The 55,545-nt window shown below is 71.0% G+C and carries 51 protein-coding genes and 1 pseudogene (2 of these 52 running past the window's edge); 29 read left to right on the top strand and 23 right to left on the bottom strand.

Going from position 1 to position 55,545, the window contains the following annotated elements; translation table 11 throughout:
- On the bottom strand, positions 1–634 hold the 5' portion of the coding sequence (locus tag OIC96_RS34415; protein WP_330304111.1) for a sialidase family protein. The gene continues 440 nt to the left of window position 1, outside the view; only the first 634 of its 1,074 coding nucleotides appear in the window; it begins with the start codon at positions 632–634; the stop codon falls past the left edge of the window.
- Positions 635–783: 149 nt separating this feature from the next.
- Here OIC96_RS34415 and OIC96_RS34410 point away from each other — a divergent pair, with 149 nt between their 5' ends.
- Together OIC96_RS34410 and OIC96_RS34405 are read left to right on the top strand one after the other, a co-directional pair.
- Positions 784–1,413 carry a hypothetical protein gene (locus OIC96_RS34410; RefSeq protein WP_330304112.1) on the top strand — a complete coding sequence of 210 codons (630 nt, stop codon included), beginning with the start codon at positions 784–786 and terminating at the stop codon, positions 1,411–1,413.
- 91 nt (positions 1,414–1,504) lie between these two features.
- Positions 1,505–2,794, top strand: a complete 1,290-nt coding sequence (locus OIC96_RS34405; RefSeq protein WP_330304113.1) for an MFS transporter — start codon at positions 1,505–1,507, stop codon at positions 2,792–2,794.
- A gap of 121 nt (positions 2,795–2,915) precedes the next feature.
- Here OIC96_RS34405 and OIC96_RS34400 read toward each other — a convergent pair whose 3' ends face one another.
- The gene (locus tag OIC96_RS34400; protein WP_330304114.1) at positions 2,916–3,146 is read right to left on the bottom strand and encodes a hypothetical protein; all 231 of its coding nucleotides are present in this window, start codon (positions 3,144–3,146) and stop codon (positions 2,916–2,918) included.
- A 58-nt stretch (positions 3,147–3,204) separates the two neighbouring features.
- On the opposite strand from OIC96_RS34400, the gene map reads away from it, so the two are divergent.
- The gene (gene map / locus OIC96_RS34395; RefSeq protein ID WP_330304115.1) at positions 3,205–4,062 is read left to right on the top strand and encodes a type I methionyl aminopeptidase; all 858 of its coding nucleotides are present in this window, start codon (positions 3,205–3,207) and stop codon (positions 4,060–4,062) included.
- Between the two features lie 180 nt (positions 4,063–4,242).
- Positions 4,243–4,911, top strand: coding sequence for a biliverdin-producing heme oxygenase (locus OIC96_RS34390; RefSeq protein WP_330304116.1), 669 nt, complete (start codon positions 4,243–4,245; stop codon positions 4,909–4,911).
- A gap of 251 nt (positions 4,912–5,162) precedes the next feature.
- Here the strand turns inward: OIC96_RS34390 and OIC96_RS34385 are convergent, their stop codons facing one another.
- Together OIC96_RS34385 and OIC96_RS34380 are read right to left on the bottom strand one after the other, a co-directional pair.
- The gene (locus OIC96_RS34385; RefSeq protein ID WP_330304117.1) at positions 5,163–5,846 is read right to left on the bottom strand and encodes a PhzF family phenazine biosynthesis protein; all 684 of its coding nucleotides are present in this window, start codon (positions 5,844–5,846) and stop codon (positions 5,163–5,165) included.
- Entirely contained in the window at positions 5,839–6,723 is an 885-nt protein-coding gene (locus tag OIC96_RS34380; RefSeq protein WP_330304118.1) for a hypothetical protein, read from the bottom strand. Before OIC96_RS34380 ends, OIC96_RS34385 begins: the two co-directional genes overlap by 8 nt.
- An 84-nt stretch (positions 6,724–6,807) precedes the next feature.
- On the opposite strand from OIC96_RS34380, the pseudogene OIC96_RS34375 reads away from it, so the two are divergent.
- The 5 genes and pseudogenes from OIC96_RS34375 to OIC96_RS34355 form a co-directional block, all read left to right on the top strand.
- Positions 6,808–7,413 (top strand): annotated as a pseudogene (locus OIC96_RS34375) (ATP-binding cassette domain-containing protein); the annotation flags it as partial.
- A gap of 180 nt (positions 7,414–7,593) precedes the next feature.
- Positions 7,594–8,730, top strand: coding sequence for an iron uptake system protein EfeO (efeO, locus tag OIC96_RS34370; protein ID WP_330304119.1), 1,137 nt, complete (start codon positions 7,594–7,596; stop codon positions 8,728–8,730).
- Positions 8,731–8,740: 10 nt separating this feature from the next.
- Positions 8,741–10,057 carry an iron uptake transporter deferrochelatase/peroxidase subunit gene (efeB, locus tag OIC96_RS34365; RefSeq protein ID WP_330304120.1) on the top strand — a complete coding sequence of 439 codons (1,317 nt, stop codon included), beginning with the start codon at positions 8,741–8,743 and terminating at the stop codon, positions 10,055–10,057.
- 3 nt (positions 10,058–10,060) lie between these two features.
- Positions 10,061–10,936 carry an iron uptake transporter permease EfeU gene (efeU, locus tag OIC96_RS34360; protein ID WP_330304121.1) on the top strand — a complete coding sequence of 292 codons (876 nt, stop codon included), beginning with the start codon at positions 10,061–10,063 and terminating at the stop codon, positions 10,934–10,936.
- A complete protein-coding gene (locus OIC96_RS34355; protein ID WP_330304122.1) occupies positions 10,893–11,906 on the top strand; it encodes a hypothetical protein in 1,014 nt (337 codons plus the stop codon). Before efeU ends, OIC96_RS34355 begins: the two co-directional genes overlap by 44 nt.
- A 69-nt stretch (positions 11,907–11,975) precedes the next feature.
- On the opposite strand, the gene OIC96_RS34350 is transcribed toward OIC96_RS34355, so the two are convergent.
- Positions 11,976–12,704: a bifunctional DNA primase/polymerase gene (locus tag OIC96_RS34350; protein WP_330304123.1), complete on the bottom strand. Its 729-nt coding sequence runs from the start codon at positions 12,702–12,704 to the stop codon at positions 11,976–11,978.
- Between the two features lie 173 nt (positions 12,705–12,877).
- Between OIC96_RS34350 and OIC96_RS34345 the strand changes: the two genes are divergently transcribed.
- Positions 12,878–13,753 carry a glycerophosphodiester phosphodiesterase gene (locus OIC96_RS34345; protein WP_330462148.1) on the top strand — a complete coding sequence of 292 codons (876 nt, stop codon included), beginning with the start codon at positions 12,878–12,880 and terminating at the stop codon, positions 13,751–13,753.
- On the opposite strand, the gene OIC96_RS34340 is transcribed toward OIC96_RS34345, so the two are convergent.
- The 4 genes from OIC96_RS34340 to OIC96_RS34325 all read right to left on the bottom strand — a co-directional run bounded on the left by OIC96_RS34340 (position 13,740) and on the right by OIC96_RS34325 (position 18,154).
- Positions 13,740–14,360: a TetR/AcrR family transcriptional regulator gene (locus tag OIC96_RS34340; protein ID WP_330304125.1), complete on the bottom strand. Its 621-nt coding sequence runs from the start codon at positions 14,358–14,360 to the stop codon at positions 13,740–13,742. The two genes, OIC96_RS34345 and OIC96_RS34340, sit on opposite strands and share 14 nt — an antisense overlap.
- A gap of 53 nt (positions 14,361–14,413) precedes the next feature.
- Entirely contained in the window at positions 14,414–15,406 is a 993-nt protein-coding gene (locus OIC96_RS34335) for a small ribosomal subunit Rsm22 family protein (RefSeq protein WP_330304126.1), read from the bottom strand.
- Between the two features lie 259 nt (positions 15,407–15,665).
- A complete protein-coding gene (locus OIC96_RS34330; RefSeq protein ID WP_406501509.1) occupies positions 15,666–16,847 on the bottom strand; it encodes a serine hydrolase domain-containing protein in 1,182 nt (393 codons plus the stop codon).
- On the bottom strand, positions 16,793–18,154 hold the full coding sequence (locus OIC96_RS34325; protein ID WP_330304127.1) for a multidrug effflux MFS transporter: 1,362 nt from the start codon (positions 18,152–18,154) through the stop codon (positions 16,793–16,795). The genes OIC96_RS34330 and OIC96_RS34325 overlap by 55 nt, the downstream gene beginning before the upstream one ends.
- Positions 18,155–18,239: 85 nt before the next feature.
- On the opposite strand from OIC96_RS34325, the gene OIC96_RS34320 reads away from it, so the two are divergent.
- The gene (locus OIC96_RS34320; protein WP_330304128.1) at positions 18,240–19,247 is read left to right on the top strand and encodes a Gfo/Idh/MocA family protein; all 1,008 of its coding nucleotides are present in this window, start codon (positions 18,240–18,242) and stop codon (positions 19,245–19,247) included.
- 78 nt (positions 19,248–19,325) lie between these two features.
- A complete protein-coding gene (locus tag OIC96_RS34315; protein WP_330304129.1) occupies positions 19,326–20,093 on the top strand; it encodes an SDR family oxidoreductase in 768 nt (255 codons plus the stop codon).
- 274 nt (positions 20,094–20,367) lie between these two features.
- On the opposite strand, the gene OIC96_RS34310 is transcribed toward OIC96_RS34315, so the two are convergent.
- On the bottom strand, positions 20,368–21,579 hold the full coding sequence (locus OIC96_RS34310; RefSeq protein ID WP_330304130.1) for a D-alanyl-D-alanine carboxypeptidase family protein: 1,212 nt from the start codon (positions 21,577–21,579) through the stop codon (positions 20,368–20,370).
- A 387-nt stretch (positions 21,580–21,966) separates the two neighbouring features.
- Here OIC96_RS34310 and OIC96_RS34305 point away from each other — a divergent pair, with 387 nt between their 5' ends.
- The gene (locus OIC96_RS34305) at positions 21,967–23,442 is read left to right on the top strand and encodes an ABC transporter permease (protein ID WP_330304131.1); all 1,476 of its coding nucleotides are present in this window, start codon (positions 21,967–21,969) and stop codon (positions 23,440–23,442) included.
- Positions 23,443–23,531: 89 nt separating this feature from the next.
- The gene (locus OIC96_RS34300) at positions 23,532–24,299 is read left to right on the top strand and encodes an ABC transporter ATP-binding protein (RefSeq protein WP_330304132.1); all 768 of its coding nucleotides are present in this window, start codon (positions 23,532–23,534) and stop codon (positions 24,297–24,299) included.
- Positions 24,300–24,348: 49 nt separating this feature from the next.
- On the opposite strand, the gene OIC96_RS34295 is transcribed toward OIC96_RS34300, so the two are convergent.
- Positions 24,349–25,356, bottom strand: a complete 1,008-nt coding sequence (locus OIC96_RS34295) for an aldo/keto reductase (RefSeq protein ID WP_330304133.1) — start codon at positions 25,354–25,356, stop codon at positions 24,349–24,351.
- Positions 25,357–25,443: 87 nt separating this feature from the next.
- Complete coding sequence (locus tag OIC96_RS34290) at positions 25,444–25,770, bottom strand: nuclear transport factor 2 family protein (protein ID WP_330304134.1); 327 nt, start codon at positions 25,768–25,770, stop codon at positions 25,444–25,446.
- Between the two features lie 133 nt (positions 25,771–25,903).
- Here OIC96_RS34290 and OIC96_RS34285 point away from each other — a divergent pair, with 133 nt between their 5' ends.
- From OIC96_RS34285 to OIC96_RS34260, 6 genes are all read left to right on the top strand, one after another.
- On the top strand, positions 25,904–26,458 hold the full coding sequence (locus OIC96_RS34285) for a DoxX family protein (RefSeq protein WP_330304135.1): 555 nt from the start codon (positions 25,904–25,906) through the stop codon (positions 26,456–26,458).
- 45 nt (positions 26,459–26,503) lie between these two features.
- Positions 26,504–26,845, top strand: a complete 342-nt coding sequence (locus OIC96_RS34280) for a MazG-like family protein (protein WP_330304136.1) — start codon at positions 26,504–26,506, stop codon at positions 26,843–26,845.
- A gap of 194 nt (positions 26,846–27,039) precedes the next feature.
- Positions 27,040–28,362: a hypothetical protein gene (locus OIC96_RS34275; protein WP_330304137.1), complete on the top strand. Its 1,323-nt coding sequence runs from the start codon at positions 27,040–27,042 to the stop codon at positions 28,360–28,362.
- 201 nt (positions 28,363–28,563) lie between these two features.
- On the top strand, positions 28,564–30,402 hold the full coding sequence (asnB, locus tag OIC96_RS34270; protein ID WP_330304138.1) for an asparagine synthase (glutamine-hydrolyzing): 1,839 nt from the start codon (positions 28,564–28,566) through the stop codon (positions 30,400–30,402).
- Positions 30,402–31,934, top strand: coding sequence for an AMP-binding protein (locus tag OIC96_RS34265; protein WP_330304139.1), 1,533 nt, complete (start codon positions 30,402–30,404; stop codon positions 31,932–31,934). Before asnB ends, OIC96_RS34265 begins: the two co-directional genes overlap by 1 nt.
- Positions 31,927–34,107: a condensation domain-containing protein gene (locus OIC96_RS34260; RefSeq protein ID WP_330304140.1), complete on the top strand. Its 2,181-nt coding sequence runs from the start codon at positions 31,927–31,929 to the stop codon at positions 34,105–34,107. The genes OIC96_RS34265 and OIC96_RS34260 overlap by 8 nt, the downstream gene beginning before the upstream one ends.
- 73 nt (positions 34,108–34,180) lie before the next feature.
- Here the strand turns inward: OIC96_RS34260 and OIC96_RS34255 are convergent, their stop codons facing one another.
- The 11 genes from OIC96_RS34255 to OIC96_RS34205 all read right to left on the bottom strand — a co-directional run bounded on the left by OIC96_RS34255 (position 34,181) and on the right by OIC96_RS34205 (position 46,950).
- Positions 34,181–35,107, bottom strand: a complete 927-nt coding sequence (locus OIC96_RS34255) for a diiron oxygenase (protein ID WP_330304141.1) — start codon at positions 35,105–35,107, stop codon at positions 34,181–34,183.
- Complete coding sequence (locus OIC96_RS34250; RefSeq protein ID WP_330304142.1) at positions 35,104–37,956, bottom strand: condensation domain-containing protein; 2,853 nt, start codon at positions 37,954–37,956, stop codon at positions 35,104–35,106. Before OIC96_RS34250 ends, OIC96_RS34255 begins: the two co-directional genes overlap by 4 nt.
- Before the next feature lie 104 nt (positions 37,957–38,060).
- Entirely contained in the window at positions 38,061–39,332 is a 1,272-nt protein-coding gene (locus OIC96_RS34245) for an MFS transporter (protein WP_330304143.1), read from the bottom strand.
- Positions 39,316–39,564 carry an acyl carrier protein gene (locus OIC96_RS34240; RefSeq protein ID WP_330304144.1) on the bottom strand — a complete coding sequence of 83 codons (249 nt, stop codon included), beginning with the start codon at positions 39,562–39,564 and terminating at the stop codon, positions 39,316–39,318. Before OIC96_RS34240 ends, OIC96_RS34245 begins: the two co-directional genes overlap by 17 nt.
- Complete coding sequence (locus OIC96_RS34235; RefSeq protein WP_330304145.1) at positions 39,557–41,146, bottom strand: amino acid adenylation domain-containing protein; 1,590 nt, start codon at positions 41,144–41,146, stop codon at positions 39,557–39,559. The genes OIC96_RS34240 and OIC96_RS34235 overlap by 8 nt, the downstream gene beginning before the upstream one ends.
- On the bottom strand, positions 41,143–42,531 hold the full coding sequence (gene ccrA / locus OIC96_RS34230; RefSeq protein ID WP_330304146.1) for a crotonyl-CoA carboxylase/reductase: 1,389 nt from the start codon (positions 42,529–42,531) through the stop codon (positions 41,143–41,145). Before ccrA ends, OIC96_RS34235 begins: the two co-directional genes overlap by 4 nt.
- Positions 42,532–42,765: 234 nt before the next feature.
- Positions 42,766–44,229 (bottom strand): methylmalonyl-CoA mutase family protein, encoded by a 1,464-nt coding sequence (locus OIC96_RS34225; protein ID WP_330304147.1) that lies wholly within the window; start codon positions 44,227–44,229, stop codon positions 42,766–42,768.
- A gap of 5 nt (positions 44,230–44,234) precedes the next feature.
- On the bottom strand, positions 44,235–44,552 hold the full coding sequence (locus OIC96_RS34220) for a phosphopantetheine-binding protein (protein WP_330304148.1): 318 nt from the start codon (positions 44,550–44,552) through the stop codon (positions 44,235–44,237).
- A 160-nt stretch (positions 44,553–44,712) separates the two neighbouring features.
- A complete protein-coding gene (locus tag OIC96_RS34215) occupies positions 44,713–45,498 on the bottom strand; it encodes a helix-turn-helix transcriptional regulator (protein WP_330304149.1) in 786 nt (261 codons plus the stop codon).
- Positions 45,499–45,782: 284 nt separating this feature from the next.
- On the bottom strand, positions 45,783–46,229 hold the full coding sequence (locus OIC96_RS34210) for a DUF4279 domain-containing protein (protein WP_330304150.1): 447 nt from the start codon (positions 46,227–46,229) through the stop codon (positions 45,783–45,785).
- Between the two features lie 106 nt (positions 46,230–46,335).
- Entirely contained in the window at positions 46,336–46,950 is a 615-nt protein-coding gene (locus tag OIC96_RS34205; RefSeq protein ID WP_330304151.1) for a PadR family transcriptional regulator, read from the bottom strand.
- 98 nt (positions 46,951–47,048) lie between these two features.
- On the opposite strand from OIC96_RS34205, the gene OIC96_RS34200 reads away from it, so the two are divergent.
- From OIC96_RS34200 to OIC96_RS34160, 9 genes are all read left to right on the top strand, one after another.
- Positions 47,049–47,510: a hypothetical protein gene (locus tag OIC96_RS34200; RefSeq protein WP_330304152.1), complete on the top strand. Its 462-nt coding sequence runs from the start codon at positions 47,049–47,051 to the stop codon at positions 47,508–47,510.
- Positions 47,507–48,715 (top strand): FAD-dependent oxidoreductase, encoded by a 1,209-nt coding sequence (locus OIC96_RS34195; RefSeq protein WP_330304153.1) that lies wholly within the window; start codon positions 47,507–47,509, stop codon positions 48,713–48,715. Before OIC96_RS34200 ends, OIC96_RS34195 begins: the two co-directional genes overlap by 4 nt.
- Before the next feature lie 610 nt (positions 48,716–49,325).
- Positions 49,326–50,378, top strand: coding sequence for a lytic transglycosylase domain-containing protein (locus OIC96_RS34190; protein WP_330304154.1), 1,053 nt, complete (start codon positions 49,326–49,328; stop codon positions 50,376–50,378).
- Positions 50,379–50,432: 54 nt separating this feature from the next.
- Positions 50,433–51,485, top strand: a complete 1,053-nt coding sequence (locus tag OIC96_RS34185; RefSeq protein ID WP_330304155.1) for an RNA polymerase sigma factor — start codon at positions 50,433–50,435, stop codon at positions 51,483–51,485.
- 198 nt (positions 51,486–51,683) lie between these two features.
- The gene (locus OIC96_RS34180) at positions 51,684–52,628 is read left to right on the top strand and encodes an ABC transporter ATP-binding protein (protein ID WP_330310068.1); all 945 of its coding nucleotides are present in this window, start codon (positions 51,684–51,686) and stop codon (positions 52,626–52,628) included.
- Positions 52,625–53,395 carry an MlaE family ABC transporter permease gene (locus OIC96_RS34175; protein WP_168490876.1) on the top strand — a complete coding sequence of 257 codons (771 nt, stop codon included), beginning with the start codon at positions 52,625–52,627 and terminating at the stop codon, positions 53,393–53,395. The genes OIC96_RS34180 and OIC96_RS34175 overlap by 4 nt, the downstream gene beginning before the upstream one ends.
- A gap of 3 nt (positions 53,396–53,398) precedes the next feature.
- Positions 53,399–54,202: an MlaE family ABC transporter permease gene (locus OIC96_RS34170; protein WP_330304156.1), complete on the top strand. Its 804-nt coding sequence runs from the start codon at positions 53,399–53,401 to the stop codon at positions 54,200–54,202.
- Between the two features lie 5 nt (positions 54,203–54,207).
- The gene (locus tag OIC96_RS34165) at positions 54,208–55,443 is read left to right on the top strand and encodes an MCE family protein (protein WP_330304157.1); all 1,236 of its coding nucleotides are present in this window, start codon (positions 54,208–54,210) and stop codon (positions 55,441–55,443) included.
- A protein-coding gene (locus OIC96_RS34160) for an MlaD family protein (RefSeq protein ID WP_330304158.1) crosses the window boundary here: on the top strand, positions 55,440–55,545 show its beginning. It continues 1,004 nt past the right edge of the window; the window shows 106 of its 1,110 coding nt (coding positions 1–106); its start codon is at positions 55,440–55,442; its stop codon lies beyond the right edge, outside the window. The genes OIC96_RS34165 and OIC96_RS34160 overlap by 4 nt, the downstream gene beginning before the upstream one ends.

Genomic DNA, 55,545 nt, shown 5'->3' with positions numbered 1-55,545 from the left:
TGTAGCCGTTGGTGTTCTCGTCGAGGTAGCCGAGGTACCAGGTCTCGCCGCGGTCGTCGCTGAGCAGGCAGTGGCCGCTGTTGTACTTCGGCTCGGTGCCGTTGTCCGTCCCGGTGGGCGGGAGGGTGTGGTTGCCGGGGACGACGACCCGGCCGGAGGTCAGCTGGACGGCGTGCCCGGGCGTGGTGGCGTACCACCGCCAACTCGCCTTCTTCACCTGCGCGGTGATCTCCTTCGGGCTCGACCAGGTGAGCCCGTCGTCGTCGCTGTGCTGCACCCAGACGCGGCGCCCGTCGGCCGCCTTCACCTTGCCGCGCAGCAGGGCGTCCTCGCTCGCGCCGGCCGCGGCACGCACGTGTACGAGGAGGACGCGTCCGGTGTCGAGGACAACGGGTGCCGGGTTGCCCGCGAGGTTGTCGCCGTTCTTGGCGACGGCCTGGAGCGGGCCCCAGGTGAGGCCGCCGTCCGACGACCGCTTCAGCACGATGTCGATGTTGCCGTGGTCCTGCGCGGAGCCGACCCTGCCCTCGCAGAACGCGAGGAGCGTGCCGGTCTGCGTGACGACGACGGCGGGGATCCGGAAGCTGGCGTAGCCTTCGCGGCCGGCGCGGAAGGGGGTGCTCGCTTCTGCCATGGGGGCTCCTGGTGGTTGCTTCCGATGGATTCCTGTGGATTCCGATGGATGGGGCGCGTGTGACCGGTGATCGGTTCCTCTGCCCAGCTTGGACGAATTCGTGGTGAACTCCGGGTCACGAGTGGCCGGTTGCGGCAGGATGCGTTCGTATGGATGCCGTACGGGTGGCGTTGCTGCGCGAAGTGCTCGCCGGGACCGAGTGGTTGGGGGCCACGCGGCGGTTCGCCGGGGTGCTGCGCGGGTCCGTGGTGTCGTACGGCGGCGGGTTGCTGCTGGTCGGCACGGAGGAGTACGAGCCGTGGCATCTCGCGGCGCATCTGGTGGACGAGGCGGCGTGGTCGGGGACGCCGGAGCTGTCGCCGACGTTGGTGCGGCACGGGGCGCGGGCGTCTGATCCGGCCCACTTGGCGGTGGGGCTCGGACGTATCGAGGCGGCCCGGCGTGGCGAAACGTTGCTTGTGGTGTCGCCCGGCTCGGCCGGGGCGGGGCTGCTGGAGCGGGTGCACGACGCCCGGCGGGCCGGGGCGACGGTGCTCGCGGTGTCCGCGTCGTCCACGTCGTCCGCGTCGTCCGCGGGGGGCGGTGAGCTGCCGGCGCTGGCCCATGAGTCGCTCGTCCTGCCGGCCGGTGCTGAGCTGGACCTCGATACCGTGCAGCATCTGGTGAGTGCGGCGGCCGGTGAGAACGCGGTGCCGCATCCGCGGGGGAAGCGGCGTCTACGGGACCGGCTGTCACGGCTGGCTGATCAGCTGACGGCTCCGCCGTCGGCGCGGTGGTAGGGCGCGGCGGATTCTTCCCAGCCACCTGCCTGCGGCGCACCCTCGAAAAGCAGTTGCCCTCGCCCACGGCTCGCCCTGACCATGGCCGGTCATGAGCTCCTCCTCCCGGCTCCGTTCGCTGCTGCCCGATCTGGCCCCCTGGCGGGCCTCCGCCGACTTTCGGCGGCTGTGGGTGGCCGGGCTGATCACCAACTTCGGGAGTTTTCTGACGTTCGTGGCGCTGCCGGTGCAGATGAAGGTGCTGACGGGGTCGGCGGTGGCGGTGGGAGCCATCGGGGCCGTGGAATTGGTGCCGCTGGTGGTGTTCGGGTTGTACGGCGGGGCGCTCGCCGACGCCCTGGACAAGCGGAAGCTGATCGTCTACACGGAGGCCGGGCAGGGGGTGCTGTGCGCGGGACTGCTCGTCAACGCGCTGCTGCCGCACCCGGCGGTGTGGCCGTTGTACGCGGTCGCCGGGCTGTCCGCCGCGCTCGGCGCGATCCAGCGGCCGGCGCTGGACTCGCTCACCCCGCGGATCGTGGCGCACGAGCACCTGCCGGCCGCCGCCTCGCTCAACTCGCTGCGCTGGACGGTGGGCGGCGTCGCGGGCCCGGCGCTCGCGGGCGTTGTCGTGGCGTACGCCGGGCTCGGCTGCGCGTACGCCGTGGACCTGGCGACCTTCGTCGTGTCGGTGGCGCTGGGCCTGGGCATCGCCGCGTCGCCCGCCGCACACGAGGCCGCGAAGCCGTCGCTGCGGTCCATCGCGCAGGGCGCGCGGTACGCGTGGAGCCGCAAGGAGCTCCTCGGTACGTACGTGATCGACCTCGCGGCGATGTTCTTCGCGATGCCGCTCGCGCTGCTGCCGTTCCTCGCGGACGAGCTCGACGCGGAGTGGTCGCTGGGGCTGATGTACGCGTCGGTCCCGGCCGGGGCGCTGCTCGTGAGCCTCACCAGCGGGTGGACCTCGCGCATCCACCGGCATGGGCGGATGGTCGCCCTGGCCGCGGCGTGCTGGGGGCTCGCGATGGCGGCCGCGGGGGCTGTGCACAGCGTGTGGCTGGTGTTGCTGTTTCTCACCCTCGGCGGCTGCTGCGACATGGTGAGCGGGATCTTCCGGGGCGCCATCTGGGACCAGACGATCCCGGACGAGCTGCGGGGGCGGCTCGCCGGGATCGAGTTGCTGTCCTACTCCGTGGGGCCCACGCTCGGGCAGGCCCGTGCCGGAGGGATGGCGGCGTGGACCAGTGTGCGGACGTCGATCTGGTCAGGGGGGTTGATCTGCGTGGGTGCGGTGGGGGTCCTGGCCGCGTTTCTCCCGAAGCTGATGGCGTATGACGTGCGGACGAACGAGCATGCGGTGCGGATGCGCTCCGCGCGGGTGACGCGGGAGACGGTCACGTGACGGGCCGGTGGGGGCACGCCCGACCTGCTTTCCAGCCGCACCGCCCGTGACGGTCGCCTGACAGGCACAGGTCTCCCGTGGGGGCCGGGCGCCGTCGGCGGCCGCCGGGCAGTGGGGCCGTTCAGTCGTCGTCCGCGTCCGGCGACGGCGCGTCATGCCACTTCGGGTCCGTCTCCCACTCGAGGTTCCGCTCCTGCGCGGTCTGCATCGCGCGTGTCGCCTCCTCGCGGGAGGCGTACGGGCCGAAGCGGTCCTTGCCCGGGCACTCGGGGCCTTCCTCGACCTTCTTGTGCTCCAGGCAGTAGTACCACTCGCCCGGCTTGCCGACGGTCCGCTTCTTGAAGAGGGCCATGAACGGCTCCTTTCGCCAGGGACATGGTCCCCCATGCCCGCTGGTTAGACTCGCTGGCATGTCTGGCCAGTCGCTGCTCGTACCAGGGGAGCTCTCTCCCACCCGTCCCGTCCCGGGAAACATCCGGCGTCCCGAGTACGTGGGCAAGCCCGCCCCCACGCCGTACACCGGAGCGGAGGTGCAGACGCCCGAGACGATCGAGGCGATGCGGATCGCCGGGCGGATCGCCGCGCAGGCGATGGCCGAGGCGGCGAAGCTCATCGCGCCGGGTGTGACGACGGACGAGCTGGACCGGGTGGCGCACGACTACATGTGCGACCACGGCGCCTACCCCTCGACCCTCGGCTACCGCGGTTTCCCCAAGTCGCTGTGCACCTCCGTCAACGAGGTCATCTGCCACGGCATCCCGGACTCCACTGTCCTGCGGGACGGCGACATCATCAACCTCGACGTGACGGCGTACATCGGCGGTGTGCACGGCGACAACAACGCCACGTACCTGGTCGGGGACGCCGACGACGAGTCGAGGCTGCTGGTGGAGCGGACCCGGGAGTCCCTCAACCGTGCCATCAAGGCCGTCAAGCCGGGCCGCCAGATCAACATCATCGGGCGCGTCATCGAGTCGTACGCGAAGCGGTTCGGGTACGGGGTGGTGCGCGACTTCACCGGTCACGGGATCAACTCCTCCTTCCACTCCGGGCTGATCGTTCCCCACTACGACAGCCCGCACGCGACGACCGCCATCCAGCCCGGGATGACCTTCACGATCGAGCCGATGCTCACGCTCGGTACGCACGAGTACGACATGTGGGACGACGGGTGGACCGTCGTGACGAAGGACCGGAAGCGGACGGCTCAGTTCGAGCACACGCTGGTCGTCACCGACAGTGGCGCGGAGATCCTGACCCTGCCGTAACCCCGCTTCAGACTGTCCCCGAGCCCGCCCTGTCCACAGGGCGGGCTTTCTCATGTGAGCTTGATCGGGAATCGGGGTACCGTTTTACCGACAGGACGTCGGGAAGTCATTGACTTAGGTAAGCCTAACCATAGAAGGTGGGCTGGATCTCGTCCCCTCCTCTTCGGCTCCGGAGGCCTCATGAACGCGACGGACACGTCGAGCGCCACCTTCTCGACGCTCATTCGCACCGCGTCGCACGAGCAGCACGTGGAGGCGGAGACGTCGACGTTCATGAGCGACCTGCTCGGCGGCCGGCTCGGCGTCGAGGCGTACGCGCGGTACACCGAGCAACTGTGGTTCGTGTACGAGGCGTTGGAGGCGGACGTCGAGCGTCTGGCGGCCGATCCAGTGGCCGGGCCCTTCATACAGCCCGAGTTGCTGCGCCGCACCGCCCTTGAGCGCGACCTGGCCCATCTCCGGGGCCCCGACTGGCGCGCGACGCTCACCGCGCTGCCCGCGACCCGGGCGTACGCCGACCGCGTGGCCGAGTGCGCCCGCGAGTGGCCCGGCGGTTATGTCGCCCACCACTACACCCGCTACCTCGGCGACCTCTCCGGCGGCCAGATCATCCGCGGCAAGGCGGAGCAGACCTGGGGCTTCCCCCGCAAGGGCGACGGCGTCCGCTTCTACGTCTTCGAGGGCATCACCAACCCCGCGGCGTTCAAGCGGGGTTACCGCGAACTGCTGGACGGGGTCCTCGCCGACGACCTGGAGAAGCAGCGCATCATCACCGAGTGCAAGCGCGCGTTCGCCCTCAACACGGCGGTCTTCGTGGCCCTGGGGGAAGAGTTCCCCTTGACCGCGTAGGCCTGCCGGCTCGGGGCAGTCGGGGGTTTGTACGTCGGCTGCGGGTGGGTGTGGGCTGGTCCAAAAGATTGCGCAGTTCCCCGCGCCCCTTAAGGGGCGGGGGATCGGGGCGAAGCCCCGCCGAAGGGGCGCGGGGAACTGCGCGAGCAACCCCCACCGGCCCGCAGCCGACGAACCACCCACGGGGTCTGGGGCGGAGCCCCAGGAACGGGATGGGACGGGTAGGGGCGGCGGGGGCGAAAAAGGCACCCTCAGCGCTCCAGGTGTACCCGGCCCCCCACCTCGACCCAACCCCCCGGCTGCGGCGCGGTAAGGATCTGCGACCCCATCCCCTGCACAATGTTCAGCGCCCGCCCCAGCTGATGCGTAAGAAGCAGCGCCGCCGCCCCCGTAGCCTCGTCCTCATCGATCCCGTCGCCCCGCCCGGGAAACGCCCGAGCCCGCACCCGCCCCGCGGCCTCGTCCTCCCAGGCCCAGGCATAAATCCTCCCCCAGACTCCGTCCGGGGGGACCCCCATCTCGCTGCGCTCGCCAGGCTCGGGAACAGCCAGCGCATCGACCTCGGCACCGGACCCGTACCGCCGCAACGTACACGCCGGCGCCCACTCCGCCCGCGCCTCGATCCAGCTGAACTCCCCGTCCAGCCGCACCCCCACCACCCCGGCAGGCGTGACCAGTTCGGGTACGTCGAGCAGCCACCCCACCCCGACACACGGATGCCCGGCGAACGGCAACCGCAGCGTGGGCGTGTAGATGTCGATGACCCCACGCTCGGGGTCGTCGACGAACACGGTCTCGCTGAACCCGAGTTTCGCGGCGAACATCTGCCGTTCCTCGCGCTCGGGCATCACGGAGCCCTCCCGCACGACACCGAGCTCATTGCCATACCCGCCGCCGGGTCCACAGAAGACCCGCAGCACGTCGTAGTCAGTCACTCCGGCATTCAAACATCACCCGCGCCGCGAGGTCGTCCCAAGCCGCGGGACCGCCGGGCAGCGGCCAGGAGCGGGTGAGACCGTGCTCGTACGGCAGCGAGGACACGACGTCGCCGTACGCGCGTTCCATGGTGGCCCGCTCGCGCTCCACGCCGGGTCCCGAGCGAGCGCGCAGCCGCTCCATCCGCTGCTCGTGCCCCGCGGTCACCTCGTCCGCCGTGCGCCGCCAGACATCCTCGTCCGGCGCACGGGCCAACACCACGCACACGGGGTCCCGGCCCTCCGCCAACGCCGCCACGGCCCGGTCGTGGCCGTCCAGGATCAGCCAGCCGTCGAGGGATGAGACCCACCACAGGAGTACGGGAGCCGGCGTGCCGTCGCGCGCGTGCTTGCGGTACGCCTTCACGCGGGGCGCGTCGGGCGGTGAGAGCTCGCGCAGCGGGACGACGCCCTGCCAGCCGCCCGCGCACCAGTCGAGGTAGCAGGCGGGCCAGTCGCGCGGGAAGTCGCCGGACCAGACGTACGGCGGGAACGTCCGCGCCTCGCTCAGCAGCCAGCGCCCGTCGTGCAGCGGGCCGTCCGCCGACTCCTCCAGCCAACCGGCATACCGGTGCGCCCAGTTGCCCGCGGACCGCGTCAGGGCCGAGCGGATGGGCGGCAGCGGGGAGCGGTAGCCGTCGAGGCGGTGCACGAAGAGGCCCTCGTAGGAGAGGTTGCCCTCGGGTCCGCGGTCGATCCGGCCGAGAAGCAGCGGGTGCCCGCCCTGGCGGAGCAGCAGCCGGCCCCCGTCCGCCGACTCGAACCGCAACGGCGGCGGACCGGGGCGACCGGTCACCCCCAGCACGAGGCCGCCCGCCCCCAACAGTTCCCTCTTCATGGAGAAGAGTGTCGGGGACGGGCGACCTCGGGCCCACTCGATTACTGGGTGAGCCCGACTGCTACGACCGGGTGGGCCCGACCGCTACGCGCCCCCGGGCGCCCCGTGGCGGACTGGACGGCGCCCGAACTCGCCCCGCGCCGGGCCGTGCTGCCCCAGTCCGCGACCCTCTCCTTTCCGTTCACGGTCGAGGAGGTCGTACGGATGGGCCGCGCGCCCTGGGCGGGCACAGGCCGGGAGGACGACGACGCGGCCGTCGCGCAGGCCATGGCGGCCACGGAGGTCACCGGGTTCGCGGCCCGCCCCTTCTCCGCGCTCAGCGGTGGGGAGCGGGCCCGGGTCGCGCTCGCCCGGGTGCTCGCCCAGCGCGCCCCGCTGCTGCTGCTCGACGAACCGACCGCCGCACTCGACCTCAGACACCAGGAGTTGGTGCTGCCTGTGTGCCGGGAAAGGGCGCGCGCCGGGGACGCGGTGGTCGTCGTGCTGCACGATCTGGGGCTCGCGAGCGCGTACGCGCGCCGGGTGGCGATTCTGTGCGCCGGTCGTGTCGCGGCCGACCGTTCGCCGGGCGACGTGTTCACCGGCGACTTGCTGAGCGATGTCTATCGGCAGCCTGTGGAGGTGTTCCCGCACCCCAGGACCGGTGCCGCCCTGATCACTCCGAGACGGGGACTCTTGACTCGCGCTTGACCAGTTCATGGGGTGCGTTTTGAGCCGCCGTGATCAAGCCGTTCCTATGCGACGACTGTGAGAGCTGAATCACCGGACCGGTGGGTATCAGTGAGGCAAGCCTCAGATAAGTTAGGCCAGCCTCACCATCCCCGCACGGCCCCACCGTGCGGATTGTCCGATTCTTCTCTTGGAGCCTGAATGCGAGCCGTCCGACTCTCAGTTGTCACCGCTGCCGCCACCGCGGCCGCTCTGACCGCCGTCACGGGCTGCACCGAGAAGAGCGACGCCAAGAACGGCGACGCGATCAAGGTGACCGCCGCCGACTCCAAGTGCACGACCTCGTCGAAGTCGGTCCCGGCAGGCCAGGTCACGCTGCAGATCGAGAACAAGGGCTCGAAGGCCACCGAGGTCGAGATCCTCTTCCCGGACGACCGGATCGTCTCCGAGAAGGAGAACATCGGCCCGGGCACCAAGTACACACTGACCGCCGAGGTGAAGGCCGGTTCGTACGAGATCGCCTGCCGCCCCGGCATGAAGGGCCTCGGCGTCCGCCAGAAGCTCACGGTCACCGGCGGCAAGGTCGCCAAGCGCGACCCGCGCCTCGACAAGGCCGTCGCCGCCTACCGCGAGTACGCGCAGGAGCAGGCCGACGCCACGCTGCCCAAGGCCGAGGCGTTCGCCAAGGCCGTCAAGGCCGGCGACATCGAGGCCGCGAAGAAGGAGTTCGCGGACTCGCGCCTGGGCTGGGAGCGCACCGAGCCCGTCGCGGAGTCCTTCGGTGACATCGACCCGAAGGTCGACGTCCGCGCGGACGGCCTGGAGGACGGCCAGAAGTGGACGGGCTGGCACCGCCTGGAGAAGTCCCTCTGGGAGGACAAGAAGATCGGCGCCGAGGAGAAGACCCTCGCCGACAAGCTGGTTTCCGACCTGACCGACTGGCAGAAGCGCGTCGGCAAGGCCGTGATCACCCCGACCTCCATGGCCAACGGCGCCAAGGAACTCCTCGACGAGGTCGCCACCGGCAAGGTCACCGGCGAGGAGGACCGCTACTCGCACACCGACCTGAGCGACTTCAAGGGCAACGTCGAGGGCGCGCAGAAGGCGTACGAGCTGCTGAAGCCGGTCGCCAAGGAGAACGACGCCGCGCTGACGACCGAGCTGGACAAGCAGTTCACGGCGCTGAACACGCTGCTGGACAAGTACCGCACAGACAAGAGCTCGTACGACTTCACGTCGTACGACAAGGTCGGCAAGGCCGACCGCAAGGAGCTCTCGGACGCGGTCAACGCGCTCGCCGAGCCCCTGTCCAAGCTCGCCGCCGCCGTCGTGAAGTAGGAGCCGCACCATGACGGACAACACGGACACCACGAGCACCACGAGCACCACGAGCACCACGGAAGCCTCGGGAGCCGCGGAGGCCGCCACCGGCGCCTCTCCCTCCCGGCGTTCGCTGATCGGCTGGGGCGGTGCCGGGCTCGCGCTCGGTGCCGCCGCGGCCGGCGGCGCGGTGGCGATGGCCCGTACCGGCAACGACGTGGACCCGACCGCCGCCGAAGCCGGCGCCGCGGTCGCCTTCCACGGCGCGAACCAGGCGGGCATCGCGACCCCGGTGCAGGACCGGCTGCACTTCGCCGCGTTCGACGTGAAGACGGACGACCGCGCCGAGTTCGTAGAGATGCTGAAGGAGTGGACGGCCGCCGCGCGCCGGATGACCGGCGGGCACACCGTCGGCGAGGGCGCGTACGGCGGTCTCGCTGAGGCGGCGCCGGACGACACCGGCGAGGCGCTGGGCCTCAAGCCCTCGCGGCTGACGCTGACGATCGGCTTCGGACCCTCCCTGTTCGAGAAGTTCGGGCTGAAGGACCAGCGGCCCGAGGCTCTGGTCGATCTGCCGAAGTTCCCGGGCGACGCCCTGGAGAAGGCGCGCAGCAACGGCGATCTGTGCATCCAGGCGTGCGCGGACGACCCGCAGGTCGCGGTGCACGCGATCCGCAACCTCGCCCGGATCGGCTTCGGCAAGGTCGCCATCCGCTGGTCGCAGCTGGGCTTCGGCAAGACCTCGTCGACGACACCGGACGCGCAGACCCCGCGCAACCTGATGGGCTTCAAGGACGGCACCCGCAACATCGCGGGCACCGAGACGGACCGCCTGAAGAAGTTCGTGTGGGTGGGCGAGAAGGACGGTCCCGACTGGATGACCGGCGGCTCGTATCTCGTCGCCCGCCGCATCCGGATGCACATCGAGACGTGGGACCGGACCTCCCTCCAGGAGCAGGAGGACATCTTCGGCCGCGACAAGGGCGAGGGTGCCCCGGTCGGCAAGGCCAAGGAGCACGACAAGCCGTTCCTGAAGGCGATGAAGCCCGACGCGCACGTGCGGCTCGCGCACCCCGACTCCAACGACGGCATCACGATCCTGCGCCGCGGCTACTCCTTCACGGACGGCACCGACGGCCTGGGCCGCCTTGAGGCGGGCCTGTTCTTCCTCGCCTACCAGCGTGACGTCCGCAAGGGCTTCATCCCGGTGCAGCGCAGCCTGTCGCGCACCGACGCGCTCAACGAGTACATCCAGCACGTGAGTTCGGCGGTCTTCGCCGTCCCGCCCGGCGTCCGCGACAAGGACGACTGGTGGGGCCGCGCGCTGTTCTCCAAGGAGGCGTAGCCCGTGTTCGGCAACTATCTGATCGGTCTGCGCGAGGGGCTGGAAGCCAGCCTCGTCGTCTGCATCCTCATCGCCTATCTGGTGAAGACGGACCGCAAGGACGCCCTGAAGCCGATCTGGATCGGCATCGCCGTAGCGATCACCGTGGCCCTCGGCTTCGGCTGCGCGCTGGAGTTCGGCTCCCAGGAGATGACGTTCAAGGCGCAGGAGGCGCTCGGCGGTTCGCTGTCGATCGTCGCCGTGGGCCTGGTGACGTGGATGGTCTTCTGGATGCGGCGCACCGCGCGGCATCTGAAGTCCGAGCTGCACGGCAAGCTGGACGCGGCCCTGGCGATGGGCACGGGCGCGCTGGTCGCGACCGCCTTCCTGGCGGTCGGCCGCGAGGGCCTGGAGACCGCGCTGTTCGTGTGGGCGTCGGTGCACGCGGCGAGCGACGGCACACCCCGCCCGCTGATCGGGGTCGCCCTCGGCCTCGCCACCGCGGTCTTCCTCGGCTGGCTCTTCTACCGCGGCGCGCTGAAGATCAACCTGGCCAAGTTCTTCACCTGGACCGGCGGCATGCTGGTCGTCGTCGCCGCGGGTGTGCTCGCGTACGGCGTGCACGACCTCCAGGAGGCCGACTTCATCCCCGGCCTGACGAACCTGGCCTTCGACATCAGCAACACCATCGATCCGACGAGCTGGTACGGCACCCTCCTGAAGGGCGTCTTCAACTTCCAGCCCGACCCGACCGTCCTCCAGGTCACGGTGTGGGCGCTGTACCTGGTCCCGACACTCGCGATCTTCCTCGCTCCGGTAGGGTTCGCCTCCGGGAAGGGGAAGGTGAAGGCACCTGATGAGCACGGATCGCGCGGGTCACAGCCCACGAAGGCTTCGTAGTCTCAACCAATTCGCCCTGGCAACGGGGGCGGTGACCGTTCTGTCGTTGACGGCGAGCGGCTGCGTGGTGGTGCACGGCGAGCGGGAGATCGTGCCGGCGGCGACACGGGCGGAAGCCGCCCGCGCGCTCAAGGACTTCACCACCGCGTACAACAAGGCGGACAAGGAGTACGACCGTTCGCTGGACGCGGACCGGGTCACCGGGCCGCTCGCCGACATCGACGGCGCCAAGCTGAAGGCCGGGCACAAGAACAACCCGGGCGGCAATCCGGCGCCTTCGGCGCTGACGTTCAGCGACGCGAAGTTCGTGATACCCGAGAAGGCAGCCTGGCCGCGCTGGTTCGTCGCCGACACGGCCGCCAACAAGGGTGTGCCGGGCAGCCGTTGGCTGCTCGTCTTCACCCGCGGCAACGCGAACGACGTATGGCAGGTCTCGTATCTGACCGTCCTCGCCGCCGCCGACGTACCGAAGTTCAAGACGGACGAGAACGGCTATGCCCAGCCGGTCACCGCCGACGACGCGGCCCTGGCGATCGAGCCGGAGAAGCTGAGCCAGTCGTACGCGACGTATCTGAAGGCCGGCGGTGACACCTTCGCCGCGGGCACGCACACCTCGCAGTGGCGGGCCCAGCGCAAGAAGTTCGCCAGCAAGCCGGGTCTCGCCCGGCAGTACATCGACGAGCCGCTGGCCTCGGGCGACTACGCCCCGGTGGGGCTGCGCACCGCGGACGGCGGAGCGCTGGTGTTCTTCACCACGCACCGCTACGAGAAGCAGACCGCCGCGGCGGGCACCGAGATCCCCGCGCCCACCGCGGACGTGCAGGCCCTGACGACCGGCGAGATCAAGCAGTCCCTCACCCTGGAGTTCGTCTCCAACCAGGCGGCCCTGGACCCGGCGAAGAGCTCGGGGAGCGAGGGAGTGTCGATCCTGGGGCGGATCGAGGGGCTGACGGGAGCGAAGGGCGAATAGCGGCAGGAGCCTGCCGCACCTGACTGCGCCCTGTCTTCGGGGTTCAGCCTCGGGGCTCAGCCTCGGGGTTCAGCCTCGGTGCGGCCAGGCAGCCAGCTGGTCCGACTCGTTCTCGCCCGCGTAACGGGCGCACGCGTCGGTGAGGATCTCCAGCAGGGTGAGCGGGTCCGGCAGGGCGTACTCCGGCCCCCGCACCCACTCGACCGTCAGATCACCCGGCAGCCGCGCCGGCGGAACAAGCACATACGACCCGCGGCAGTGCCATCGCAGCCCCGGATGCTCGTCCATCGTCTCGGGATGGCAGTCCAGTTCGCAGGGCCACCACTCGTCCTCGTCCTCGGGCGTACCCCGCGTGGCCGTGAAGAAGAGCATCCGGTCACCGCCCGACTCCGCGACGGGCCCCACCTCGATACCGGAAGCCAGCAGCCGCTCCAGCGCCTCGCGCCCGGCGTCGAGCGGCACGTCGAGGACGTCGTGCGTCATGCCGGTCGCGGTGATGAAGTTGGCCTTCGGCTGGTGCCGGGCCCAGCGCTCGATCTGCGCGCGGTCGGTGGTGGACTGCGTCTGCCAGGCGAAGGAGACGGGGTGGCGCGCGGGGGTGGGACAGCCGACGCGGTCACAGGAACACCGGTAGCCGGAGGGGTACGCGGCCTGCGCGAGCGGCAGCCCCGCGGCGGCAGCGGCGAGCAGCAGGGTCTCACGCCCGCCGTCATCCGCGGTCTCCTTGGGGCGGCGTCCCCGCAGCCACTGGGAGATCCTGCCCTGCGTGCCGGAGCGGCGGCCGAACTCTGCGCTCATCTATCCCCTCGCCTCGCCTCGCCGTTGTGCCCACGTCCTGCCCTATGGTCCCACCATCCTGCGCCCCGGGTGGCCAGAGCCCACATCCGGGGTAGGTGGGGCGATGCCTCACCCAGACCCGGATCGAGTGTCATTACCAGCTTTCATGCGATTTGTCCGCCTACCGTGTCGCCATGGTCACCAGGACTGCACTCATTGGTCTCGCCGGCCTCGCCTCGCTGGCCCTGGCGGGACCCGGCTCCATCCCGGCCCCGCTGGAGTGGGGTGCGGGACCGCTGACGGTGGACGCCCTCCCCCGCGTCGTCCATGTCGCCCACCGCGGCGGCGCCCGGGAAGTCCCGGAGAACAGCATGTCGGGGCTGATGGCGGCGTACGAGCGCGGTACGGCTCAGGTGCTCGACCTCGACACCCGCATGCTGCGCGACGGGACCTTGGTGGTCATGCACGACGCGACGCTGAACCGCACGACCTACGCGGGCGGCGCGGTGCGGGATCTGGATCTCCGGGAGTGGCAGGGGGTGCGGCTGCACCCCAGGGATTCACTCCCCGGCAGCTGGCGCGCGGAACGCCCACCGACCGTCGCCGAGGTGCTGGACCGCTTCGGCGGGCGGATCGTGCTGACGCTGGAGGCCAAGGACCCCGGCAGCCTGGACACGCTCGCCGCGATGCTCCGCGCCCGTGGACTGACCCGGTCGGTGTTCCTGAACTCCAACGACCCTGAGGTGGCCCGGCGCGTCCACCGCCTGGGCCTGGTCAGCCAGTTGTGGCGCTCGGCGGCCCAGCTGCGCACCGACCGCCCCGAGCGCTGGGCGTCGTTCGTCGACCTCCTCGACGTCGACCACAAGGCACGTGACACCGATCTCGTACGGGCGGTGAGATCCGGGATCCCGCGGGTGTGGGCGCACACCGTGGTCACTCCGGCCCAGCGCGACCGGGTGCTCGCGCTGGGCTGCGACGGCGTCATCACGGACGCGCCGGGCAGGTTGTGGAAGGCGTCGACGAGGAGGGCCTCTCAGCAGACCCCCGTCGGGCCTCTCAGCGGGGGGTGAGGCCGTAGAGGGCGTACTCGACGAGGGTCTCGGTGTATTCGTACGAGATCGGGCCCGTGCGCTGGAGCCAGCGCTGGGCGAGCGGGGAGACGAACAGCTCCAGGGCGATGCGGGGGTCGATGTCCTGGCGTACGGCGCCCTTGTCCTGCGCCGAGCGCAGCCGCCGTACATACAGCTGGAGTTGGGGTTCCAGGAGCTTGGTCACGAACTCGGCGCCGAGCCGTTCGTCGACCACGCCCTCGGCGGCCAGGGCTCGCGCGGGGGCGTCGAATTTGGGCTCCAGCAGCTCGTCCACGGTGGCGCGCAGGACCAGTTTGAGGTCGGCGGCCAGATCTCCCGTGTCCGGGATCTCGTACGACTCCTGCCCCGCCGCCCGCGCGGCCTGCTCACCCAGGTCCATGAAGGCGTCGAGCAGCACGTCCGCCTTCGACGACCACCAGCGGTAGATCGTCTGCTTGCCGACTCCGGCGCGGGCCGCGATGCCCTCGATCGTGGTCCTGGGGTAGCCGACCTCGCCGACGAGTTCGAGGGCGGCGGCATGGATCGCCCGACGCGACTTCTCGCTGCGGCGGGTGGAATCGGGGCTGGTCTTGGGCTTCTGGGCCATGACCCGAACCTACCAGGGCAACGATACGGAGCGTCTCGTCCTCTCCGCCCGCACTAGTCCTCCGCGGCCGGCGGCCAGGCGTCGCCCCACTCCGCGTCACGGGCCGCCCTGTACAGCGGTCCGTGACGCTTCGTCACCGTCTCCCGGCGCAGGGCCTCGTCCGGCTCGCACAGGTCGAGGAGCACCTGGCCCTTGCGGATCTGCGGCTTGCGTACGACGCGGGAGGGGGCCGGGGTGGGCGGGAAGCGGGTGGCGGCGACGTAGCTGAACTTCTCGTCCTCGTACGGCAGGGAGCCGCCCTTGACCTGGCGGTGCAGCGAGGAACGGGCGACCCGGGCGGAGAAGTGGCACCAGTCCTCGCCGGGGACGATGGGGCAGGCCGCGCTGTGCGGGCAGGGCGCGGCGACATGGAACCCGGCGCGGATCAGGCGGTCGCGGGCCTCGATGACGCGGGCGTAGCCGTCGGGGGTGCCCGGCTCGATGATCACGACGGCCTGGGCGGAGGCCGCGGCGGCGTCCACCACGGAGCCGCGGTCGGCCTCGGTCAGCTCACCGAGGACGTACGACACGGTGACGAGATCAGTGCTCTCGATGGTGAGCGCTGATCCGATACGAGAGCGGTGCCACTCGGCGCCCTTCAGCTCGGGGTTCGCCGCGGCGATCTCCCGGCCCAGCGCGAGCGCGGGCTCGGCCCAGTCCAGCACCGTCACCGGGCGGGCGCCCTCCCACGTCGCGTTCACCGCCCAGGTGGCCGCGCCCGTGCCGCCGCCGACGTCCACGTGGCTCCCTGGCGTCCACTCCGGGACCGCGTCCGCGAACGCGTCCAGCGCCGCGCGAACCGCCTCGAACGTCGCGGGCATCCGGTAGGCCGCGTACGCCACCACGTCCGAGCGGTCGCGGAGGATCGGGGTGTGGGTCGGGGTGGTGCCCCGGTAGTTGGCGATCAGCCGGTCGACCGCCTGCGTGGCCGCCTTTGGGGGGAGGCCGTCGAGGAGGCCCGCGAGGGCGGTGCGCAGGGTGTCGGCGGGGGGTACGGGGGCGTTCACCCGGCGATTCTACGGTCGCCGGGACCCCCGGGTTCCAAACGGTTTCGCCCCCGCCGCCCCTACCCGTCCCATCCCTGGGGGCTGCGCCCCCAGACCCCCGCTAAAAGATTGCGCAGTTCCCCGCGCCCCTTTTAGGGGCGCGGGGAACTGCGCGACCAGCCCCCACCCACCCGCAGCCGACACACAACCGAACGGGGTCTGGGGCGGAGCCCCAGAAGGATGGGACGGGTAGGGGCGGCGGGGGCGAAGAAACGCGGGGTCAGGCGCCCCGTACCGCGCGAGCCAGTCGCGTCGCCGCAGACGCGCGCGGCTTGTTGTCAGCAGTGCGGCGTCTGGGGTGGACGGTGTTGGCGAGCAGCACCAGAAACGTGTCCGTCGCCGGGTCCAGCACCAGCGACGTACCCGTGAAGCCCGTATGGCCGGCCGCACCGCGCCCCGCGAGCGCCCCCATGAACCAGGGCTGGTCGAGGGCGAAGCCGAGGCCGGGTGGGGTGAGGAGGAGTTCGACGAAGTCGGGGCCGAGGATGCGGGCGGGGCCGTAGGAGCCGCCGGCCAGGAGGGTGCGGCAGAAGACCGCCAGGTCGCGGGCGGTGGAGAAGAGGCCCGCGTGGCCCGCCACTCCGCCGAGCGCCCACGCGTTCTCGTCGTGGACCACGCCCCGCAGCATCCCGCGGTCCACCTTGGCCCACGGCCGCCGCTGATCCTCGGTGGCCGCCGCGCCCGGGCAGGGCCCGAACCCGGTGGCCGTCATGCCGAGCGGCCGGGTGATGCCGTCCCGGACGAGGACGTCGAGCGCGCGCCCGGTGACGCGCTCCAGCACGTACTGGAGGAGGAGCGGGTTGAGGTCGGAGTACATGTACTCGCCCGGTTCGGACGTCGGGGGCTCGGCCCGGAGCATCATGAGCCGCGCCGCGTCGTCCGGGCAGTCGTACAGCGGGAGTTCGGGGCGCAGCCCGGAGGTGTGGGTGAGCAGCTGTCGTACGGTGATGTCGTACGCGGCGGCCGCGCGGAACTCCGGAAGATACGCGCCGACCCGCGCGTCGATGCCCAGCGTGCCGCGCTCCAGCTGCTGCACCGCGGTGACCGCCGTGAACAGCTTGGTGAGGGAGGCCAGGTCGCAGGGCGTGTGGACGGTCATGGGAACCCGTGCCCCCGGCGGGAGTTCGACGCCCTTGTCCGCCGCCTCGTCGTAGGACGCGTACCGCACCGCCCACCCCGCCGCCTCCTCGACGGCGATCACCGGGCCGCGCCCCGCGACCAGCACCACGCCCGCCGCCCAGGGGTTCGCCCCGCGCGTGAGGGCGCGTACCTCTCGTACGAGCTGACGCAGTTCTCCGGGGTCGAGCCCGGCCCGTTCGGGTGTGTCGACGCGCAGTCTCGGTGCGCTCAGCTGTCCGCCGCCTTTCCGTCCGGTGTGCGTCGCGTCTGCCAGGGACGGCACAGTCCCACGAAGCAGGCGATGGCCACCAGTACTGCGGCCAGTTGGACGACGGCCATCGGGACGGCGGTGTGCTCCCCGGCGATGCCGACGAGGGGCGAGGCGATCGCGCCGATGAGGAAGGAGGAGGTGCCCAGCAGCGCGGAGGCGGAGCCGGCGGCGTGCCGCACGCGCATGAGGGCGAGCGCCTGTGTGTTGGGCAGGGCGATGCCCATCGCGGACATCAGCACGAACAGCGCGGCGGCCACCGGGACCAGGCCGGTCTCGCCGAAGACGCCGGAGGACATCAGCAGCAGCGCGGTCGCGGCGACGGCGATGGCCGCGAGACCGGTGGCGAGGACCTTGTCGAGGCTGACCCGGCCGACCAGGATCTTGCCGTTGATCTGGCCGACGATCACCAGGCCGACGGAGTTGAGGCCGAAGAGCAGGCTGAACGTCTGGGGCGAGGCTCCGTAGATCTCCTGCACCACGAACGGGGACGCCGAGATGTACGCGAACAGCGCGGCGAACGCGAAGCCGCCCGCGAGCATGTACCCGGCGAAGACCCGGTCGGCGAGCAGTCCGCGCATCGCGCGCAGCGCCTCGCCGACGCCGCCGCTGTGCCGTTCGCCGGGCGCGAGGGTCTCGGGGAGCCGGAACCAGACGACGGCCGTCAGCGCGATGCCGACCGCCGTGAGGACCACGAACACGCCCCGCCAGTCGGTGAAGCGCAGGATCTGCCCGCCGATGAGCGGCGCGACGATCGGGGCGACGCCGGAGATCAGCATGAGGGTGGAGAAGAAGCGGGCCATCGCCATGCCGTCGTACAGATCGCGGACGACGGCCCGGGCGATCACGATCCCGGCCGCGCCCGCGAGGCCCTGCGCGAGCCGGAAGGCGACGAGGAGTTCGACGTCGGGTGCGAGGGCGCAGAGCACGGTGGCGACGACGTAGATGGCGAGGCCGGCGAGCAGCGGGCGCTTGCGGCCCCACTTGTCGCTCATCGGTCCGACCACGAGCTGTCCGAGCGCCATCCCCGCGAGGCAGGCGGTGAGCGTGAGCTGCACGGTCGCGGCCGGGGCGTGCAGCGACCTCGTGACCTCCGGCAGCGACGGGAGGTACATGTCCATCGCCAGCGGGGGCGTGGCGGTGAGCCCGCCGAGGATCAGGGTGACGAGGAGTCCGGTGCGGCGGAGGGCGCCGGCGTCGGGGGTCCCGGCGGGGGCTGCCTCGGCCGGGGCGGGCGGCGGCGCCGGGTCGGCGACCAGCGACGTGGCGTCGGCGGCCGCCGTGTTCGGTATGTGTCCTTCCGGGCCGTCCTGGTCCCGCATGTGCCCCTCCCTCTCCGAGTGATCCGCCACCTATGCTCTCAGTTCGAACGGAGTGTTCGGGGTCACAGAGCAAGGGCGGGCGACGATGGCGGGCGAACGCGAACGCGTGCGGTGGGGCATTCTGGCGACCGGCGGGATCGCCGCGGCGTTCACGGCGGATCTGGTGGACATGCCGGACGCGGAGGTCGTGGCCGTCGCCTCGCGCACGGACGCCTCGGCGAAGGCGTTCGCGGAGCGGTTCGGGATACCGAGGGCGTACGGGGACTGGGCGTCGCTGGCCGAGGACGCGGACGTCGACGTCGTGTACGTCGCCACTCCGCACTCGGCGCACCGGGTGGCGGCCGGGATGTGTCTGGAGGCCGGGCGCCATGTGCTGTGCGAGAAGGCGTTCACGCTGAACACAGCGGAGGCCGAGGAGCTGGTCGCGCTCGCGAGGCGGCACGACCGGTTTCTGATGGAGGCCATGTGGATGTACTGCAATCCGCTGGTCCGGCGGCTGAAGGCGCTCGTCGACGACGGTGTGATCGGTGAAGTGCGGACGGTGCAGGCCGACTTCGGGATCTCCGGGCCGTTTCCGCCCTCGCACCGGTTGCGCGACCCCGCGCAGGGCGGCGGCGCGCTGCTCGATCTCGGCGTCTATCCGGTGTCGTTCGCGCAGCTGCTGCTCGGGGAGCCCTCGGACATCGCCGCGAGAGCGGTGCTCTCCGACGAGGGCGTCGATCTCCAGACGGGAGCACTGCTCTCCTGGGAGAGCGGTGCTCTCGCTTCGGTGCACTGCTCTATCAACGGCGGCACCCCCGTCGCCGCATCCGTCACCGGCTCCCAGGGCCGTATCGACCTCCCCGACGGCTTCTTCTTCCCGGACCGCCTGGTGCTGCACCGTGACGGCCGCGACCCCGAGGAGTTCACGGCCGACCCGGCGGACGGCCCGCGCACCAGCCTCAAGCACGAGGCCGCCGAGGTGATGCGTGCCCTGCGCGCCGGCGAGACCGAGTCCCCGCTCGTCCCCCTCGACGGCAGCCTCGCCGTGATGCGGACGCTCGACGCGATACGGGATCGCATCGGCGTCCGCTACCCCGGCGAGACCGGCTGACGCCATCCGGGACGCCGGCCGCACCCTGCCGGACGTGGTGCTCATGGACGTACGCATGCCCGTCTACGCTGCGGCCCCATGAACGCCACGCATCCCAAGCAGACGAAGATCGCGGTCGTGACCGGAGCGGGCTCCGGCATCGGCCGTGCCGTAGCCGCCGAACTGCTGCGCACCGGCTGGTCGGTGGCGCTGGCCGGACGCAGGACCGAGACGCTGGAGGAGACCGCGGCTCTGGTGCCCGAGGGGCCCTCGCTCGCCGTACGCACCGACGTCTCGCGGCCGGACGACGTGGCCGCCCTGTTCGCGGCCGTACACGATCACTTCGGACGGCTCGACCTGCTCTTCAACAACGCCGGTACGTTCGGCCCGGGCGGCGTCCCGCTCGAAGAGCTGCCGTACGAGGCGTGGCGGCACGTCGTGGACACCAACCTCAACGGCGCGTTCCTGTGCGCGCAGGCGGCGTACCGGCAGATGAAGGAGCAGGAGCCGCAGGGCGGCCGGATCATCAACAACGGCTCGATCTCGGCGCACACCCCGCGCCCGCAGTCGATCGCGTACACCGCCACGAAGCACGCGCTGACCGGGCTGACCAAGTCGCTGTCCCTGGACGGGCGCCCGTACCGGATCGCCTGCGGTCAGATCGACATCGGGAACGCGGCCACCGACATGACGGAGCGCATGCGAACCGGAACCCTCCAGGCGAACGGCGAACTGGCGATCGAGCCGGTGATGGATGTGGCCGATGTGGCGCGCACGGTCCGGCACATGGCGGAGCTGCCCCTGGAGGCGAACGTGCAGTTCGCGACGGTGCTGGCGACGACGATGCCGTACGTGGGACGCGGCTGAGGCGGACGTGCCCACGTCGTCAACGGCTGGTCAACGGCTCGTCAACAACTCAACCTGCACAAACGGAAGCTGAACCTCCGGACCATATAGGCCGGTAGTGGGCTTATGCTCAACATCTCCTCCATCAGAGCTTCACACTTGGAGCACCAGACTTCGGTACGGCCACTGGTCCACACCGAGGGGGGAGGTGGCAGCCGTTCCGCGGCCCGGGTGGGGGTGGACCTCGCGTGGGACCGCGGGGTGTGCACCGGACCGTGGAGCGGCTGCCCCGCAATCAGCGCCGGTGGCGGCCGTCCGTCACGTCGTCCGCCACGTGGTCCGCGGAGTCCTCCACCGCGCTGTCCGCCGAGCCCCCGGCCGCCTTGCGCCGGCGGTTGCGCAGCGCCCATACCCCGCCCGCGAGCAGCAGAGCGGCTCCCGCGGCCCCGCCGGCCGGCCCCCACGAAGAACCGTCCGACGCGGCAGCCGCGGCCGGAGCGCCCGCGGCCGCCTTCGCCGCCTTGTGCGTGGGTGTCGCGCTCGCGCCGCCCTCGCTGAGCGGATCGACCAGCGTGCCGACCGGCTGGGCCTTGGCCGCGTTCTTGAAACCCCAGTCGAGCAGCTGGGCCGTCTCCTCGTAGACGCCGCTGCCGCCGCTCTTCGGGTGCATCACCGTGACCAGGAGGGTCCGCCCGTCGCGGGTCGCGGCGCCGGTGAAGGTGTTGCCGGCGTTGCTGGTGTAACCGTTCTTCACGCCGATCAGACCGTCGTACGTCTCCACGCCCCACGCGCCCGTGAGCAGCCGGTCGGTGTTCTGGATCTGGAAGGTCTTCTTGCCGCCGGCCGGGAAGTCGGCGGTCTTCGTCGAGCAGTAGCCGCGGAAGTCGGCGTCGGCGAGGCCGTGCCGGGCGAAGAGCGTCAGGTCGTACGCGGACGACAGCTGCCCCTTGTGGTCGAAGCCGTCGGGGCTGACCACATGGGTGTCCAGGGCCTGCAGATCCTGGGCCTTGGCCTGCATCTGCGCGACGGTCTCGGCGACGCCGCCGTTCATATGGCTGAGCACATGCACCGCGTCGTTGCCGGAGCGCAGGAAGACGCCCTGCCACAGCTGCTCGACGGTGTACGTGATGCCGGGCTTGACGCCGACGAGACTGGAGCCCGCGGGTATCCCGGCGAGGTCGGCGTCGGTCACCTTGTGCTTCTCGGTCCGCTCGAACTTCTTCAGCACGGTGTCCGCGAACAGCATCTTCAGGGTGGACGCGGGCGCCAGGCGCTTGTGCGCGTTGAACGAGGCGAGCACCTCGCCGCTCTCGTGGTCCGCGACCAGCCAGGCGCGGGCGGTGAGCCTCTTGGGCAGCCCCGCGGCTCCGCGTACCTGGACGCCGGTGCGGCCGAGCCGTTCACCGCCGATCGTGGTGGCGGCGTACGAGGGGGAGGCGGCGGCCAGCGGGACGGCCGCGGCGAGGCCGAGAGCGGCACGACGGGAGAGCCGAGAAGAATCACGCATCCCGGGACCGTACAAAGCGCGTCCGCGAGGCGGTACAGCGGGGTGATAAAGGAAAGGAACACCGCGTCCAAAGACACGGTAAAGCGGCACGGCGTGAAGGCGCGCGCAAGGGCGTGCAAGAGGCGCGGGCCCGCCCCCTACGACCGTCCACCGTCCCACCGGGAGATGCGTACCGGGCGGGCCCGCTGTTCTTCACCGAGGAGTCACTCAACAGGCGTTTCCTGGCAGTACGCCCTAGAGACCTTAGGAATCAGCTGTCTTACGGAATATTGATTTCGGTCGCCACTTTCTCAGCCCTCACACATCTCTTACTCAGCCCGACTCAAAGGTTCCTCCATAGCTTGTGGCCGCGCCCACAGCGGGCGCCAAGAACCTTTGAGGAACGGGATGTTTGGCATCTATCTCAAGCGTGAGCTGAGCCGGCGCAAGAAGGCGGCGCTGGTGATCGCCATGGGTCTGGCGCTCGGTATCGCGCTGGTCATCACCGTCAACTCGGTGTCGGCCGGCATGCAGCAGGCTCAGGACAAGGTCCTGAAGTCGCTGTACGGGCTCGGCACCGACATGACGGTCACGAAGGCCCAGACGGCACCCACGAGCAGCTCCTCCGGCCGGCCGAAGTTCAACTTCGACGCCAAGTCGAACGACAGCAGCGACACCCAGAGCTCGGACCGCGTGATGACCCAGGGCGGTCAGTCCCTGAAGTCCTCGCTCGTCACCAAGGTCGCCGCGCAGAAGGGCGTGGCGAGCGCGGTGGGCGCGCTGAGCCTGAACGTCACCAAGGTCGACGGCTCCTTCACCCAGGGCAAGGCGAAGTCCACCACGGGTTCCTCCAGCTCGCAGCAGGGCGGCCCCGGCGGCCAGAGCAGCGGCAGCACGGGTGCCCCGCAGGTGCAGGGCGGCGGCGCCTCCTTCGACGTGAACTCGTACTCCGTCGCGGGCGTCGACGTCACCAACCAGGACCTCGGCCCGCTGGCCACCTCGAAGATCTCCACGGGCAAGACCTTCACGGCGTCGCAGACCAACGCGAAGGTCGCGGTGCTCAGCAAGTCGTACGCCAAGGAGAACAAGAAAACGGTCGGCAAGACCATCAAGATCTCCGGCACCAAGTACACGATCATCGGTATCGCCACGCCCGACAGCAGCGAGTCGACCACCGATGTCTACCTGCCGCTGAAGCAGGCGCAGTCGCTGGGTGACTCGAAGAACAAGGTCACCACGATCTACGTCAAGGCGACCGACTCGAAGCAGATCGCCACGGTCAAGAAGACGATCCAGGCGAACATCTCGGGTACCACGGTCACCACCTCGGCCGACCTCGCGGACACCGTCTCCGGCTCGCTGTCGACCGCCTCGAACCTGGCGACCAGCGTCGGCAAGTGGCTGTCCATCGCGGTTCTCATCGCCGCGTTCCTGGTGGCGGCGCTGCTCACCTCCTCCGCCGTCTCCCGTCGCGTCCGTGAGTTCGGCACGCTGAAGGCGCTCGGCTGGCCGTCCCGCAAGGTCACCCGCCAGGTCGTCGGCGAGTCCATGGTGAACGGTCTGCTCGGCGGCGCGCTCGGCATCGCCCTCGGCCTCGGCGCCGCGTACACGGTGACGGCGATCAGCCCGAAGCTGACGGCGGAGCTCGGTTCCACCAGCACCGGCGGTGGCGGCATGGGCGGCCCCGGTGGCGGCGGTCCCGGCCAGCAGGCGGCTTCGGCGGCCAAGAACACCATCGACATCGCGCTCTCCGCGCCGGTCTCGCTGACCACCATCGCGCTCGCCGCGAGCCTGGCCATCGCGGGCGGTCTGATCGCCGGTGCGATGGGCGGCTGGCGCGCCTCGCGGATGCGTCCCGCGGACGCGCTGCGCAGCGTCTCTTAATCCCCTTCGAGCACCACCCCTGAGCTGGGGCGCCGCGTCCACTCCCCCCGGGCCGCGGCGCCCCACCCCCTGCATCTTCGGAGACCTTCATGTACAAGCTCACCGGCGTCACCAAGCGCTACACACGGGGCAAGGAGACGGTCGAGGCGCTGCGCGGCATCGACCTCGCCATCGAGGACGGCGACCAGCTCGTCATCCAGGGCCCCACCGGCGGCGGCAAGTCGACGCTGCTCCAGATGATCGGCGGCCTGGACCGCCCGACCTCCGGCAGCGTCGAGCTGGACGGCGTGGACCTCGCCTCCATCAGCGAGGCCAAGCTGACCCGGCTGCGCGCCGAGAAGATCGGCATCATCTTCCAGTCGTTCAACCTCATCCCGACGCTGACCGCCCAGGAGAACGTCGAGACGGCCCTCGTGCCGCTCGGTGTGAAGCCCAAGGAGCGGCGCGAGCGGGCCGCCGAGGCCCTGACCTCGGTCGGTCTCGGCGACCGCCTGGGCCATGCGCCGTCGGAGCTGTCCGGCGGCCAGCAGCAGCGTGTCGCCATCGCGCGCGCCCTGGTCAAGAAGCCGAAGGTGCTGCTCGCGGACGAGCCGACCGGAAACCTCGACGAGGGCACCCGCGACGACATCATGGGTCTGCTCGAAGGGCTGTGGCACGAGTACGGGCTGACCTTCATCATGGTCACCCACGACTCGTCCATCGCCCGTCGCGCGCCGCGCCTCGCGACCATCAAGGCGGGGCAGATCACGCTGAAGGAACAGGGCGGCGCGCGCCGCGCGGCACCTCAGCAGTTCGCCCAGCAGCCCGAACAGCAGCAGCTCGCGCAGCAGCAGACGTACGGCGGTCAGGGCTACTGACCACCCGGCGGCCGTACGACGGCTGCTGCCCGTGCGGTCCAGGGGCCGCTCAGCGTCCGAGAACGTGGTCGACTTCGGTCAACTGCGCGGCGGTGAGCGGCCCTTCGGCGATCGCGCCCGCGTTCTCCTCGGCCTGGGCGACCGAGCGGAACCCCGGGATGGGGACGGTGCGCGGGCTGCGCGCCCACAGCCAGGCGAGAGCGCCCTGCGCGAGCGTACGGCCGCCGCTGGTGAGGATCTCCTTGAGGGCGTCGACCCTGGCCAGCCAGTCCGGGTCGGCGGTTCCGTCGGCCGTGAAACCGGGCAGCCACTCCGGCGGCTTCCTGCGGATGTCACCGGCGTCGAGAGCCCGCCCCGCCGTGTGCTTCCCGGTCAGCAACCCCATCGCGAGCGGACTGCGGTTGATGCTCGCGAGGTTCAACTCCTCGCAGACGGCCAGGAGTTCGGGCGCGTCCTGAAGGATGTTGAGACGATGCTGCACGGCCGCACAGTGCGCGCCCTCGGCGAAGACGGCCGCGCGCTCGGGGTCGTCGGTGCTCCACGCGTACGCGCGGATGAACCCCTCCCGTACGAACTCCTCGCAGATGTCGCGCAGTTGGGCGGCACGCTCCGGGTCGGCGTCGGAGAGGTGCAGCTGGTACAGGTCGACGTAGTCGGTGTCCAGGCGCCGCAGTGAAGCGGTCAGCGCGCGGCGGGCGTACGCCGGGGAGTCGTCGCTGCCGGTGAGCAGCCGGCGCTCCTCGTCGATCACGTTGCCCCACTTGGTGGCGAGGACCACATCGGCCCGTCGCTTGCCGAGGGCGCGCGCGAGGACGCGCTCGCTGTGCCCCGTGCCGTACGCGTCCGCCGTGTCGAAGAACGTCACGCCGAGATCGAGGGCGCGCCGGATCGCCCGTACGGACTCCTCGTCGTCGACCTTGCCCCAGCCCAGCGGCTGCCCGTCGGGTGTCCCCCACTCACCACCGATGGCCCAGCAGCCGAAGCCGAGGGCGCTGACCTCGATGCCGCTGCGTCCCAGTGTCCTGGGCCCCTGCGTCCTGTACTCAGTGGTCTCCATGCCGCAGGACGTTAGGAGTTGGAGCGCACACGAAGGCAAGTCCCTGATGTGTTACGGGGGTTACGTGCGGCCGGCTGGGGGGGGCGGTTACGCCTGGCCGGTCTCGAAGTGGGTGATCTTTCCGCCGTCGTCGACGGTGAAGCTCCACTTCGTCTTCATCTCGCCCCAGGTGTCGTTGCTGTAGTGGGCGATGAGCGCGCGGCCGCCCTTGGACTCGTTGTCGACGTCCATGTGGCCGTGGGAGGAGAAGATCTCCCGGTCGGTCCAGTCGTCGAGGTCCCGGTCGGAGCCGTCGTCGGACATGGTCGCGCCAGGCGCGAGCAGTGCCTGGAAGGCCGCACGGTCGTGGGCGTTCACGGCGGTGACGAAGGCCCGGACGGCCGGGTCGCTGAGTTTCGCTACCTGAATCGTCATGGGAGCCAGACTCACACCGGTCCCCGGCGCCCGCCACCCGAACGGCGGCGCGGGCGCGTCGGGCGCGGTCATCGGTGCGACGGTGGGACATGGGAGGGACCGGATATTGCCGCCGTCTGTTCTGGGAGTCACCGTGACGTGTATCGACCGAAGCGATCTGGGGCTGCTGTTGCTCCGTCTGGGTACGGGCGGGGTGCTGGCCGCGCACGGCGCGCAGAAGCTGCTCGGCTGGTTCGGCGGGGGCGGCCTGGAGGGGACCGGCGCGGCCATGGAGGCCATGGGCTACACGCCCGGGAAGGCGAGCGCGACAGCGGCGGGCCTCTCGGAGGCGGGCGGCGGCGCGCTGCTGGCGCTGGGCCTCGCGACCCCCGCGGCCGGTGCGGCGGCGGCCGGCGCGATGGCGGGCGCGGCGGCGGTGCACATGCCGAACGGGTTCTTCGCGAGCGGCGGCGGCTACGAGTACGCGGCGTCGCTGGGTCTGACGGCGGCGGGCCTGGCCGTGACGGGACCCGGCCGCCTCTCCCTCGACCATCTGCTGGGCCACACGGTGAACCGCGGCTGGATGGTGCCGGTGGCGCTGGGCGTGACCGCGGCGGCCACGGCGGTGGTCGTGGGCGCCCGGAACAAGCGGGTGCGGAAGGCGGCGGAGGGCGAGCAGGAAACCCTATTCGACGACTTCGACGAGTAGGAGCCGGGCAGCCGTGGCGGACGCTCCCTCTGGGAGGCTGGCCCCATGGCTGAGCACGCTGATGAAGACGTCTGGGACTCGATCGACCGCCTCTACGCCTGGCTGGACGCCAACCGGGCACACGCCGGCCAGGAAGGCCTGCTCCTGCGCATGCTGAAGCTGTCGGAGGAGGTCGGCGAGGTCGCCGAGGCGGTCATCGGCGCGATGGGCCAGAACCCGCGCAAGGGCACGAGCCACACCTGGGACGACGTCCGCTCGGAGCTGTGCGACGTCATGATCACGGCCATGGTGGCGCTGCGCACCCTGTCGCCTGACGCACGCGAGGTCTTCGCGACCCACTTGGCGGGCGTCCGGGAGAGGTCACTCGGACCTGGTCCAACTCCCTGACGGTGTCCGGGAATCCCTGACGGTGTCCGAAGGTGTTCACCTCTCGGACGTACGCCCGCCGCGTGGAGTTGGCGGGGGCGGCTGAGCCTTCTCGTCGAGATCACGCCGACGAAAGGGTCCCAGTGCAGGACTACGTTTTCCCCAGAGGCCGCAGGACGGTTGCCGTGCTGGGCGGGGTGCTTACGCTCACGGCCATGGGCATGGGAAGCCAGGCACGGGCGGCGAGTTACGGCACACCGAGTCTTGCGCTGTCGGCGGCGTACCTGTCGGGCTCGGTGGGCGCGAGCGGGGACCCGGTCGTGCAGGTGACGGTCGCTCAGAGCGGTGCCGACGCCGCCGCGCTCACCGTCACCGTGAGCAAGAGCAGCAAGACGTCCGTGGCCACCACCGGCGACGTCACGGTCACCGGAACCGGTGCCGCCCGGCAGGTCGCGGTCGCCGCGCGCGGCCAGGGCTACACCGACCTCACCGTGAAGGTGACGGGAGTCGACGGCCAGACGGCCACGAAGACGCTGCACTACGCCGCCTCCGCGGCCGTCCAGCAGTCCGCCGACAGCCGGTACTTCACCGGTTCCAGCGACGCCTCCGCCGCCGTCGACGTGGGCGGCGGATACGTGGTCGTCGCGGACGACGAGTCCAACAGTCTTCGCCTGTACGACCGTTCGGCCTCGGGCGCGCCCGTCAAGACCTGGGACTTCAGTTCGAACATCGGCGTCTCGAAGGAGATCGACATCGAGGGTGCCGCCCGTGTCGGCGACACCATCTACTGGACGGGCTCGCTGGGCAACAACAAGGACGGCGTGTACAAGTCGGCCCGCAACACGGTCTTCACGACCAAGGTGACCGGTTCCGGCGCGTCGACGGCGCTGTCGTACGCCGGCTCGTACGCGAAGCTGCGCGACGACCTCGTCGCCTGGGACGAGGCGAACGGCGACCGCTACGGCTTCGCGGCGGGCACCGCCGACGGCCAGGTCCCCAAGCAGATCGACGGCTTCAACGTCGAGGGCCTGGAGTTCGCCCCGGGCTCGACGACCACGGCGTACATCGGCTTCCGCGCGCCCCTCACCCCGGCGGTGACCGGCGGCAAGGCGCTCCTGGTGCCGGTCACGAACATCGACAAGGTGGTGGGCAGCGGGGCGTCGGCCACCTTCGGCACCCCGGTCGAACTCGACCTCGGCGGCCTCTCGGTCCGCGACATCCGCAAGAACGCGGCGGACCAGTACCTGATCGTCGCCGGTTCCTGGGCCGCCGACGACAACACCGACCCGTACGCCCTCTACTCCTGGGACGGCGACCCTGCCCACGCCCCGGTCAAGCGTGTCGACCTGCCCACCTCGGACCCCGGCGGCTGGGAGTCCGTCGTCGACGTCCCCGACCTCACCGTCCCCGGCACCCGAGCCCAGCTGATCACCGACAACGGCTCCGCCGACCTGTACGGCGACGGCACGGAGGCCAAGGACCTCACCCACGCGGAGTGGAAGAAGTCCCGGGCCACGTGGTTCACGGTGACCAGCTGACGGTGACCGGCTGAAGGTGACCCCCAACGCCGTGCGCGCATCGCGCTTCATGCCACCCATCGATCACGACGTGTCAACTAGCTGCCATCAAGGGTGACTTGCGGGGCGGCAGCCGCGATCCTCGTCCTCATCGACTGGCAGTGAGCAGCCGTCCGGGCCTGAAGCGTCGCAGGTGGGCACGATGTTGGGGGTTTGCATTACATGTGCGGAATTGTCGGCCTCGTCTCCTTCACTGACGACCTTTCGCGACGGCCCGATCTCTCCCAGGCGATGCACGGCGCGCTGGCGCTGCGCGGCCCGGACGAGGTGAGCGAATGGTCCTCACAGAGGGCCCTGTTCGTCCCCCGCAGGCTCGCCGTGGTCGATCTGGAGGGCGGACACCAGCCCGCCATCGCCACGGACGCCGAGGGCCGCGAGACGCTCGTACTGAGCTACACCGGCGAGGTCTTCAACTTCACCGAGCTCCGCGAGGAGTTGAGCAGGCGCGGCCACCGCTTCCGGGACCGCAGCGACACCGAGGTGGTGCTGCGTGCCTACCAGGAGTGGGGGCCCGCCTGCGCCGAGCGGCTGCGCGGCATGTTCGCCTTCGCGGTGTGGGACGTCGAGCAGGAGGAACTCGTCCTCGTCCGGGACCGGTTCGGCATCTACCCGCTGTTCTACGCGGAGACCCCCGAGGGCTTCGCGTTCGGCTCCGAGCCGAAGGCGCTGCTCACCACCGGACTGATCGGCCCGGTGGTGGACCGGGCCGGACTGCTGGAGGCGCTGTCGTTCACCCCGACGCCCGGCCGCTCCGTCTTCAAGCACACCCGTGAGGTGATCCCGGGCGAAGTGGTGCGCTACTCGCGCGACGGTGTCCGCCGCTCCCGCTACTGGACCTTCACGGCCCGGCCGCACACCGACGACCTGGCCACCACCGAGCGGACCGTGCGCGAGATCCTGGAGGACGTCATCCGGCGTCAGGTGACGGCCGACGTGCCGATCTCCTCGATGCTCTCCGGCGGTCTGGACTCCAGCGCGATCTGCGCCCTGGTCAACCGCTCCCTGGGCGGCGGCGAGCGGCTGCGGACCTTCTCCATGGAGTTCGCCTACCACCTGGACAACTTCCGCCCGGACGAGGTGCACGACTCGCCGGACGCCCCGTACGTCGCGAAGATGGCCGCGCACCTGGGCAGCGACCACCGTGAACTGCTCATCGACCGGCACCACTTGGCCGACGTGGAGGCCCAGGCGGCCGTCGTACGGGCTATGGACCGGCCGGCCGCCGGGCTCGACATGTACGTGTCGCTGTACCGGCTCTCCCAGGAGGTCCGCCGCTTCTCCACCGTCACCCTCACCGGGGACGGCTCGGACGAACTGTTCGGCGGCTACATGTGGTTCCACGACCCCTTCTACGTGAAGTCCCGGACCTTCCCCTGGCTCGGCGCCTCCCATCAGATGGAGTTCCTCTCCGGACTGCTGGACCGCGGCCTGTACGCCGACCTCGACTTCCCCGGCTACGTCCGCGAGCGGTACGAGGAGGCGATCGCCGAAGTCCCGCTCACCGGCGAGGAGTCCGCGCACGAGCGGCGGATGCGGGAGATCACCTACCTCAACATGACCCGGTACCTCAGGGTCATCCTCGACCGCAAGGACCGCCTCGGCATGGCCGCCTCGGTCGAGGGCCGGGTGCCGTTCTGCGACCACGAGCTGGTCGAGTACGTCTACAACGTGCCCTGGGAGATGAAGGTCGCCGACGGACGCGAGAAGAGCCTGCTGCGCGCCGCGGTCCGCGACCTGCTGCCCCAGTCGGTGCTGGAGCGCAAGAAGTCGCCCTACCCGACCGTTCAGGACCCCGCCTACCGCACGGGGCTGCGCGCACAGTTGAAGGCGATCACCGAGGACAGCGGGGCGCGGGTGAACGGTCTGCTCGACACGGACCGGGTCAAGTCGGTGCTCACCGACGCGACGTTCGGTCTCCGGGCCGGGGTGACGCGGATGAGCATCGAGGCGGCGGTGCAGATGCACCACTGGTTCGAGTCCGGTGTGACGGTCGAACTCTGATGTCCCTCACGGACGCGCTCGTCGTCGTCTGCGAGACCCACGGCAGCCGGATCGCGGTGCACCACGACGGCACGGAGTACACCTACGCCCAGCTGGCGGAGGCCTCCGCCCGGGTGGCGACAGGGCTGGCCGACCGGGGCGTGGTCCCCGGCGACACCGTCGGGCTGCTGGCGCCGCGCGGCTGGTGGCGCTGTGCCGCGGTCCTGGGCATCTGGCGTGCCGGGGCCGCTGTCGTCGCGCTGGACCCGGCACTGCCCCCGGAGCGACTGGCCCGGATCGTCGGGGCCGCCGGGACCGCGCTGGTACTGCGCGACGCCGCCGTCCCGTCCGTGGACCTCGGCTCCGGGTACGTCGGCCCGGACGCACACCGCGCCGAGGCCACCGTCCAGGGCCTGCACGGGGCGGCGGCTCCCGGCCCCGCGCCGTCCCTGACCGGGCCGGTCGCCTACGTCGTCGCCACCTCGGGTTCGACGGGTACGCCCAAGTGTGTGGCGGTGCCGCCCGTCGTCCTGGAGGACCTCGCCTCCTGGCACCTGGACACGTGGGAGTGGCCGCGGGCCCCCCGCACCACGCACACGGCGTCCGTCGGCTTCGACGTCGGATTCCAGGAACTGGTGGCCACCTGGACGGCCGGGGCCACGCTGGTCGTGGTCGACGACACGGTCCGGCGCGACCCGTTCCTGCTCGCGGCCCTGCTGCACGACCAGGCCGTGGCGCGCGCCTTCCTCCCGGTGACCTCGCTGCACGCGCTCGCCGTCGCCGTCCCGGTGACCGGCCACCGGCTGACGGCACTGCGAGAGATCGTCGTCTCCGGGGAGCGGCTGGTCGTCAACGAGGAGGTGCGCAGGCTGTTCGCGGGCCTGGACGCGACGCTGGTCAACCAGTACGGGCCCAGCGAGACCCACGTGGTGACGGAGCACCGGCTGCCGGGAGCCCCGGAGGACTGGCCGGTGCATCCACCGCTCGGCGGCCCCGCCGTCGGGGCGGAGCTGCTGCGACTCGCGGACGGCGTACTGGCCCCCTTCGCCGAGGGCGACGAGGCCGAACTGGTGGTGGCCGGGCGCTGCCTGGCCCTCGGCTACCTCGGAGACGACCGGCTGACCCATGCCAAGTTCCCGGAACTTCCCCATGTCGCCGGAGGCAGCCGGCGCGGCTATCTCACCGGCGACAGGGTCCGGCTGGAGGACGGTCTGCTGCACTTCGTCGGACGCATCGACGACCAGCTGAAAGTGCGCGGTTACCGGGTCGAGCCGGGCGAGGTCGAAGCCGTACTCGGCCGGGTCCCCGGTGTGCGCCGGGCCGCCGTGATCGGCCACGGCCAGGACCGTACGACAGCGCTGCACGCCTATGTGGTGCCCGACCCCGACGCGTCCGGCCCGCTGGACGCCGCGGCCCTGCGCGCGGCCTGTGCCGCGGCCCTGCCGGACTACATGGTGCCCGTCCGCTACATCGTCGTACCGGAACTGCCGTTGACGGCCAGCGGCAAGGTGGCACGGCGCGCACTGCGGGACAGCGGGACGGCACGTGTCTGAGCCGACGCCGACGACCGGTGCCGTACCCGCCGCGCCGCCGGCCGGTGTTGTGCCCGCCGCGCCGCCGGCCGGTGCCGCGCCCGGCCCCGCGCTGGTCCGGCTCTCGCCGGCCCAGGAGTCCATGTGGCTGGAACAGCAGCTGCATCCCTCGGCCATCAACGGCGGCTTCCTGTCGGTGCTCCTGCGCGGTGACGTGACCGCGGAGCAGGTGCGGGCCGCCTGTCTGATCGTGTGTGACGACCATCCGCAGCTTCGCGGCCTGGTCGTCACACACGAGCCAGACGGCTCCGAGACCGGCGGCTCCGGGGCGCGGATGGCGATCCACCCGGCGTCCGCGGTCCTCCAGTTCGAGGAACTGCCGCTGCCCGCCGCGCCGGGCGGGGAGCTTGAGACGGCCCGCCGCTGGTACCGCGAGAACCGTGTCGGGCCCTGGGACCTGACCGTGCGCTCCCCCATCGCCTTCTCCCTGTTGGACCACGGCGAACAGCGGTGCACGCTGGTGGTGGGGGTGCACCACATCGCCTTCGACGGACGGTCCAAGTTCGTGTTCGCCCGTCAGTTCCTGAGCGCCCTAGCCGCGCTGCGCACGGCGGCCGGCCCACCGGAGCGCCAGCGCCAGGACCTGCCCGAGCATCCCGAGATCGACCAGGAACTCGACGAGGTGCTCCAGCACTGGCTGGCGGCCGATCTGCTGACACTGCCCGGACTGGTGCTGCCCCGGGGCGACGGGGCCGACCCCGGGGAGGAAGTCCGGCCGACGCCCCGCTTCGATCTGCCCGCCGAGCACTGCGCCCGGCTCAGGACGCTCACCAAGGAGGCGGGGGCCAGCTTCTTCACCGGCCTTGTGGCCTGCCTCGCGGCCGTGCTGAGCGAGTACGGCAACTCCCGGTTCGTCGTGGGGATTCCGGTGGACACCAGCGTTCCCCGGACCCGGGATCAGATCGGCCTCCAGATCAATGTCGTGCCCTGTCTGATCGAGGTGGAACGGGACGCGAGCTTCCGCGACCTCCTGGCGATCAGCGCGCGGGCGCTCGGCCTGGTGCACCGCTACCGCCGGGTCCCGTTCGGCTGGGTGCTGCGCGAGCTGCGCCGGCGCCACGGGGTGGACGTCAGCCAGGGCGCCTTCGACCGGATCGGGGTGTCCTACCCGACGGTGGTCCGTGATGTCGGCGAGGTGCCGGGCCTGGAGTGCGACTGGGACTTCTTCGCGCCCAACTCCACCCGGTCCTTCGAGGTGATCCTGCAACTCCGGCGGGAGGGTGACGCGGCGTACGGGCGGCTGGACTTCACGGCGGCCTCGCTCGATCCGGCGGGCGCGATCCGGCTGACCGCCGACTTCACCCGGTTGCTGGGGCAGCTCACGGAGCGGCCCGACACCCCACTGGGCCTGCTCGCGCAGGGATACGTACGGGCCGCCTCGACGGGGCGCGACGCGTCACCGTCACCGGGCGACGGTGGTGGTGTGCGGGGATCCTTCGCCGAGCTGACCGCCGTGGCGGCAGGGCCGGACGCCTCGCGGGTGGCGCGCTGCCCCGTCGAGCAGTTCCTGCCGACACCGGCGGTGGCCGCCTTCTCCCGCGCGGGCGGGCGCGTCCTGCTGGACGTCGTCGATCCGGCGCTGGGCCGGCTCGGCGGCTGCGCCTGGCGGGCCGACGATCCGTACGGGATCTGGCTCACCGACCCGGCCCCCGGCCTCCGCTTCCAGGTGACGGACCCGGCCGGGCGGGCTCTGCCACCCGGCATCCCCGGCCTGCTCGGGCTCGCCGACGACCCGCGGCCCGGTGCGCTGCGCGCGTGGATCGACGCGGCCGACCGGATCCGCCTGCTGGGCCCGGTGGACCTGGCCCACGGCTGGGCCGGCCGGCTCCTCGACCGCGCCGACGCCGAGGCCGTGATCGCCGCGCTGCCGGGTGTGCGCGAGGCCGCCGTCCTGTGGGAGCCGAGGGCCGGGGACGCGGTCCCCCGGGTGTCCGCGGTGGTCGTACCGGTCGCCGGTGCGGATGCCGGTGCGGATGCCGATCGGCGCCTGTGGCGGCGTACCGTCCGGCGCGCCTGGCCGTCCGGCTGGCCCCAGCCCGCTGTGCACGTCCTCGACTGTCTCCCCCGTACGCCCTCGGGCACGGTGGACCGCGCGTCGCTCGGCACGACGCTCAGCACGGCGCTGAGGGGCTGATCCCCTCCGTCGGCCGACCCTTCCGTCAGTCGGCTGTTCCGTCAGTCGGCTGTTCCGTCAGTCGGCTGTTCCGTCAGTCGGCGAGCCCCAGCACCCGCAGCTGTTCCTGTGCCTCGGGGATGTCGAAGGCGCCCACGTACTCGCACAGCCCCAAGGTGTGCCGTCCGGCGTCGCGCACCGCCGCGACGAGCGTCTCCTCGCGGTAGCAGTCGCGGATCACCTCCTCGGCGCGGTCTGTGGTGAGGCCGGCCGAGAGCAGGGCGGCGCGGACCGGGCCGAGGTCGGGGCGCAGGCAGTCGTTGACGAAGTGCGGCATGCCGCACGCCACCTTGACCCGCAGCGCCGGGGAGAGCCCGGCCCACAGTTCCTTGAAGAACCGGGTGAAGTAGGCGTGGTGGTGCACCTCGTCACGGACGTGGTCGCCGACGACCTCGCGCACCACGCGGAACACCGTCTCGTCGCGCGGTATCCGGCTGAGGAACCTGGTCACCACGGTCTCGAAGGCGACAACCTGGAGCAGCTGGGCGAGCGAGCCGTGGTCCGGCAGGAAACGGTCGGCGGTGCGGTCCAGCCGCTCCATCCGCGGACCGAAGTCGTAGGGCAGCACCGGGACGGCCGTGACCTTCTCGACCTGCTGGACCACGTCCAGGCTGAACAGCGCGTGGTACGCCTCGTCGCTGTAGATCTTGAAGGCGTCCAGCCGGGCGCCGGGCCCCACGTCGAGGTCGGTCTCGCCGTGCGCCACCATCGCGGCCCCCCGGTTGACGACCTTGGTCTCCAGGTGTGCGGTGAACTGCATGTACTGGTAGAAGTGCTGGGTCAGCAGCGCCCGGCGGCCCTCGGCGCCGAGGTCCGCGAGCCCCTCGTGGCGCAGATGCGGGACCAGCGCCTCGGGGAACACCTTCAGCCCCGCCTCGCGGTCCTCCTCCAGCATCCGGCGGGGCGCGCCGCGCACCCCGGCGCTCTCGTACCAGTCCTTGGCGACCCGAGGGTGCGTCATGACCGCTCGATCCGCTCCAGGAACGCCGCCACGACCTGCTCGACGGCGGGAGAGCCGAGCACCTCGGTGTGGGTGCCGGGCACGCTGCGCACGTCGAGTTCCCCGTGCAGGCCCTCCCAGCTCGCGGCGAGCGCCTCGGGGTATCCGGGCGGGTTGTCCGCGCACAGGAACAGCTGGACGGGCGCCGCGGGCAGGGCCGGTGCGCACTCGGCGACCAGGCCGAGCAGCCGGCCCCAGTCCTCCAGCATCCGCGCGGCCTGCTCGGCGGGCGTCTCGCGCAGCGCGGCCAGGTCGACGCCGAAGCGGCGCATCAGCAGCTGCCGCCCGGCGGTGGCGCCGAGCACGCCGGTGCCGTCCTGGCGTACCGACGCGGCGAGCGCGAACAGTTCGGCGCCGGTGCCCGACATCCGCTCGGCGTCCTCCCCGGTGCGCTGGGCGAGGGAGTCGAGCAGGGCGACCAGTGCCACGTCGTGGCCGAGCGCGCCGAGTTCCGCCGCGACCGAGTGCGCCAGGACTCCGCCGAGCGACCAGCCGAGCAGGGCGATACGGCGGCCGGGCAGGGCCCCGGCCAGCGTGGCGGCGTACCGGCTCACCAGGTCCTGGTAGGAGGTGTCCTCGGGGTGCGTGCCCGCGACCCTTTCCAGGCCGACGACCTCGACGCCCGCGGGGAGCAGGGAGACGAGGTCGCCGTAGCACATGAGGGTGCCGCCGACGGGGTGGATCAGGGCCACCGCCAGGGGAACACCCCCTAGGTCGCCGGATCCGCCGTCGCCCTCCCGCAGCCGGACCAGGCCGCCGGCCTCCGCCGGTGTCCCGTCGGCCAGGACCCGGGCCAGCGCGGCCACGGTCGGGTGGTTCATGAACACCCCGACGCCCAGCGGCCGGCCGAACTCCTCGGCGACCCGCGCGACCAGACGTACGGCCAGCAGCGAGTGGCCGCCGAAGTCGAAGAAGTTGTCGTACCGGCCGAGGCCGGGTACGCCCAGCAGCTCCTCGAAGAGGCCGGCCAGCCGCCGCTCGGTCTCGTCCCGCGGTTCCTCGTCCGCCGGCTCGTCCGGCCGGCCGTCCGGCTCCGGGCGGGCGGCGACCAGCTCGGCCACCGCGTCGAGGTCGGGGCGGCCGTCCGCGCCGGCGGGGATCGCCGCGCAGAACACGATCCGCTGGGGAACGAGATGAGCGGGCACCCGGGCCTGCAGATGGGTCAACAGCTCGCGTGCGCTGGGGAGTTCCGTGCCGGGACGCGGTACGACGCAGCCGACGGTCTCGTGACCGTCGCCCTCGCCCTGCGCGCAGGAGACGATGACGGCGGCGCTTACGGCCGGGTGGGCCGCCAGGGCCGCCTCGGCCGGGTCGCGCCACAGTTCGAAGCGGCCGTCCGGGGCGAATCTGCCCCGCTCGCCGGTGGCGGTGGTGACCCCGGCGGAGGGGTCGCCGGTGTGCACCGCGCCGTAGAAGCCGAGCGGCAGGGGGCGCAGCCGCTCGTCCAGGACGTACCGGCCGGCCCGCGTGCCGAGGGCCAGTACGTGTTCGAGGTCGTCGGCGTCCATCAGTTCCACGTCGCCGACCGGGGCGTCCGGAGCGGCCAGCAGACCGTCGAGGAGGTGCAGGAACACCGCCACCACGCGCTCCACGGTCTCCTTCGTGAAGCGCTGCGCGCTGTAGGCGAAGTCGCCCTTGAGCACGCCGGATTCGTGCAGCAGCGTGAGGGTCAGGTCGAAGTGGGAGGCCGGCCACACGAACGGCAGCGGCTCCACCTGAAGACCGGGGAGGGTCCAGTCCTGCTCCACCTTGCGGCGGTTGAAGACGAGGGCCGCCTGGAACAGCGGGTTGCGGGTGGACTCGCGTGCCGGGCGCAGTGCGTCCACCACCGCCTCGAAGGGCGTGTCCTGGCGTTGCAGACTCTCCAGAACGGTCCGCCGGGCGGTCTTGAGCAGTGCGGCGAAGCCCTGCTCGGGCACCACCGCGCCGCGCAGGACGACCGTGTTCTGGAAGAAGCCCACGGTCTCGGCGAACCGCAGATCGATCCGGCCGCTCATCGGGGTGCCGACCGCGATGTCGGCGGCGCCGGTCCAGCGGTGCAGCAGCACCATCAGCGCGGCGTGGAAGACCATGAACTCCGAGACCCGGTGGCCGCGGCACACCTCGGCGAGCCGCGCGGCGGTCTTCTCCGGCACCGTGAATCCGACCCGGTCCCCGGTGAACAGGCCGTGCTCCTCGGGGATGTGCTCCTCCGGCAGCGGCAGCACGGGCATCCCGGCCAGCCGGTCGCGCCAGAACGCGAGACCCGCGGGGTCGGGCTCGGCCAGCAGCCCGGCGCAGAAGTCCGCGTACTGGTGCTCGGGGCCGGCCGCGGGAAGGGCGGCCGGATCGCCGTAGAGCCGGTCCAGCTCGCCCGCCAGCGCGGTCGCGGCGACCTCGTCGATGATCAGGTGGTGGAAGCACAGCACCAGCGCGTGGTCGTCGGGGCTCAGCTCCACCACGTCGACACGCATCAGCGGGCCGCGTACGACGTCGAAGGGCTGGGCCGCCCGCCGTACGGCCTCCCCGGCCGCCGTCTCCGCGTCCGCTCCCGGCAGCCGCGTCCAGGACACCTCGACCGGGGCGGCGGCCTCGGCGGAGTGGATCAGCTGAAGGACCTGGCCGTCGCGCTCCTCGACGGTCAGGCGCAGCGCCTGATGCCGGGACTGCAACGCGCCCACGGCGGCACGCAGCCGCTCGCGGTCGAGCCCGCCCCGCACCCGCAGCACGATGGGCACGTTGTAGACGGCGCTGTCCGGAGCCAGGCAGTGCAGGAAGTACACGCCTCTCTGCTGCGGCGTCAGCGGCAGCGCTATGGGGGCGCTCGTCACGGTGTCTCCCAATCCATGTCTGGGGCGAGCGGGTTGTGTGCGGCCCGGATGCGGCCTGGATAGGGCCTAGATAGGGCCTGGATACGGTGCGTTCGCGGGGCCCATCAGTCGGCGGCGGCGGCCGGCTCGGCCACGCCCGCCGTGGCGGGCCGCGCCTCATCGGCGTGGTCGAAGCCGCGTACGCGAAGGGCCAGATAGCAGGCGCTGGTACCGATCAGGGCGACCATGACGACCAGCAGGATCCGGTAGTCGACGGTGGCGATCAGCGCGGCACCGGTCGCCACGGACAACACCTGGGGGGCGGTGGCGAGCATGCTCGCCACCGACGCGACACGGCCCTGCAACTGCGCGGGAGAGTTCCGCTGCACCGAGGTGTAGAGACCGACGACCGCGCCGGGGGTGCCCAGGCCCATCACGAACACGCCCGCCAGGGCCGCGACGATGCCGGGCAGCACCACAATCGCGCAGCCGAGGGCCATCATGCTGAGGCCGCACACGGTCAGCAGCCCCTCCCTGCCCGGCCCCACCCGCTTGAGTACGCGCATGCCGGCCAGGCCGCCGAGCACCGAGCCGATGCCCTTCGCGACGGTGAGCACACCGACGAACGCCGCGCTGCGGTGCAGGCCCTGGTCGGCGATGGCGTAGATCACCGTCTCGATGAAGCCGAAGCCGAGCAGACCGCCGCCCATGGCGATGGACACCGCCCGCAGCCGCGGCGTGCGTGCCAAGTGGCGCAGGCCGGCCATCAGTTCCTGCGGAAGCGTGCCCTCGGGGGGCTTCGGCGCGGGCTCGTCCACCCGGACCGCGAGGACGCTGAACGCGCAGATCAGGAAGGTCGCGACTTCCACTCCGGCCACCAAGCGGGGGCCGAAGCTGACGTACAGGAGCGAGCCGATCGCGGGGGCGGCGAGCATGCCGGCCTCCTGCACGGTCCGCAGCAGTGCGTTGGTCGGTCCCAGATCGTCGGCGTGCACCAGATTGGTGAGCAGGGCGCTGCCCGCCGCGTTGTGCATGCCGACGCCCAGTCCGATGCCGAACAGCACCAGGTAGAGCAGCCACGCCTGGTGCTCGTCATGGACGAGGAAGGCCAGACAGACCCAGCCCGCCAGCACGAAGTTGAGCAGGGCGATCAGCGGCCGGCGGCGGAAACGGTCCACGACCAGGCCGAGGAACGGGGCGCCGAGGCGTGGCACCACATAGGCGGCGAAGGCCAGTCCGGCCATTCCGTTCGAACCGGTCAGGTCCTTCATCCAGACGCCGAGGGCGATCCACAGGGCCGCGTCGCCGAACAGCGAGACGCTGGTTCCGGCGATCCACAGCCGGACATCGCGTTTCCCGGGCTTCCGGGCCACCGGCGTCTCAGTTTCGGTCGGCATGTGCGCTCTCCAGTTCCGCAGTGAGTTGTGCGACCGTCGGGTTGTCGAACACGGTCAGCAGCGGAACCTCGATCCCGAGCCGTTCCTCCAGCAGCGCGCTCAGCCGGGCCGCCACCATCGAATCCCCGCCGAGGTCGAAGAAGTCGTCGTCGGGGCCGATCCCGTCGATACCGAGCACCTCGTGCCAGGTCTCGCCGACGGTCCGCGCCAGCCCCGCTCTCAGCTCAGACATAGTTCTCCTTGCGTCGCCAGTCGGGAGTCGGTAGCGCGGGCCGGTCGACCTTGCCGTTCGCCGTGACGGGCAGCGCGTCGACGGTCGCGAACACGGTCGGGACCATGTACTCGGGCAGCCGCTCGCGTACGTAGGCACGCAGCGCCTTGCGGTCGAGGGGGCCGGTGGTGGTCACCCAGGCCACCAGCTTGGGGTCGCCGACCAGGTTGTCGCGGACCCCGACGGCGGCCTGGCGCACCTGCGGGTGCGCGGCCAGCAGATTCTCGATCTCGCCGGGTTCCACCCGGTGCCCGCGCAGTTTGAACTGCCCGTCGATACGGCCCAGGAACTCCAGCACGCCGTCGTCCCGCCGGCGCGCCAGGTCGCCGGTGCGGTACCAGGTCCGGCCGGCGGCATCGGCGACGAAACGCTCCGCCGTCAGGTCGGGCCGCCGCCAGTAGCCGTGCGCGACACCGGCCCCGGCGATCCACAGTTCACCCTCAGCGCCCTCCGCGCCCTCCGCGCCCTCCGCGCCCTCCGCGCCCTCCACACCTTCGTCGACCGCCGTGCCGGACTCGTCGCGCAGCTCTGCCGAGGCCCCCTGAATGGGTACGCCGATCGGCACCGAGTGCGCGAACTCCTCCTCCGGGGCGATCCGGTGGCACACCGAGAAGGTGGTGGCCTCGGTGGGTCCGTAGCCGTTGACGATCTCCAAGTCCGGGGCGGCCGCCCGGAGTTTGCGCACATGTTCCACGGACAGCACGTCACCGCCGGCCAGCACCACGCGCGCCCCGCTCAACGACTCCGGGGAGAAGTCGATCTGGCGGTGGAACAGCGCGGCGGTCAGCCACAGCACACTGATCCGCCGCTCGCGCAGCAGCGCGCCCAACTCCTGCGGCCCGACCGGAGAGGCGGGCGCCGGCTCCAGCCGGGCCCCGTTGAGCAGGGCACCCCAGATCTCGAAGGTCGCCGCGTCGAAGGCGACCGGCGCGAGGTGCAGCACGCGGTCCTCGGGAGTCAGCGTGACGTAGTTGGGCTCGGTCACCAGATTCAGTACGGCCCGGTGCGGGACCATGACGCCCTTGGGTCGGCCGGTGGATCCCGAGGTGTACATGATGCAGGCCAAGTCCTCGGGGGTGGCCGGGAGTTCGGGGGTGATGGGGGGTCCGGGTGCGGCCCCGCCCTCGTCCGACGGCTCCGGACGCGCCGCCCCGCCGCCTTCACGCAGTACGGGCACGTCCTGGTTCTCCAGCAGCGCGGCGCCGGCCGTGTCGCACAGGGCGAGCCTGACCTCGGCGTCGGCGAGGATCCCGGCCAGCCGTGCCGGAGCCTCGCCGAGGTCCACCGGCAGGTACGCCGCACGGGCCTTCAGCACCGCGAGCAGACCCACCACGAGGCCGGCCGACCGCTCCAGGCACACCAGGACGCGATCGCCCGCGCGGACCCCGGCCGCGACCAGGTCACGGGCCAAGTCGTCGGAACGGCGGTCGAGTTCGGCGTAGCTGAGCCGCTCGGCCGCTGTAGCGACGGCGACGGCGTCGGGGCGGTGCGCCACCTGCCGCCGGAACGCCTCGGGGATCGTCACCGGCTCCGGGATCGTCACCGGCCCGTCACCGCCCCGGCGCTCCCCGCGGCGCTCGCCGCGGAGCTCCCCGAGGCGTGATCGCGGAACAGCCGCAGCCGCTCCTCGCCGACCTGCTGCCGCAACGCCTGGTCCGTCACGCCCTGCCCCTCGGCGGTGGCCAGGTTGAGCAGGCCGACCTTCCCCTCGTGTGCGTTGAGCTGGACCGAGCGCGTGGCCTCGGGCGCCTCGTGCAGCGGGTAGACGCGCGACAGGGCGGGCACCACCATGCCCAGGCGCATCAGTCGGTTGGCCTCGCATGCCTCGTCGGCGTTGGCCCCGTGGCTGCCGATGATCCGCTTGAGCTTCATCCAGAGGTAGCGGTTGTCGTACGCGTGCTGGTAGCCGCTGCTGGATCCGCAGGTCACCACCGTGCCGCCGCGCCGCACCACGTTCACCGAGGTCTCGAAGGTGGCCTTGCCGACGTGTTCGAAGGCGACATGGGGGTCCTCGCCGAGTTCCTTCCGGATGACCGAGCCCAGGGCCTTCCAGGCGGATCCCGGATCTCCCTCGCCGGTGTCGCCGAGGCCCACGCTGTTGCGGTCGACGACGAGATGACAGCCCAGGCGGTCCATCAGGTCGGCCTTCGCGGTGGAGCCGACGACCCCGACGGCGATACCGCCGGCCTGCCGCACGAGCTGCACGGCGTACGAGCCCAGGCCGCCCGCCGCGCCCCAGATCAGCACGATGTCCCCGGCCTTGATCCGGGCGCCATTGTCGCCGATCAGCATGCGGTACGAGGTCCCGAGGCACAGGGTGTTGCAGGCGGCCTCCTCCCAGGACAGGTGCGGAGGCTTGGGCACCAGCTGGCTGGCGCGCACCACGGCGAAGTCGCCGAAGGCACCGAAGTTGGTCTCGAAGCCCCAGGCCAGCATGCCGTTGGTCATCATGCCGTCGCGCTGGGAGACCGGGTCCTGCTCGTCGATGTAGGGCGGGTTGACCACCACGCGGTCACCGGGCGACCAGTGCCGCACCGCGCTGCCGACCCGGACGACCACACCGGCCGCGTCGGAGCCGACGACCTGGTAGTCGAGGTCGTGCCGCGCGGTCCAGCGGTCCTGGCGGCCGAACTGCCTAAGGAAGCGGAAGGTGGACACCGGTTCGTACAGGGCCGACCAGACGGTGTTGTAGTTCACGGCGGAGGACATCACCGCCACCAGCGCCTCGTCCGGCGCCAGTTCCGGCATGGGCACCTCACCGACGTGCAGTGTGCGGCGTACGTCCTTGTCACCGGACGACTCGGAGCCGTGGAACAACTGCTCGTCCGCACGGCGCAGAAACACCGCGCGGTAGGACTCCGGAACCTCGCAGGCCATCAGCTCGGCGGGATCGGCGCCTTGCTGAACCGCCTCGATGAGACTCGCCATCTTGATACTCCGGTTCGGGATCGTGGTGCGCCAGTGAGGAGGATCGTGGTGCGTCGGTCGGGAGGATCGGGGTGTGCGTCGGTCGGGACGATCGGGGTTGCACGTCGGTCAGGACGATCGGGGTTGCACGTCGGTCAGGACGATCGGGGTTGCACGTCGGTCAGGACGATCGGGGTTGCACGTCGGTCAGGGCGATCGGGGTGTGGCCGGTCAGGAGGATCGTGTTGTGGTCGGTCAGGACGTGAGTGCGGCCTGCTGGTCGTCGTCGGTCGGACGCATGGCCGCGCAGAGCTGTCCGATGGTGGCGCGCGCACGGACGGCCTCGATGAGGGCGGGCAGTACATTGCTTCCGGACAGGGCGTCCGCGCGCAGCCGGTCGAGCTCCGCCGGGCAGCTGGCGCGGACGACGTCTCGCCGGCCCCCGGTGGTGGTGTGCGACTCGGCGAGCAGGAGCTGCCGTTCGGAGGCGGACACGGACGCGGACGGGGCGGGATCGAGGACGCCCACGGTCGGCCCCGGATCCTGGAAGGCGAGTTCCTCGATCTCTCCCTCCAGCCAGCCGCTGCGGATGCACGCCGCGATGCCGCCACGGTCCTCGATCCGCTGCAGCCAGCCGTCGACCTCCTTGCCCACCTCGTCGACCAGCCCCTCGACGACGTGGGAGCCGCCGAGCGGGTCCGCGTAGCGGGCGAGATCCGTCTCGTGGGCGAGGATCTGCTGGGTGCGCAGCGCGATCCGGGCGCCCAGTGGCCCCGGTGTCTGCACCGCTTCGTCGAAACTGCACACGTGCAGGGACTGGGTGCCGCCGAGCACGGCGGCGATCGCCTGCACCGTCGCGCGGACGATGTTGTTGAGCGGCTCCTGGTAGGCGAGCGCCGACCCGAAGGTGTTGACCTGGGCGCGCAGCTTCATGGCACGGGGTTCCGCGACTCCCCAGCGGTCCCGCATGCGCTCGGCGTACCGGCGGCGGGCGACCCGCAGCTTGGCGGCCTCCTTGAGCAGCTCCATGTCGGTCCCGAAGATGAAGCTGAACCTGGACGCGACCGCCTCCGGGGTGTGACCGCGGTCGACCATCCCGCCCAGATAGGCGTCGACGCTCGCGAGCGCGCACGCCACCTCCAGAGCGGCGTCCGCCCCGGCCTCCCGGGCGTGGCCGCCGGAGATGGAGATGGGGTTGACGCCCGGCAGGGAGCTCATGCAGTACTCGACGACATCAAGGGCGTACCGGACGCTGGTGTCCAGGTCGTAGATGAAGGCCTTGCGGGCGAGGAACTCCTTGAGCATCTCGTTCTGCAGGGTGCCGCGCAGGGCGGCGGGATCGACCCCGGACTCCTCCGCGACGACGATCCACATCGCCAGCAGCATGGGTGCCGTGGCGTTGATGGTGAAGGACACCGACACCTGGTCGAGGGGGATCCCCGCGAAGACGGTCCCCAGGTCGTCGACCGTGGCGATGGACACACCCGTACGTCCCACTTCCCCGTCGGCGGCCGGGTCGTCGGGATCGAGCCCCAGTTGGGTCGGCAGGTCGAAGGCCAGCGAGAGACCCGTCTCACCCATGCCGAGCAGGTACGCGAAGCGCTCGTTGGTGGACTCGGCGCTCCGCAGCCCCGCCAGCTGCCGCATGGTCCACAGCCGCGTGCTGTAACCCCCGGGGTGGAGACCGGCGTCGTAGGGAAACTCGCCAGGTATGCCCATGGAGGTCAGACCCGGGCCGCGTCGTGCTCGCCGTGCTCGTCGTGCCCGTCGTACGCGTCGTATGCGTCGTTGGCGTCGTCGATGAGGTCGAGGACGGATTCGGCGAACTCACTCAGCACAGGGGTCTCGAAGACGTTGAGCAGCGGGATGTCCACGCCGAACCGGGTGCGCAGGGCGGCGACGATGCGGGTGGCGACCAGTGAGTCGACGCCGAGTTCGAGCAGGTTGTCGTCGAGACGGACCTCCGGCAGCTTCAGGATCTCGGCCGTCGTGGACAGCACGGCGTCCTCGACGGCGTCGAGGGTGACCGAAGTAGTTGACATCCCGTCATCCGTTTCTGCCATCCGACGTGCCTGCGCACGCATGGCGAGGTAGCGCGAAGACCCTTGTGGGGATGGGTTAGTGATGTCACCGCAGATGTACGACGTGTCGGCTACGCGCTGCTCGGTGATCCGGAGATCAACTTAGGAGCCCCTCCGGGACTCAGCAAGCGTTCCCGGACAGAAAACTCGGCATCAACCTGCCACCACCAAGTCCCGTTTCCTGAGCGGAAGTTCGCCTCTTGCTCAACAGCCCGAGTTCGGCCGCTTTGAGCCCCGCCTCGAAGCGGGTGTTGACATGCAGGGACTTCAGGATCGCGGCGACATGCCGCCGGTAGGTGCGGACGGACACGTTCATCTGCCGCGCTGCGGTGTCGTCCTTCATGCCGGAGCCGAGCAGTCGCAGGACCTGCGCCTGAGCCGGGTCGAGCACCACGGACCGGGTGGTGTGGCAGTGCGGGACCGGCTCCGTGCCGTGGTCCCACAACACCTGCTGGTACTGGTGCAGAGCACTCATGGCATCACCGCGGACCACCAGCCCCTGCGGCTGCCCGTCCCGCGTGAACGCGTACACGACGGCGATCTCGATCCCCACGAAGGCCAGGTTGGGCAACGGCGCGGAGGAGACGCGGACATGGGCCCCCTCAGCCGCGACATGCCCCATGACGGTACGGGCGACCGGCTCCGAGGCGGCGGCCTGACCGAGCAGCAGCCGCAGTCCATGCCCGCGCCTGAGGATCTCGTTCCGTACGAGCCGCGACAGCTCCGAAGCCGGCCGGCTGACCATCTCGACGGCGAACCGCCCGGTCAGCTGCACACCGCCCTGGTGACGGGGCAGTTCGGCGAGCGCCTGATACAGCACCTCGCAGGCCGTGGCCGGATCACACGTCTTGACCAGCTGCCGAGTCCACTGATCGCTGCGGTCCGCCGCGTCACCGTGGTCCGCCATGTCACCGTAGTCCGCTATGTCACGGTGTGATTCCCAACGCCGCACGACGTTCCCCCGTCGAGACAGCGAGCCCTGGTGGGACTCGATACGAATCAACTCATTTGTCACCCGGGGCAGTTGTGTCACCCGAGGCAGGCAGTGCGGAGTGTGCACCTCTCGTGGTGCGGGTGTGAGAGTAGCGTGCGAATCACTCTGGGCAATGTGATGGCGATCACATTTTGGAATCCCATGTGCATCCCCTGAAGAGAAGGTCCGGGAGGGGGTGGCGCACTCCGGACAGAGTTCTACGGAACGTCACCGTCCGATTCATCGCCGCACTCGTGATAGACGTACTGATCGATATCGAGCGACGCCCTGGCCGCACCCATCCAGGACATCAGGTCGGCCCCAAGGAAGATGCCTTTCTGCTGCGGGTCGTCGAGGTCCCTGATCTCCTGAACAATCACCAGAGACGCGACAGCCTCCCCCGAGCCGACCAGTCGCCCGACGGCACCAGCGAGATCCCTCCCCCACCCGACGACCACCGGCTCCAGCTCCTCCGGCCGCGCACAGCCTCCCGCCGGCGGCCCGGCATGCCGAATCCAGGTCGCATGCGACCGCGGAGGCGCCTGCGGATGCCGGCGACTTCCGATCGAGGTCGACTCGTCGGGCTCCGCTCCCAGCCTCTTGGAGATTTCCTCCGGCTGCAGAGACTGGCTGACGACCCTGAGATAGATGCGAAACGCGCTCATGGCGCGTACCTGTAATTCCTCGGAACCAACACCTTTCCATCCTTGCTTACGAGAATGAGCCTGGCGTCGCTATACCTGCATTTTCCAGGTCAGATGCAGTGAGCGCTCACTGTTGCACCGGCCCCGCCGCGACGGCGTCCAGCTGCTCCTTCGACCACGAGAGCCTGCCGGCTCGCAGGTCTTCGACCACCGCGCGCACCCACTCCAGCTCCGCGGCCGTCACGGCCCGCAGGTACTCGGTCTCCAGGCGGGTGATGCGCGGCAGCCCCCGCTCCGTCTCTGCGGCCAAGGCCGCTTCCAGTCCGTCGAGCTGCTCCGCGAGGGCGTCGGCCCGCCGCTGCAGTACGTCCCCCATCTCTTCGGGCGTGAGCAGCAGCAGATTCGAGAGGGCGGCCGGGAACTCCGGGAACTCCTGCTTGGGCGCGGAGAGCATCTCCTCCAGCCAGGCGCGGGCGATCTCGCGCCCCATGTCGGTGACTTCGTACACGGTCCGCTCGGGGTACTGCTGATCGCGCCCGGTCTCGCGGACCGTGATCAGCCCTTCGCCATTGAGTCGCTCGATCGTGCGGTAGAGGCTCGCACGCTGCCTGACGTTGACGACCTGTTCCTTGCCCCAGTCCTTGACCAGCCGCTGGATGCCGTACGGATGCAGCGGCTTGTAGTGCAGCAGGGCCAGGACGGTCAGGGCGAGGGGGGAGCTGCGGGGAGCGGATGTGGTCATGGACTCGATTTTAGCCCCAGGATGACTAGTTGACGAGATACTAGTTTCAGTGCAACTATCGAATCGTCAACGCAACACCCCAGAAAGGAACCGCCGAGATGTCCCTCACCGAGCGCATCCACTCCGACCACGACCTCGTCAAGCACCTGGGCAACTGGACCGAGGCCGGCCACTTCGAGGTCAAGGCCCGCCATGGCGCCGCTGTCCTCGACCTCCGCTCCCCCGACCTCCCCGACGACGTCGAGATCCACCTCGACATGGACCGGGCCATGGTCAAGCTCCTGGTCGACGACGCCACCGCCATCGACCACTGGAACCTGAGGTGGACCGACCGCGGCAAGATCAAGGACTCCCAGCCCTCATCCACCGGCGACAAGGCGGCCGGCCGCCGTATCCATCTGTCCGGCTCTGCGACGAACAGCGAGATCCGCATCCACCGCGGTGGCATCGCGATCCTGTCGGCGATGTTCTCCCGTGCGTACGTCCAGGATGTGCTCCGCGCACACAAGAGCGACGGCGTACCGACGATCGACGACCCGGCGCGGGGGCACCAGTCATGACCCGCAGCGGCAAAGCCCGCACCGCGCTCGTCATCGGCGGCGGTATCGCGGGCCCGGTCGCCGCGATGGCCCTTCGCCAGGCAGGTATCGAGGCCGCCGTCCACGAGGCGTACGACTCCACGGCCGATGGGGCCGGAGGCGGCATGACCATCGCCCCGAACGGCCAGAACGCCCTCGACGCGATCGGCGCGGGCGACCTCGTCCGCGCCATCGGCACACCGGTCACCGCCATGGGGCTGCGGAGCTGGACGGGTAAGCACCTCGCGCAGTTCGCCCCGCCCTCCCGCCTCCCGTCCCTGCAGTTCGTCTGGCGCGCCGATCTCTACCGGGCGATCTACGACGAGGCGGAGCGCCGCTCTGTCCCTATCCACCACGGCAAGCGGCTGACCGGCACGACGGACACCGCTTCCGGCATCACCGCGCACTTCGCGGACGGTACGGAGGCGAGCGCCGATGTCCTCATCGGCGCCGACGGCATCCGCTCCACGGTCCGCTCCCTGATCGACCCGGCCGCGGCACAGCCGAACTACGCCGGCCTGGTCTGCTTCGGAGCGCGGATGCACCAGTCAGGGATGCCCTCCACCGACGGCGTCATGTACATGTGCTTCGGCAAGCGCGCGTTCTTCGGCTACCAGGTCTTCGACGACTCCTCGGCGGTGTGGTTCGTGAACCTGCCCCACCGCGCCCCGATGACAGTCGCCGAGGCCCAGGCGATCGACGCGAAGGAGTGGATGCGCATCCTGCGGACCGCCTTCGCCGACGACCGCACCCCGGCCCTCGAGATGATCAGCCGTACCGACGTCGACCAACTCCTCATCACCGGCCCGATGGAGAACATGCCAAGGGTCGCGACCTGGACCCACGGCCGCATGACCCTGATCGGCGACGCGGCCCACGCCGCCTCGTCCAGCTCCGGGCAGGGCGCCTCCATCGCCGCCGAAAGTGCCGTCGAACTCGCGCGCTGCCTGCGGGACCTGCCCTACAACCAGGCTTTCGCGGCGTACGAACAACTGCGCCGCCCCCGCGTCGAACGCATCATCAAGCTCGGCGCCCGCACGAACAGCAACAAGACCGCGGGCCCGGTCGGCCGCGTACTGCGCGACCTCGTGATGCGGGCGACCATGAAGCTGATCAACCCGGAGAAAATGGCCTGGCAGTTCGACCACCACATCGACTGGGACGCGAAGGCAGCCCCGCTCACGTAACTCCAGCCCGTCCGCCGGGAACCGGCTGGTGCCCGTGCACAGGTCCAGCACCGCGCCTGGCACCTGCCGGGTGGGGTCCGATCGGTCACCGACCCGGGCTATGGCCGCGGCCGGCTCCCTGTCGTTCGTCCAGACTCCCGCCGGAGAGCTCGGAAGAGGACACGGAAGTGAGACGAACGCGCGGGGGACCGCCCGTGAGACGCGAGCATCGGTGCTGGTCAGTGTCACGCCATGGGACATCGGAAACGAGAACCTACACATCAGCAACCTGTCCACCGAAAGGGGCCACAGCGTGGCACTGGTCACGTCCGCCGGCTCGAATGCCGCTCGGTCGCGTCCAGCCGCTCCGGCCCGCCGAACGGTCCGTGTCCCCACACGCCAGTAGCCGTCCCACAGGCCGCTCACGAACTGCCTGGATCCACCTTCCTGACACCGCGGAGCCCACGCGTCCCGCCGGGTCCTCGCGACCGCACCGCCCCGGCCGCTCGGGGAGATCTTGACGGACGCGCGCTCGGACCCCGCTTCCCGAAATCGCCCCACTCCGTGCGACGGACCGGCCGCCCTGCCCCGTAGAGCAGACGACATCAGCTCACAGGGAGGGGTTCGCGACGTGGCAGGGCACAGAGTCAGAAGCGCGAGGGGTACGGCGATCGCGGTGGCGGCCATGGCGGCGCTGACCGCGTCACAGGCGCCGGGGGCGGTTCCGGCACGGGCCTCCATACCCCCGCGGCAGGCGCCTGCCGAGCACGGGCCGAGCGTGTCGGGCGACACCCGGTACCGCACCGACCTTCCGCCGCTGCGGGCCCGGGAACGCAAGGTCGGGGCGTCGGTGGCGGGGGCCGCGCTGCCGGCGAGCGTGTTCGCCGCCTACCGGCATGCCGAGGCGGAGCTCGCGCGCACCGTGCCCGGCTGCCGGCTGCGGTGGCAGTTGCTGGCCGCGATCGGCCAGGTGGAGTCCGGGCAGGCGCGCGGCGGTCGGGTGACGGCGGACGGTACGACCGTGGCGCCCATCCTCGGGCCGCGGCTGGACGGCGGCGCCTTCGCCGTCGTGCGGGACACCGACGGCGGCGCGTACGACGGGGACGCGGCCTACGACCGGGCGGTCGGGCCGATGCAGTTCATCCCGTCGACCTGGTCCCGCTGGGGCACGGACGGCAACGGCGACGGGCGGGCCGACCCGGACAACGTCTTCGACGCGGCGCTCGCCGCCGGGCGCTACCTGTGTGCGGGCGGACGAAACCTCGCCGACCCCGCCGAGCTGGACCGGGCGATCCTCGGCTACAACCACTCGGAGGCGTATCTGCGCACGGTCAGGGCCTGGTACGCGTACTTCCTGGAAGGGCACCGGGTGGTGCCGGACAGCTCCGCGAAGGCGTCGGCACGCCCCGAGCCGTCGCGGCCGGAACCCACACCGAAGCCGGCACCGTCCCCCCGACCCAGTTCCTCCCCGTCCCGGACTCCGTCCGCGCCTGCCTCGCCATCCCCCACCGGGTCCCGTCCGGCGGGCCAGGCCCCGGAGACGGAGGAGCCCCAACTCCCCACGCCCGGCGCGGACATCGAACTGCCCGGCGACGACCTGCTGCCCAGCAACGCTCCGCTGACCAGCAACGGTGTGGATTCGATGGCCTCCTCCCCCTCCACAACCGCGGATACTGGGCGGTAATGTCGCCACCCGCCGGACGGCACAGGACCGGCGGGTGAGCGCAAAGGGGCCCTCATGGCGACGGACATGCCGGACATGCCTGCGGAGATACAGGCGGCCCACGACCGTTGGGAGCACATGTGGAGCCACCGCGAGCAACTGCTCAAGGTGGCCCGGCGCAGGTCGATGAGCCCGGAGGACGCCGAGGACGCGGTGCACGAGGCGATGCTGCGCGCCGCGGAGCGCCCCGACCTGGACGACGAGCGCCTCGGCGGCTGGCTGACGACCGTGACCATGCGGCTGTGCGTCGACCGGCACCGCCAGGTCAACCGTGAGGCCGAGGTACACCGCAGCCCCACGCTCGCCGCGCCGGGTCCGGTGCCCGTCGAGGAGGCGGTGTGCGACCGGGCCGAGGCGAAGTGGCTGGCCGTACGCAGCGGGGAACTCCCCGCGCGCCAGGCCGAGGCGCTCCGGCTGAAGTCCGAGGACCTCGACGTCGGCCAGGTCGCCGTGCGCATGGGGCTGAGCTATCGGACCGTCGAGTCGCTGCTGGCCCGGGCCCGGCGCACGTTGCGCAACTCGCTGGCCGGAACGCTGGGCCTCACCCTGTTCCTGTGGGGGCGCGGCAAGCTGCGCGCGGGCGGACACGCGCAGGCCGTGGCGATGACCTCGACGGCCGCGACCCTGGTGGTGGCGGGGTTCGTATTGCCGTACGTCCACGACGGGGGCGGGCAGGACACGGTTCCCCGTCCCTCCGTGTCCCGCATGGCCCAGGCGACCACGCAGACCGTCCGGCCCGACAGCGTCGGCCAGGTGGCCGCCCCGAACGCCCCTGATCTGTCGACCGCCTCGACGTCTCACGCGGCGACGCCGACGGCGCCGCCCGGCAATCACGACCGGTCGCTGCTGCCGCTGTCGGTGCCACCGCTGCCGGACGCCTCGCTGCCACCGGTGCCGTCCGTCCCCGACGTCCCGGATGTCCCCGGCGTGTCCGACCTGCCGAGCGTGCCCGGCCTCCCCGATCTGCCGGCCACGTCCACGGTCCCGACGACGCTTCCGGCCCTTCCGGAGGCTCCCGCGACGCCCTCCGCCCCGGTCGACGTACCGACCGCGACGGCGCTGCCGTAGAACCGCCGGAAAGAAGCACCGTCGTAGAACCGCCGGAAGAAGCATCGCCGTAGAACCGGCGGAAAGAGCGCGGCCGCCGACCGCCGGAAACCCGGCCGCAAGACCCCCGAAAAAAAATCCGCGTCCGTCGCGACGGACGCCCCGCCCCTCCCCGTAGAGCAGATGTCGGAACTGCTCCACGGCCGAAGGGTGGACCGGATGGGTGTCGAGATCTGTGTGGAAGGGCTGACCAAGTCCTTCGGTCACCAGGTCATCTGGCAGGACGTCTCGCTGACGCTGCCCGCCGGGGAGGTCTCGGTCATGCTCGGCCCCTCGGGCACGGGCAAGTCGGTGTTCCTCAAGACGCTCGTCGGACTGCTGAAGCCGGACCGGGGTTCCGTGAAGGTCGCGGGCCGGGACGTCACCAAGCTGCGCGAGCACGAGTTGTACGAGGTGCGGAAGCTCTTCGGCGTGCTGTTCCAGGACGGCGCGCTGTTCGGCTCGATGAACCTGTACGACAACATCGCCTTCCCGCTGCGCGAGCACACCCGCAAGTCCGAGAGCGAGATCCGGCGCATCGTGCTGGAGAAGATGGACATGGTCGGGCTGATCGGTTCGGAGGGGAAGCTGCCGGGCGAGATCTCCGGCGGCATGCGAAAGCGAGCCGGTCTCGCCCGGGCCCTCGTCCTCGACCCCGAGATCATCCTCTTCGACGAACCCGACTCCGGCCTCGACCCCGTACGCGTCGCGTACCTCAACCAGCTCATCGTCGACCTCAACGCACAGATCAACGCGACCTTCCTGATCGTCACCCATGACATCGCCTCGGCCCGCCAAGTGCCGGACAACATCGGGCTGTTGTTCCGCCGTGAGCTGGTCATGTTCGGGCCCCGCGAGAAGCTGCTGACCAGCGACGAGCCGGTCGTGCGGCAGTTCCTGAACGGCCGGATGCAGGGGCCGATCGGGATGGCCGAGGAGAAGGACGCCGCGCAGGTCGAGCAGGAGCTGGCCCAGCTCGGCGACGGAGCACACACAAAGACTCCCGGCAGTCAGGTTCTGACTCCCCGCCTGCTGCCGGGGCCAGGCATCACCCGCCCGCCCCGCTGGGAGGCGATCGCGAGACGCGAGGCCGAGCCGCACCGGAAGGAGGTGGCGGACGCATGAGGCTGTCGCCGACCGGAGCGCTCAGGCACTCGGGAAACCTCTTCGCGATGGCGCTGGACGTCGTCCGGACCGTGCCCCGACGGCCGTTCCAGGCACGGGAGTTCATCCAGCAGGCCTGGTTCGTCGCGAGCGTCACGATCCTGCCGACGGCCCTCGTGTCCATCCCCTTCGGCGCGGTCATCGCGCTGCAGATCGGCAGCCTGACCCGGCAGCTCGGCGCCCAGTCGTTCTCCGGGGCCGCCTCGGTGCTCGCGGTGCTGCGCGAGGCCTCGCCGATCGTCACCGCCCTGCTGATCGCGGGCGCCGGCGGCACGGCGATCTGCGCGGATCTCGGGGCGCGGAAGATCCGCGAGGAGATCGACGCGATGCAGGTGCTGGGCATCGACCCCATCCACCGGCTGGTCGTCCCGCGGGTCCTGGCGTCGATGGTGGTGGCGGTGCTGCTCAACGGCCTGGTGTCGGTCGTCGGCGTCGCGGGCGGCTACTTCTTCAACGTCGTCCTGCAGAACGGCACACCGGGCGCCTATCTCGCCTCCTTCACCACACTCGCCCAGCTCTCCGACCTGTGGGCGGCGGAGATCAAGGCGCTGGTGTTCGGGGCGATCGCCGCGATCGTCGCCTCGTACAAGGGACTGACCGCGAAGGGCGGTCCGAAGGGCGTGGGCGATGCGGTGAACCAGTCGGTGGTGATCACCTTCATGTTGCTGTTCGTGACGAACTTCGTGATGACCGCCGTGTACTTCCAAGTCGTTCCGCAGAGGGGCTGAGTCATGGCGCTGCTGAATCGCCTGGAGGAACTGGGCAGTCAACTGTCCTTCTACGCCCGCTCGTTGGCGTGGACGGGCCGCACCGTACGCCGCTACAAGAAGGAGATCCTGCGGCTGCTCGCCGAGGTGAGTTTCGGGCGCGGCGCGCTCGCCGTCGTGGGCGGCACGGTCGGCGTCATCGCCTTCCTGTCGTTCTTCACCGGCACGGAGGTCGGCCTCCAGGGCTACGCCGCGCTCAACCAGCTCGGCACCTCCAACTTCGTGGCGTTCCTCTCGGCGTACTTCAACACGAGGGAGATCGCTCCCCTGGTGGCGGGCCTTGCGCTCTCCGCGACCGTCGGCGCGGGCTTCACGGCGCAGCTGGGCGCGATGCGGATCAGCGAGGAGACCGACGCCCTCGAAGTCATGGGCGTCCCCTCGCTGCCGTTCCTGGTGACCACCCGGATGATCGCCGGTTTCGTCGCGGTGATCCCGCTGTACGTGGTCGGGCTGCTGTCCTCGTACTTCGCTGCCCGCACCATCACCACCGGCTACTACGGGCAGTCGGCGGGCACCTACGACCACTACTTCCAGCAGTACCTGCCGCCGGTCGACGTGCTGTGGTCCTTCGGGAAGGTACTCGTCTTCGCCGTCCTGATCATCCTGGTGCATTGCTACTACGGCTACTACGCGAGCGGCGGCCCGGCGGGCGTCGGCGTCGCCGTGGGCCGCGCCGTGCGCACCTCGATCGTCGCGATCAACGTCCTGGACTTCTTCCTGTCGCTGGCGATCTGGGGCGCCAACACGACCGTACGGATTGCGGGGTGAGCCGTATGAGAGTGCTGAGACTGCGGTTGTACGGCGTGGTGTTCCTCGCCGTGCTCGCGCTGCTGCTGTCCCTGTCCGTCGCCGTGTACCAACAGGTGTTCACCCCGGCCGTACGCATCGAGCTGGAGGCCGACAGCCTCGGCAACCAGCTCGATCCCCGCGCCGACGTCAAGCTGCGCGGGCTGCTGGTCGGCGAGGTGCGCGCGGTGCACGCCGACGGGACGAAGGCGACGCTCGACATCGCGCTCAAGCCGGAGTACGTCGCGTACATCCCCTCCGACGTGCACGCACGCCTGCTGCCCAAGACGCTGTTCGGCGAGAAGTACGTCGACCTGGTCGCGCCCGCGCGCTCCTCGGCCAGGCCCATCCGCGCGGGGGACGTCATCACCCAGGACCGCACCCGCGTCGGCATCGAGCTCCAGCAGCTGATGAACGACCTGCTGCCGCTGCTGCGGACCGTGCAGCCCGGCAAGCTCAACGCCACGCTCTCCGCGTTCGCCACCGCCCTCGAAGGCCGCGGCGACCGGATCGGCGACAACCTCACGCGCGTGGAGGACTATCTGCACCGCCTCAATCCGCATCTGCCCTCCCTCACCGAGGACTTCGCACGGCTGGCCGACGTCGCCGAGGTGTACGGCGACGCCGCTCCCGACCTGATGAAGATCCTGCGCAACACCGTCACCACCAGTCGCACCATCGTCGAACAGCGGGACCGGCTCGCGTCCGCGCTCACCACGACGGCCACCGCCGCCGCCACCGCGAACGACTTCCTCGACGCGAACGGCGACCGGCTGATCACCCTCGGCCGGGTCTCCCGCCCCACGCTCGAACTCTTCGCCCGCTACTCGCCCGAGTACCCCTGCCTCCTCGCCGGCCTGGTGCGCGAGGAACAGGCATCCGAGCAGGCTTTCCGGGGCGGCAAGATGCACATCACGCTCGAAGTCGTCCGACAGCAGGCGGCGTACGAGCCCGGTGAGGAGCCGCGTTACGACGACCGGTCGGGGCCCAACTGCCGCGACCTGCCCCATCCCCAGGTGCCCGCACCCGGGGTGCACCTCAACGACGGGTCGAAGAAGGGGAGTTCGTCCAGTCCGCTCGGCGTCTCCGCCACCCGGGCCGAGCAGCGCTCCGTCGGCTCGCTCGTGGCGCCCGTCATGGGCGTGCCGGCCGACGAGGTGCCGCCGGTCGCGACCCTGCTGTTCGGACCGCTGGCGCGCGGAACGGCGGTGAGCGTCGCATGAGGACCACGGAGACCACGGAGACCTCGAAGACCTCGCGGCCCACTCGGGCCACTCGGGCCACTCGGGCCACTCGGACGCCAGGAGCCCGGCAGGCCGCGGCCC

Origin of the sequence: Streptomyces sp. NBC_00775 (assembly GCF_036347135.1) — a bacterium.
GTDB lineage: Bacteria > Actinomycetota > Actinomycetes > Streptomycetales > Streptomycetaceae > Streptomyces > Streptomyces lutosisoli.
This window is presented reverse-complemented; position numbering and strand designations above follow the sequence as displayed.

Excerpts from the sequence above, each read along its gene's own strand:
- asnB (WP_330304138.1), top strand. The coding sequence starts at position 28,564 with ATGTGCGGAATTGTCGGCCTCGTCTCCTTCACTGACGACCTTTCGCGA.
- OIC96_RS34290 (WP_330304134.1), bottom strand. The coding sequence starts at position 25,770 with ATGACGATTCAGGTAGCGAAACTCAGCGACCCGGCCGTCCGGGCCTTC.
- OIC96_RS34390 (WP_330304116.1), top strand. The coding sequence starts at position 4,243 with ATGAACGCGACGGACACGTCGAGCGCCACCTTCTCGACGCTCATTCGC.
- OIC96_RS34165 (WP_330304157.1), top strand. The coding sequence starts at position 54,208 with ATGAGAGTGCTGAGACTGCGGTTGTACGGCGTGGTGTTCCTCGCCGTG.
- efeB (WP_330304120.1), top strand. The coding sequence starts at position 8,741 with ATGACGGACAACACGGACACCACGAGCACCACGAGCACCACGAGCACC.
- OIC96_RS34215 (WP_330304149.1), bottom strand. The coding sequence starts at position 45,498 with ATGGCGGACCACGGTGACGCGGCGGACCGCAGCGATCAGTGGACTCGG.
- OIC96_RS34255 (WP_330304141.1), bottom strand. The coding sequence starts at position 35,107 with ATGACGCACCCTCGGGTCGCCAAGGACTGGTACGAGAGCGCCGGGGTG.
- OIC96_RS34350 (WP_330304123.1), bottom strand. The coding sequence starts at position 12,704 with ATGAGCGCAGAGTTCGGCCGCCGCTCCGGCACGCAGGGCAGGATCTCC.
- OIC96_RS34325 (WP_330304127.1), bottom strand. The coding sequence starts at position 18,154 with ATGCGGGACCAGGACGGCCCGGAAGGACACATACCGAACACGGCGGCC.
- OIC96_RS34240 (WP_330304144.1), bottom strand. The coding sequence starts at position 39,564 with ATGTCTGAGCTGAGAGCGGGGCTGGCGCGGACCGTCGGCGAGACCTGG.
- OIC96_RS34175 (WP_168490876.1), top strand. The coding sequence starts at position 52,625 with ATGAGGCTGTCGCCGACCGGAGCGCTCAGGCACTCGGGAAACCTCTTC.
- OIC96_RS34305 (WP_330304131.1), top strand. The coding sequence starts at position 21,967 with ATGTTTGGCATCTATCTCAAGCGTGAGCTGAGCCGGCGCAAGAAGGCG.
- OIC96_RS34315 (WP_330304129.1), top strand. The coding sequence starts at position 19,326 with ATGAACGCCACGCATCCCAAGCAGACGAAGATCGCGGTCGTGACCGGA.
- efeO (WP_330304119.1), top strand. The coding sequence starts at position 7,594 with ATGCGAGCCGTCCGACTCTCAGTTGTCACCGCTGCCGCCACCGCGGCC.
- OIC96_RS34400 (WP_330304114.1), bottom strand. The coding sequence starts at position 3,146 with ATGGCCCTCTTCAAGAAGCGGACCGTCGGCAAGCCGGGCGAGTGGTAC.
- OIC96_RS34200 (WP_330304152.1), top strand. The coding sequence starts at position 47,049 with ATGTCCCTCACCGAGCGCATCCACTCCGACCACGACCTCGTCAAGCAC.
- OIC96_RS34170 (WP_330304156.1), top strand. The coding sequence starts at position 53,399 with ATGGCGCTGCTGAATCGCCTGGAGGAACTGGGCAGTCAACTGTCCTTC.
- map (WP_330304115.1), top strand. The coding sequence starts at position 3,205 with ATGTCTGGCCAGTCGCTGCTCGTACCAGGGGAGCTCTCTCCCACCCGT.
- OIC96_RS34180 (WP_330310068.1), top strand. The coding sequence starts at position 51,684 with ATGGGTGTCGAGATCTGTGTGGAAGGGCTGACCAAGTCCTTCGGTCAC.
- OIC96_RS34340 (WP_330304125.1), bottom strand. The coding sequence starts at position 14,360 with ATGGCCCAGAAGCCCAAGACCAGCCCCGATTCCACCCGCCGCAGCGAG.
- OIC96_RS34220 (WP_330304148.1), bottom strand. The coding sequence starts at position 44,552 with ATGTCAACTACTTCGGTCACCCTCGACGCCGTCGAGGACGCCGTGCTG.
- OIC96_RS34410 (WP_330304112.1), top strand. The coding sequence starts at position 784 with ATGGATGCCGTACGGGTGGCGTTGCTGCGCGAAGTGCTCGCCGGGACC.
- ccrA (WP_330304146.1), bottom strand. The coding sequence starts at position 42,531 with ATGGCGAGTCTCATCGAGGCGGTTCAGCAAGGCGCCGATCCCGCCGAG.
- OIC96_RS34320 (WP_330304128.1), top strand. The coding sequence starts at position 18,240 with ATGGCGGGCGAACGCGAACGCGTGCGGTGGGGCATTCTGGCGACCGGC.
- OIC96_RS34225 (WP_330304147.1), bottom strand. The coding sequence starts at position 44,229 with ATGGGCATACCTGGCGAGTTTCCCTACGACGCCGGTCTCCACCCCGGG.
- OIC96_RS34210 (WP_330304150.1), bottom strand. The coding sequence starts at position 46,229 with ATGAGCGCGTTTCGCATCTATCTCAGGGTCGTCAGCCAGTCTCTGCAG.
- OIC96_RS34300 (WP_330304132.1), top strand. The coding sequence starts at position 23,532 with ATGTACAAGCTCACCGGCGTCACCAAGCGCTACACACGGGGCAAGGAG.
- OIC96_RS34265 (WP_330304139.1), top strand. The coding sequence starts at position 30,402 with ATGTCCCTCACGGACGCGCTCGTCGTCGTCTGCGAGACCCACGGCAGC.
- OIC96_RS34380 (WP_330304118.1), bottom strand. The coding sequence starts at position 6,723 with ATGAAGAGGGAACTGTTGGGGGCGGGCGGCCTCGTGCTGGGGGTGACC.
- OIC96_RS34355 (WP_330304122.1), top strand. The coding sequence starts at position 10,893 with ATGAGCACGGATCGCGCGGGTCACAGCCCACGAAGGCTTCGTAGTCTC.
- OIC96_RS34195 (WP_330304153.1), top strand. The coding sequence starts at position 47,507 with ATGACCCGCAGCGGCAAAGCCCGCACCGCGCTCGTCATCGGCGGCGGT.
- OIC96_RS34310 (WP_330304130.1), bottom strand. The coding sequence starts at position 21,579 with ATGCGTGATTCTTCTCGGCTCTCCCGTCGTGCCGCTCTCGGCCTCGCC.
- OIC96_RS34205 (WP_330304151.1), bottom strand. The coding sequence starts at position 46,950 with ATGACCACATCCGCTCCCCGCAGCTCCCCCCTCGCCCTGACCGTCCTG.
- OIC96_RS34245 (WP_330304143.1), bottom strand. The coding sequence starts at position 39,332 with ATGCCGACCGAAACTGAGACGCCGGTGGCCCGGAAGCCCGGGAAACGC.
- OIC96_RS34280 (WP_330304136.1), top strand. The coding sequence starts at position 26,504 with ATGGCTGAGCACGCTGATGAAGACGTCTGGGACTCGATCGACCGCCTC.
- OIC96_RS34275 (WP_330304137.1), top strand. The coding sequence starts at position 27,040 with ATGGGCATGGGAAGCCAGGCACGGGCGGCGAGTTACGGCACACCGAGT.
- OIC96_RS34345 (WP_330462148.1), top strand. The coding sequence starts at position 12,878 with ATGGTCACCAGGACTGCACTCATTGGTCTCGCCGGCCTCGCCTCGCTG.
- OIC96_RS34405 (WP_330304113.1), top strand. The coding sequence starts at position 1,505 with ATGAGCTCCTCCTCCCGGCTCCGTTCGCTGCTGCCCGATCTGGCCCCC.
- OIC96_RS34185 (WP_330304155.1), top strand. The coding sequence starts at position 50,433 with ATGGCGACGGACATGCCGGACATGCCTGCGGAGATACAGGCGGCCCAC.
- OIC96_RS34295 (WP_330304133.1), bottom strand. The coding sequence starts at position 25,356 with ATGGAGACCACTGAGTACAGGACGCAGGGGCCCAGGACACTGGGACGC.